This window comes from Marinobacter sp. (genome assembly GCF_014859525.1).
Taxonomy (GTDB): Bacteria; Pseudomonadota; Gammaproteobacteria; order Pseudomonadales; family Oleiphilaceae; genus Marinobacter.
On sequence record NZ_JACUUB010000001.1, the window covers coordinates 115,343 to 160,360 of the forward strand.

The 45,018-nt window shown below is 56.1% G+C and carries 41 protein-coding genes and 2 tRNA genes (1 of these 43 running past the window's edge); 15 read left to right on the top strand and 28 right to left on the bottom strand.

The genetic code is table 11. The annotated features are described in order from the left end of the window. A protein-coding gene (locus tag IBX51_RS00570) for a glutamine--tRNA ligase/YqeY domain fusion protein (RefSeq protein WP_291827474.1) crosses the window boundary here: on the bottom strand, positions 1–1,427 show its 5' portion. It extends 253 nt beyond the left edge of the window; 1,427 of the gene's 1,680 nt are visible here — the first part of the coding sequence; its start codon is at positions 1,425–1,427; the stop codon falls past the left edge of the window. 160 nt (positions 1,428–1,587) lie between these two features. Between IBX51_RS00570 and IBX51_RS00575 the strand changes: the two genes are divergently transcribed. Together IBX51_RS00575 and lpxH are read left to right on the top strand one after the other, a co-directional pair. Next, positions 1,588–2,088, top strand: coding sequence for a peptidylprolyl isomerase (locus tag IBX51_RS00575; protein WP_291827476.1), 501 nt, complete (start codon positions 1,588–1,590; stop codon positions 2,086–2,088). Then, positions 2,085–2,816, top strand: coding sequence for a UDP-2,3-diacylglucosamine diphosphatase (gene lpxH, locus IBX51_RS00580; RefSeq protein WP_291827479.1), 732 nt, complete (start codon positions 2,085–2,087; stop codon positions 2,814–2,816). The genes IBX51_RS00575 and lpxH overlap by 4 nt, the downstream gene beginning before the upstream one ends. A gap of 16 nt (positions 2,817–2,832) precedes the next feature. On the opposite strand, the gene IBX51_RS00585 is transcribed toward lpxH, so the two are convergent. Next, positions 2,833–5,169, bottom strand: a complete 2,337-nt coding sequence (locus IBX51_RS00585) for a PQQ-dependent sugar dehydrogenase (protein ID WP_291827480.1) — start codon at positions 5,167–5,169, stop codon at positions 2,833–2,835. Between the two features lie 178 nt (positions 5,170–5,347). Beyond that, positions 5,348–6,118: a ferredoxin--NADP reductase gene (locus tag IBX51_RS00590; RefSeq protein ID WP_291827481.1), complete on the bottom strand. Its 771-nt coding sequence runs from the start codon at positions 6,116–6,118 to the stop codon at positions 5,348–5,350. A 224-nt stretch (positions 6,119–6,342) separates the two neighbouring features. Between IBX51_RS00590 and IBX51_RS00595 the strand changes: the two genes are divergently transcribed. Together IBX51_RS00595 and IBX51_RS00600 are read left to right on the top strand one after the other, a co-directional pair. Continuing rightward, the gene (locus tag IBX51_RS00595) at positions 6,343–7,131 is read left to right on the top strand and encodes a universal stress protein (protein WP_291827483.1); all 789 of its coding nucleotides are present in this window, start codon (positions 6,343–6,345) and stop codon (positions 7,129–7,131) included. A 90-nt stretch (positions 7,132–7,221) separates the two neighbouring features. After that, a complete protein-coding gene (locus IBX51_RS00600; protein WP_291827485.1) occupies positions 7,222–8,103 on the top strand; it encodes a LysR family transcriptional regulator in 882 nt (293 codons plus the stop codon). Positions 8,104–8,107: 4 nt separating this feature from the next. On the opposite strand, the gene IBX51_RS00605 is transcribed toward IBX51_RS00600, so the two are convergent. Further along, positions 8,108–8,716, bottom strand: a complete 609-nt coding sequence (locus IBX51_RS00605) for a tRNA isopentenyl-2-thiomethyl-A-37 hydroxylase MiaE (RefSeq protein WP_291827487.1) — start codon at positions 8,714–8,716, stop codon at positions 8,108–8,110. A 259-nt stretch (positions 8,717–8,975) separates the two neighbouring features. Here IBX51_RS00605 and IBX51_RS00610 point away from each other — a divergent pair, with 259 nt between their 5' ends. Continuing rightward, on the top strand, positions 8,976–11,570 hold the full coding sequence (locus tag IBX51_RS00610; RefSeq protein ID WP_291827604.1) for a bifunctional aconitate hydratase 2/2-methylisocitrate dehydratase: 2,595 nt from the start codon (positions 8,976–8,978) through the stop codon (positions 11,568–11,570). Positions 11,571–11,755: 185 nt separating this feature from the next. Here IBX51_RS00610 and putP read toward each other — a convergent pair whose 3' ends face one another. The 12 genes from putP to IBX51_RS00670 form a co-directional block, all read right to left on the bottom strand. Then, a complete protein-coding gene (gene putP / locus IBX51_RS00615) occupies positions 11,756–13,246 on the bottom strand; it encodes a sodium/proline symporter PutP (protein ID WP_291827489.1) in 1,491 nt (496 codons plus the stop codon). A 300-nt stretch (positions 13,247–13,546) separates the two neighbouring features. After that, a complete protein-coding gene (locus IBX51_RS00620; RefSeq protein ID WP_291827491.1) occupies positions 13,547–14,326 on the bottom strand; it encodes an AraC family transcriptional regulator in 780 nt (259 codons plus the stop codon). 87 nt (positions 14,327–14,413) lie between these two features. Further along, positions 14,414–15,055, bottom strand: coding sequence for a dTMP kinase (gene tmk, locus IBX51_RS00625; RefSeq protein ID WP_291827494.1), 642 nt, complete (start codon positions 15,053–15,055; stop codon positions 14,414–14,416). Then, entirely contained in the window at positions 15,055–16,119 is a 1,065-nt protein-coding gene (mltG, locus tag IBX51_RS00630) for an endolytic transglycosylase MltG (protein WP_291827497.1), read from the bottom strand. Before mltG ends, tmk begins: the two co-directional genes overlap by 1 nt. A 5-nt stretch (positions 16,120–16,124) precedes the next feature. Then, complete coding sequence (pabC, locus tag IBX51_RS00635) at positions 16,125–16,943, bottom strand: aminodeoxychorismate lyase (RefSeq protein ID WP_291827501.1); 819 nt, start codon at positions 16,941–16,943, stop codon at positions 16,125–16,127. A 7-nt stretch (positions 16,944–16,950) separates the two neighbouring features. Continuing rightward, positions 16,951–18,198 (bottom strand): beta-ketoacyl-ACP synthase II, encoded by a 1,248-nt coding sequence (gene fabF / locus IBX51_RS00640; protein ID WP_291827504.1) that lies wholly within the window; start codon positions 18,196–18,198, stop codon positions 16,951–16,953. Positions 18,199–18,324: 126 nt separating this feature from the next. Then, entirely contained in the window at positions 18,325–18,558 is a 234-nt protein-coding gene (acpP, locus tag IBX51_RS00645) for an acyl carrier protein (RefSeq protein ID WP_008938713.1), read from the bottom strand. A 132-nt stretch (positions 18,559–18,690) separates the two neighbouring features. Beyond that, positions 18,691–19,434 carry a 3-oxoacyl-ACP reductase FabG gene (gene fabG / locus IBX51_RS00650; RefSeq protein ID WP_291827532.1) on the bottom strand — a complete coding sequence of 248 codons (744 nt, stop codon included), beginning with the start codon at positions 19,432–19,434 and terminating at the stop codon, positions 18,691–18,693. Positions 19,435–19,449: 15 nt separating this feature from the next. After that, on the bottom strand, positions 19,450–20,388 hold the full coding sequence (gene fabD / locus IBX51_RS00655; RefSeq protein WP_291827534.1) for an ACP S-malonyltransferase: 939 nt from the start codon (positions 20,386–20,388) through the stop codon (positions 19,450–19,452). Between the two features lie 127 nt (positions 20,389–20,515). Next, positions 20,516–21,520 carry a phosphate acyltransferase PlsX gene (gene plsX / locus IBX51_RS00660; protein WP_291827536.1) on the bottom strand — a complete coding sequence of 335 codons (1,005 nt, stop codon included), beginning with the start codon at positions 21,518–21,520 and terminating at the stop codon, positions 20,516–20,518. Between the two features lie 43 nt (positions 21,521–21,563). After that, complete coding sequence (gene rpmF, locus IBX51_RS00665; RefSeq protein ID WP_291827539.1) at positions 21,564–21,743, bottom strand: 50S ribosomal protein L32; 180 nt, start codon at positions 21,741–21,743, stop codon at positions 21,564–21,566. Positions 21,744–21,774: 31 nt separating this feature from the next. After that, complete coding sequence (locus IBX51_RS00670) at positions 21,775–22,332, bottom strand: YceD family protein (protein WP_291827542.1); 558 nt, start codon at positions 22,330–22,332, stop codon at positions 21,775–21,777. Between the two features lie 135 nt (positions 22,333–22,467). Between IBX51_RS00670 and IBX51_RS00675 the strand changes: the two genes are divergently transcribed. Then, positions 22,468–23,064, top strand: coding sequence for a Maf family nucleotide pyrophosphatase (locus IBX51_RS00675; RefSeq protein WP_291827544.1), 597 nt, complete (start codon positions 22,468–22,470; stop codon positions 23,062–23,064). 29 nt (positions 23,065–23,093) lie between these two features. On the opposite strand, the gene IBX51_RS00680 is transcribed toward IBX51_RS00675, so the two are convergent. Genes IBX51_RS00680 through rluC form a run of 3 tightly spaced genes read right to left on the bottom strand, consistent with a single transcriptional unit; the run spans position 23,094 to position 25,761 of the window. Beyond that, positions 23,094–24,149, bottom strand: a complete 1,056-nt coding sequence (locus IBX51_RS00680) for a S49 family peptidase (RefSeq protein WP_291827547.1) — start codon at positions 24,147–24,149, stop codon at positions 23,094–23,096. Between the two features lie 29 nt (positions 24,150–24,178). Continuing rightward, a complete protein-coding gene (locus IBX51_RS00685) occupies positions 24,179–24,826 on the bottom strand; it encodes an HAD-IA family hydrolase (protein ID WP_291827549.1) in 648 nt (215 codons plus the stop codon). After that, a complete protein-coding gene (rluC, locus tag IBX51_RS00690; protein ID WP_291827551.1) occupies positions 24,826–25,761 on the bottom strand; it encodes a 23S rRNA pseudouridine(955/2504/2580) synthase RluC in 936 nt (311 codons plus the stop codon). Before rluC ends, IBX51_RS00685 begins: the two co-directional genes overlap by 1 nt. 729 nt (positions 25,762–26,490) lie before the next feature. On the opposite strand from rluC, the gene rne reads away from it, so the two are divergent. Together rne and IBX51_RS00700 are read left to right on the top strand one after the other, a co-directional pair. Then, a complete protein-coding gene (gene rne, locus IBX51_RS00695; protein WP_291827554.1) occupies positions 26,491–29,523 on the top strand; it encodes a ribonuclease E in 3,033 nt (1,010 codons plus the stop codon). Between the two features lie 2 nt (positions 29,524–29,525). Further along, entirely contained in the window at positions 29,526–30,068 is a 543-nt protein-coding gene (locus IBX51_RS00700) for a YecA family protein (RefSeq protein WP_291827557.1), read from the top strand. On the opposite strand, the gene IBX51_RS00705 is transcribed toward IBX51_RS00700, so the two are convergent. Then, positions 30,041–30,940, bottom strand: a complete 900-nt coding sequence (locus IBX51_RS00705; protein ID WP_291827559.1) for a PHP domain-containing protein — start codon at positions 30,938–30,940, stop codon at positions 30,041–30,043. The two genes, IBX51_RS00700 and IBX51_RS00705, sit on opposite strands and share 28 nt — an antisense overlap. 87 nt (positions 30,941–31,027) lie before the next feature. On the opposite strand from IBX51_RS00705, the gene IBX51_RS00710 reads away from it, so the two are divergent. The 3 genes from IBX51_RS00710 to IBX51_RS00720 all read left to right on the top strand — a co-directional run bounded on the left by IBX51_RS00710 (position 31,028) and on the right by IBX51_RS00720 (position 32,430). Further along, positions 31,028–31,327, top strand: a complete 300-nt coding sequence (locus IBX51_RS00710) for a YciI family protein (protein ID WP_291827561.1) — start codon at positions 31,028–31,030, stop codon at positions 31,325–31,327. Positions 31,328–31,465: 138 nt separating this feature from the next. Continuing rightward, positions 31,466–32,134, top strand: a complete 669-nt coding sequence (locus IBX51_RS00715) for a TIGR04211 family SH3 domain-containing protein (protein WP_291827563.1) — start codon at positions 31,466–31,468, stop codon at positions 32,132–32,134. Positions 32,135–32,139: 5 nt separating this feature from the next. Further along, positions 32,140–32,430: a PilZ domain-containing protein gene (locus IBX51_RS00720; protein WP_291827565.1), complete on the top strand. Its 291-nt coding sequence runs from the start codon at positions 32,140–32,142 to the stop codon at positions 32,428–32,430. Positions 32,431–32,480: 50 nt separating this feature from the next. On the opposite strand, the gene rraA is transcribed toward IBX51_RS00720, so the two are convergent. Both rraA and ppsA read right to left on the bottom strand, forming a co-directional pair. Further along, positions 32,481–32,960, bottom strand: a complete 480-nt coding sequence (gene rraA, locus IBX51_RS00725) for a ribonuclease E activity regulator RraA (RefSeq protein WP_291827567.1) — start codon at positions 32,958–32,960, stop codon at positions 32,481–32,483. Between the two features lie 33 nt (positions 32,961–32,993). After that, complete coding sequence (gene ppsA / locus IBX51_RS00730) at positions 32,994–35,366, bottom strand: phosphoenolpyruvate synthase (protein WP_291827569.1); 2,373 nt, start codon at positions 35,364–35,366, stop codon at positions 32,994–32,996. 111 nt (positions 35,367–35,477) lie between these two features. Between ppsA and IBX51_RS00735 the strand changes: the two genes are divergently transcribed. Then, positions 35,478–36,293 carry a pyruvate, water dikinase regulatory protein gene (locus IBX51_RS00735; RefSeq protein ID WP_291827571.1) on the top strand — a complete coding sequence of 272 codons (816 nt, stop codon included), beginning with the start codon at positions 35,478–35,480 and terminating at the stop codon, positions 36,291–36,293. A gap of 46 nt (positions 36,294–36,339) precedes the next feature. Here IBX51_RS00735 and IBX51_RS00740 read toward each other — a convergent pair whose 3' ends face one another. Beyond that, positions 36,340–39,264 (bottom strand): insulinase family protein, encoded by a 2,925-nt coding sequence (locus IBX51_RS00740; RefSeq protein WP_291827573.1) that lies wholly within the window; start codon positions 39,262–39,264, stop codon positions 36,340–36,342. Positions 39,265–39,364: 100 nt separating this feature from the next. Here IBX51_RS00740 and IBX51_RS00745 point away from each other — a divergent pair, with 100 nt between their 5' ends. After that, positions 39,365–39,820, top strand: a complete 456-nt coding sequence (locus IBX51_RS00745; protein ID WP_291827575.1) for a hypothetical protein — start codon at positions 39,365–39,367, stop codon at positions 39,818–39,820. A 46-nt stretch (positions 39,821–39,866) separates the two neighbouring features. On the opposite strand, the gene IBX51_RS00750 is transcribed toward IBX51_RS00745, so the two are convergent. Further along, positions 39,867–40,511, bottom strand: a complete 645-nt coding sequence (locus IBX51_RS00750; protein ID WP_367166327.1) for an NTP transferase domain-containing protein — start codon at positions 40,509–40,511, stop codon at positions 39,867–39,869. Positions 40,512–40,579: 68 nt separating this feature from the next. Between IBX51_RS00750 and IBX51_RS00755 the strand changes: the two genes are divergently transcribed. Further along, positions 40,580–41,434: a 6-carboxytetrahydropterin synthase gene (locus IBX51_RS00755; protein WP_291827576.1), complete on the top strand. Its 855-nt coding sequence runs from the start codon at positions 40,580–40,582 to the stop codon at positions 41,432–41,434. A gap of 90 nt (positions 41,435–41,524) precedes the next feature. Here IBX51_RS00755 and IBX51_RS00760 read toward each other — a convergent pair. From IBX51_RS00760 to gltX, 3 genes are all read right to left on the bottom strand, one after another. After that, positions 41,525–41,600: transfer RNA gene (locus IBX51_RS00760), tRNA-Glu, on the bottom strand. Between the two features lie 7 nt (positions 41,601–41,607). After that, positions 41,608–41,683 (bottom strand) — tRNA-Ala (locus IBX51_RS00765). Positions 41,684–41,798: 115 nt separating this feature from the next. Next, complete coding sequence (gene gltX / locus IBX51_RS00770; protein WP_291827579.1) at positions 41,799–43,280, bottom strand: glutamate--tRNA ligase; 1,482 nt, start codon at positions 43,278–43,280, stop codon at positions 41,799–41,801. Between the two features lie 145 nt (positions 43,281–43,425). Between gltX and IBX51_RS00775 the strand changes: the two genes are divergently transcribed. After that, positions 43,426–44,346, top strand: a complete 921-nt coding sequence (locus IBX51_RS00775) for a zinc ABC transporter substrate-binding protein (protein WP_291827582.1) — start codon at positions 43,426–43,428, stop codon at positions 44,344–44,346. Here IBX51_RS00775 and IBX51_RS00780 read toward each other — a convergent pair. Further along, a complete protein-coding gene (locus tag IBX51_RS00780) occupies positions 44,289–44,948 on the bottom strand; it encodes an AraC family transcriptional regulator (RefSeq protein ID WP_291827584.1) in 660 nt (219 codons plus the stop codon). The two genes, IBX51_RS00775 and IBX51_RS00780, sit on opposite strands and share 58 nt — an antisense overlap. Positions 44,949–45,018 lie beyond the last annotated feature (70 nt).

Below are 45,018 nucleotides of genomic sequence, written 5' to 3' on the forward strand. Positions count from 1 at the left end.
CGATCGTACAGATTGATATCGGTTTCAACACTGTCAGCGGCGGATACCCAGTGAATAACACCGTTGGGCTTGTAACCCTCCGGATTAACGCCAAGAGTAGCGGGATCGTATTCGCATTTAAGCTCAACAATTTCGCCGCTGTCGTCGCGAATCACGTCGCGGCAGGTCATTACGTAACCACCGCGCAGGCGCACCGCCTGATCCGGCGCCAGTCGCTTCCACTTGCGCGGCGGCTCCACTTCGAAATCTTCGCGATCGATGTACAGGGTCTGACTCCAGGTCACCGCCCGCTCACCCATATCCGGGTTTTGCGGATGCACCGGCAGGGTCAGGGTTTCGGTCTGCCCGGCCGGGTAATTGGTCAGGGTGACCTTGAGCGGGCGCATCACACACATGGCTCTGGGGGCACGGGCGTTGAGGTCTTCCCGAATCGCATACTCAAGCATGCCGACATCGACGGTACCGCCCGCCTTGTTAACCCCGATCATGTCGCAGAAGCTGCGGATGGATTCCGGAGTGTAACCACGGCGGCGCATGCCAGAGATGGTCGGCATGCGCGGATCATTCCAGCTTTCAACCACAGCTTCGTCCACCAGACGCTTAAGCTTGCGCTTACTGGTGATGGTGTAGTTCAGATTCAGCCGGGCAAACTCGATCTGGCGCGGATGGCACGGAATAGTGATGTTATCCAGCACCCAATCGTACAGCGGGCGATGATCTTCAAATTCCAGTGTGCACAAAGAATGAGTGACGCCTTCCAGCGCATCCGAAATCGGATGGGTGAAATCGTACATCGGGTATATGCACCATTTATTGCCGGTTTGATGGTGATCGGCATAGCGAATCCGGTAGAGGATCGGGTCGCGCAGATTGATGTTCGGCGAGGCCATATCGATCTTCGCCCGCAGCACCAGTTCACCATTCTGGTACTTACCCGCGCGCATATCCCGGAACAGTTGCAGGCTTTCGTCCACCGGGCGGTCACGATACGGGCTGTTTTTGCCCGGTGCTTTCAGCGAGCCACGGTACTCTGCCATCTGCTCGGCGTTCAGGGCGCACACATAGGCCTTGCCCTTCTCGATCAACTCCTCGGCAAAGGCATAAAGCTGATCAAAGTAATCAGAGGCGTAAAGCACCTCATCGGCCCACTTGTAGCCCAGCCACTCGACATCCTGCTTGATAGCATCGATGTATTCCTGGCTTTCTTTCTCCGGGTTAGTGTCATCAAAGCGAAGATTGCACTCACCACCAAAGGTCTCGGCGATGCCAAAGTTCAGGCAGATAGACTTGGCATGCCCGACGTGGAGGTAGCCGTTCGGCTCTGGCGGAAAACGGGTAACGACCTTGCCAGAATGCTCACCCTTGGTGATGGCGTCTTCGATCAGGCTCTGAATAAAATTATGGGCTTTCTTCGACTCGGCGCTCATACAATCTCTGTCAACAGGGAATGGGACCTGGAAGCACAGCTGCGCTCCCTTAAACCGCCTATTATACTCACAAATCCTTGCCGGACTCATGCACACGACGAAACTCTTGCGTACAATACGATCTTTAAAGTTACCCAAACCTTAATTACAGGAAGCCCTGATGATTCTGCTGCAAACCAACCACGGCGATATCAAACTGGAACTGGACTACGAAAAAGCGCCAGAAACCGCAAAGAACTTCGAACAGTACGTTCGCGATGGTTTCTACGACGGTCTGATTTTTCACCGTGTGATCAGCAACTTCATGGTTCAGGGCGGCGGTTTTGAGCCGGGCATGACCCCGCGCAAAACCCGCGATCCCATTCAGAACGAGGCCGATAACGGCCTGAGCAATATGATCGGCACCGTCGCCATGGCCCGCACCATGGACCCCCATTCCGCGACTGCACAGTTCTTCATCAACGTTGAAAACAACGGTTTTCTGGATCACACCGCAAAAAACGCCGAAGGCTGGGGTTACTGCGTGTTCGGTAAGATTGCAGAAGGCATGGACACGGTGAACAAAATCCGGGGCGTGCGCACTACTATGCGGGCCGGTCATCAGGACGTTCCTTCGGAGGACGTTATTATTGAGAAAGCCGAGGTTCTGGAGGACGCGTGACCACGCTGTTTATCTCTGACCTTCATCTTGAGGAATCGCGCCCGGACATCACGGGCGCGTTTATGTCGTTCCTGAACGAAAAAGCACCCGGAGCAGAACGCCTGTTCATCCTCGGGGATTTTTTTGAAGCCTGGATTGGCGACGACGAGCGCACCCCGCTTCAGGAGCAGGTGGCCAGCGCCCTGAAAGCGCTCAGCGACACCGGGACCGACATTTTTCTGATGCACGGCAATCGGGATTTCCTGATCGGTGACGACTTCTGCCAACGTGCCGGCACTACCCTGCTCGACGACCCGACGGTGATCGACCTGTACGGCATACCAACCCTGTTACTTCATGGCGACAGCCTGTGCACGGCCGATGTCGAATACCAGAAATTCCGTAACGCCATGCGCAATCCGCAAATGCAGCAGATGATGCTGGCTCGCCCCCTGAAAGACCGCCAGCAAATGGCTCGCCAGTTACGGGAAGTCTCGATGGCGAAAAACCAGAGCAAGGCCGAGGCGATCATGGATGTTACTCCGGAGGAAGTGATCAAGGAGCTGGAACGCCATAACGTGCAGCTGATGATTCACGGCCACACTCATCGGCCCGCCGTTCATGAGCTTGAGGCCAACGGCAAGCCGGCGCGCCGGATCGTTCTTGGTGACTGGCACAGCCATGTTTGGTGGCTGGCGGCACAACCCGGCAAAGAGATGGCCTTAAAACAGCAGCCCCTGGAGCCTTAGCGCTCCAGCGGCGCTTTCATCTTCCGCTTTTTAACGCTGGCTCCCGATAGCTTTCAAGGCGCCTCAGCCAACCGGGCAACCAGCGTTCGCGTTCGATCGGATTTTCAGCCAACTGGGCGCGACGGGAAAGCACCGTGCCCGCCGATTCACGAAACCGAACCAATGCCGTTTTGCCGCCACCTTCGTCCATTGCCCCGAGCACCTGAGCCAACCCCCAGCCTTCGCCCTCATAACGCTCGGTTTCCGCCAGCCCTTCCCCTTTAAAATTCACATAATCCATCAAGGCATAGACGCCGCCCGGCGTTTGTCCCAACTGCCATAGCCGCTCTCGGATAATCGCCTGTCTGGCTTTTGGCACTGCCGCCACCACTGTCTCCAGGGACTGGTCCGCGCGCTCCCGAATAAAGCGCACCTGCAGCCCGCGAGTGTCATACAGGAACTCGCGCAACGCTTCTACCTGCGCAGATGCGGAGGCCTGCTGCAGAAACGTAGCCCGGTCCGGCCAGGGCGCTCCCTGAACACGGGCAGCGTCTAACCAGATCGGCAACTCAACGCCCTGATCAACCATGAACGCCAGCAGAGCGGGGAAACTCTCGGTAAATGGCCCGGTTTGGCCCTCGGGATACCAGATAAAATGACCAATGCCCAAAGAGGGAAAGGCTTCACCCTCGTTCCAATGCACCAGGCATTGATGCCTGGCGGCACATTCATTACGGAAGATTTGCTCACCCACCCAAGCCAACGCTTGCGAATCCAGTGTCATTATCTGTGCCTGCGGAGGCTCACGGGGCACCACCCGTAGCAAGCGGCCCTGCGGTGAATCCGTCAAGAGGTAAAGCGCGCCGTCCGGCCCACCCCGCACATCCCGAATTCGCTCGCCCAACTCGTCAAAAAGCCGTTCGGTGGCAACCACCTCTCCATCCACCAAAATCATTCGGTGTACGCTCTTATTCGCGAGCGCGCCAACAAACAGGTTGCCACGCCACTGCGGAAACTGGTGGCCGTGGTACAAAGCCATCCCCGAGGGCGCAATAGACGGCGTCCAGGACCACAACGGCTCAATTGTGCCTTCATAGCGACGGAACGGCGTGATCATGGCACCGGTGTAATCAACGCCATCGGTAGCCAATGGCCAACCATAATTGCCGCCCCGACGGATCAGGTTGATCTCGTCACCCCCGCGCGGGCCATGCTCATGCGCAATAATGCGGTCGTTATCCGCATCATAGACAACGCCCTGCACGTTACGATGGCCCAGACTGTAGATCTCCGGTAGCGCTCCGTCCTGGTCTATGAAGGGGTTATCCGGAGGCACCGAACCGTCCGGGTTCAACCGTACAATTGTGCCAATATGACTGGACAGCCGCTGCGCCTCTTCCCTGAAATCAAAGCCATCGCCCAAGGTCACCAGCAGGCTGCCGTCCCCCAGCCAGGCCATTCGACCGCCGTAATGGGCATTGCCGTATTTCGCAGGCGCGGCCCGAAAAATCTCACGCACACCGGTCAGGTTGTTACCGCTGAGATGGCCGCTGGCCACGCACAGATGGTTGGCCCTGGCATTTCCGCAGGCATAAGCCAGAAAGATTCGACCGTCGCCATCCATTCCAGGCTCAATAAGCACATCGAACAAGCCCGCCTGGCCAGAAGCGTAAACCTCGGGAACTCCGCTGATCACTGTTTGCTCGCCATCGGGCGATAACCTTTTCAGCACACCGCCACGCTCGGTCACCAAGGCAGAGCCCTCAGGCAAAAAAGCAACGGACCATGGGTAATCCAACCCCTGCGCAACCTCTTCAATGTGATAGTCCAAGGCCCCCGACGGATCGGAGGAAGCCATTGCAGGCTCAGAACTACTCCACATACCGGCCAGCATCAACATGGCCAGTGGCACCCGGCCAGTCGCGGATCTGGATGGCGGAGCCGTCAGCTGAGCAAACACCCACCCAGCCACCGCCGCTGTCGCCAGCATAGCCATTAAGCCTGGGACGGACCGCGTTGCCGCAATCAATGTTGGCATAGGCGCCAAACGATCCACCAGGGCCAGGGTTGCCCACAACGCCATGGCTGCACCAAAAGCGAACCAGAAATCGCGATAAGGCAACCCCAACAACCTGAGTAGCCCTGCCGTCACCAGAAAACCTGGAATCAACGCGGCGACCAGTAAGCCGGCATAAAGCGGAGCAAACTGGAGCAGATCCGTTGCCAGGACCGTCAAGCGTTCAGCCAACGTGAAGGAAGCCCCCAGCCCCGACAGCGCCGCCAGGTTAAACTGGGTCTGGACCATGCTACCTAAAAAGGCACCACACAAAACCGCTACCACTCCGGCGATTACAATCCGGACAGGTTTGTTCATCGATCGAGCGGGTCCCATTCCTATTCCTTTACATGAACTCTATGGACACACAGGCATTTTTGAAAGCTTGCCAATAATCTAGCCGGATACCCCCCAGGATGCCAACCGTTGAAGCCAGTCCAGCCTGACCCAAGCTCTATGGCGCTTTCCAGCGCTGACAAGCCCCTGTGGATCAGGTTTATTGCTCGACAAACGCACGCTCAATGACGTAATGCCCCATATCCCCACCACGAGCTTCTTGGAAGCCCATGGTGTTCAAAATAGAACAGGTATCTTTAAGCATGCTTGGGCTGCCGCAGATCATAAAGCGATCCTGTTCAACATCAAAGTCAGGCAAGCCAAGATCCCGGGTAATCTTGCCGGTTTCCATCGCATCGGTCAGGCGCCCCTGGTTACGGAACGGCTCGCGAGTCACGGTCGGATAATACATCAGCTTACCTTCCACCATTTCGCCGAAAAACTCGTTGGCGGGCAAAGCCTCAATATCTTGCTGATAGGCCAGCTCAGACACATAGCGAACACCGTGAGTCAGGATGACATTATCAAACGCATCATACACTTCAGGGTCTTTGATAATGCTCATAAACGGTGCCAGACCGGTACCAGTACTGATCAACCAAAGGTTTCGTCCGGGCAACAGGTTATCCAGCACCAGGGTGCCCGTCGGCTTGCGGCTGACGAGGATCTCATCGCCAACACTGATCTTCTGCAAGCGCGATGTCAGCGGGCCATCGGGCACCTTAATTGAGAAGAACTCCAGCTCTTCTTCATAGTTGGCACTGGCAATACTGTACGCCCTCATCAACGGCTTGCCGTCGGTTTCCAGACCAATCATCACGAAATGCCCGTTCTTGAAACGAAAGCCGGGGTCCCGACTCGTCTTGAAACTGAACAGGGTGTCGTTCCAGTGATGAACACTGGTGACTTTTTCTTTCATCAGATTACTCATGGGAGCCCTCGCTGCTAAAACATCACAGACAGTTATAGGAAAATTCGATGGGCACAGTTTACCCCAGCGCACTAAATCGACAAAACAGGCAATACCCATAACCATGTTCGATAAAATAGATTAAAGGCCCGGTAAATATGACCCTGATCATGGCCGGATCACAAGATCTGAACTAATCTGAATGTAGATTTTGCTCACAAGCGCTTCATTTACAAGGAGACTGCATGCTCAAGCACCTGATTCTTACCGTTGATTACACTACGGCCTGGGAACAAGCCATGGAGCAGCTGCCCGGTTTGCTCCAGCTTCTCGAAACAGAAAAGATCACGCTTACCTACGTACTGCAAACCCACAAACGACTGCACCCAGACGATACCGAAGGCGCAGCCACTGAGCGGCTGCGGCGCATCGGCGAGCAACTTTCACAATCTCTGGGCATCCAGGCCGAGACCCAAGTACTCAAAGGCTTCGTCGCACAAGAAGTGCAGGCTCTGGCGAAAAAACTCGATGCCGACGGCGTGGTCGCCTGCAATCGCAGCCACCACGCGGCCAAAGAATTGTTCTTTGGCAATACAGCCTTGAACCTGGCCAGAACGACCAAAGTGCCGCTACTGATCATTCCAGTTCAAGACCAACCTGCCTCCGCTGAGGGAGAACTTCTCTTCGCAACGGATGGTTCCAAGGCTTCGTTCAACGCCCAGGCCCTATTCGAACAACTGATGTCTGGCAAGCACACCGGGCGCGTGGTGTGGGTACATTCCGCAGAGCCAGAGGCGGCAGATGAGGCAACGGAGCAGCGAATCAATGACCTGGCTGAGCGTCACCCTGGCGTGCACCGAAACGTGTTAATCGGTCGCCCCGTTGACCAGATATTGCAAACCATCACAGACACCCGCCCCGCACTGACCATTATGGGCAAGCGAGGCTCAACCCCGATTCAGGAAATCATGATCGGCAGCACAACAGAACATATTGCTGCCGCCAGCCCCTACCCGGTGCTGATGATCCCCTGAACCGGCGCGCTGTGTTGTTTTCCGGCATTTGAACCGCTAACGTATCGATCAGACAGGACATACCTCCCCCCTTATCCGGCCTGATCGATTATGAAGTATAGCTTTCGACAACTTGAGGTCTTCCTCGCCGCCGCCCACTACCAGAACATCACCCGGGCGGCGGAATCCCTTGCCATGTCGCAATCTGCCGCCAGCAGCGCACTTAAAGAGCTGGAGAGCCAGTTTGATATCCAGTTATTTGACCGTGTCGGCAAGCGCCTGCAACTGAACGAACTGGGCAGACTCTATCGGCCCAAGGCAGAGGCTCTGGTCGCCCAGGCCACCGAGCTGGAACAAGCTTTCAGCAAACATTCCGAAGTGGGTGCACTTAAGGTTGGAGCCACGCTGACCATCGGGAACTATCTTGCCGTGGGGGTTATGGCCGAGTACATGAGCTCGCCCAACCATCCCAGAGTCTCACTGGAAGTGGCCAATACCAGAGCCATTGCCCGTCGCGTCAAAGATTTCGAGCTGGACATCGGATTGATTGAGGGTGAGCTGCAAAGCACGGAGCTAGAGGTGATTCCCTGGCGGGGAGATCAGTTGGTGGCCTTCTGCTCCCCCGACCATCCTTTGGCCCGGAAAGCCGTGCTGACAGACGAGGATCTTCGGCAAGCCGTCTGGATCATGCGGGAACAAGGTTCTGGCACTCGACAGAGTTTTGAGCGAGGCATGCAAGGCCTGCTACCAGACCTGACAATTCTGTTGGAGCTGGAACATACCGAGGCGATCAAACGTGCAGTGGAGGCCAACCTTGGCATTGGTTGCCTGTCTCAGCTCGTGCTAACAGACGCCTTCAAACGCGGCAGCCTGGTACCCCTGACGGTTCCGGAACACCGAAAATTTGATCGCCAGTTCTATTTTATCCTGCACAAGCAGAAGTACCGCAGCGCCGGCATTGACCGGTGGATGACATTATGCAGAGAGCTTTAACACATCAATCAATAACCGGCCCGCTGTGGAACCGGAACTCAGAGTCCGGCGTTTCAATCAGCGGCTGTTCAATAGCCATAAATTCCGCCACCCGTTCATCCACCGGCCCACCGTTGGCCTGCTCGGCGAGTTTCAGGTAATCCTGATAATGCCGGGCCTCGGATTTCAGCAAACTGTTGTAGAAATCCGCCAGCTTTTCATCCAGAAACGGCGCCAGCGCCGCAAACCGCTCGCAGGAGCGAGCCTCAATGATAGCACCCACAATCAGCACATCCACCAGACGGCCTGGATCATCCTTTCGCACCGGCGCCCGCAGGCCGGCCGCATAGCGCGAAGGGGTCAAATGCGTATATGCCACGCCCCGTTTGACCATGATCGCCAACACCTGCTCAAAATGCCGCAACTCCTCACGTGCCAGTCGCGACATCTTGTTGAGCAGATTGGTATTGTCCACGTACCGGTACATCAGGCTGAGCGCGGTTGAGGCGGCCTTTTTTTCACAATGGGCATGGTCAATCAGCAGCAAATCCTGATTGGCCAATGCATTCTCAATCCATGCTGCCGGCGTTCGGCAAGGCAGAAAGTCATGTATCTCTTGCAGGGCGTCGCTCATATCATCCGATCGGGTCAGGTTCAGGAAAACGCGCAGTATAGCGCAGCCAACAGATCTCTCCGACCTCTGTCCAACTTAACTTTGTAAGTGCTTTCCTATAGAATGCAGCGCCAGATCAAGGAGTCTCTGAATAAATCCTGAAGCCCTAGTCGGTGATTTTAGGTGTTATTCAGAGGCTCCTGCGGCCTTTTCGCCAAAAAACTCCCGCCAGGCACCGTGCCACCGGCGAGGGACATTCCAACTGATGAGGGTCCATATCGTGTTAGAAGCCTACCGTGAACACGTTGCTGAACGTGAAGCCCTGGGTATTCCACCCAAGCCCCTGAACCCCGAGCAGACTGCCGGTCTGATCGAACTGCTGAAGAACCCGCCTGCCGGTGAAGAAGCAACCCTGGTTGACCTTCTTGAAAACCGCGTTCCGCCAGGCGTAGACGAAGCCGCTTATGTAAAAGCCGCTTTCCTGACCGCCATTGTTAAAGGCGAAGCCACTTCTCCGCTGATCGACAGCAAAAAAGCGGTGCAACTGCTGGGCATGATGCAGGGCGGCTATAACATCGCCACTCTGGTTGACCTGCTGGATAACGCCGAACTGGCTGAGCTGGCCGGTGAAGAACTCAAGCACACCCTGCTGATGTTCGATGCATTCAACGACGTCAAAGAAAAAATGGACGCCGGCAACGCCGTCGCCAAGTCTGTGATTGAGTCCTGGGCTAACGCCGAGTGGTTCACCAACAAGAACAAGGTTCCTGAAAGCACCAAGATGGTCGTTTTCAAGGTCACCGGCGAAACCAACACCGATGACCTGTCACCGGCTCCGGATGCCTGGTCCCGCCCGGACATCCCGCTGCACGCCCGCGCTGCCTATAAAATGGAGCGTGATGGCCTGAAGCCGGAAGAGCCTGGCGTAACGGGCCCCATGAGCCAGATCGAAGAAATCAAATCCAAGGGCCTGCCCGTTGCCTTCGTAGGTGACGTTGTAGGTACCGGTTCTTCCCGTAAGTCTGCCACTAACTCGGTGCTGTGGTTCTTCGGTGACGACATCCCGGGCGTGCCGAACAAGCGTGGCGGCGGTGTCTGTATCGGTAACAAGGTTGCTCCGATCTTCTTCAACACCATGGAAGATGCCGGCGCACTGGTTTTCGAAGCACCGGTAGACAACATGAACATGGGCGACGTCATCGACATCCGCCCATACGAAGGCAAGATCCTGAACGAAGCCGGTGAGACGATCTCCGAATTCAAATTCAAATCTGACGTGATCCTGGACGAAGTTCAGGCTGGCGGCCGTATCCCGCTGATCATCGGCCGTGGCCTCACCGCCAAGGCTCGCACCGCACTGGGCATGGGCGCTACCGACCTGTTCCGCCTGCCGAAAGATCCTGAAGCCGGCACCAAAGGCTTCACCCTGGGCCAGAAGATGGTCGGTAAGGCCTGCGGTCTGGATGAAGGCCAGGGCGTGCGCCCGGGCACCTACTGCGAACCGCACATGACTACCGTGGGTTCACAGGACACCACCGGTCCGATGACCCGTGACGAGCTGAAGGATCTGGCGTGCCTGGGCTTCCAGGCAGATCTGGTTATGCAGTCCTTCTGTCACACCGCCGCTTACCCCAAGCCGGTTGACGTTGAAATGCAGCACACCATGCCAGACTTCATCCGCACCCGTGGCGGTGTTTCTCTGCGTCCGGGCGACGGTATCATCCACTCCTGGCTGAACCGCATGCTGCTGCCAGACACCGTGGGTACCGGTGGTGACTCCCACACCCGTTTCCCGATGGGCATCTCGTTCCCGGCCGGTTCTGGCCTGGTGGCGTTTGCCGCGGCAACCGGTGTTATGCCGCTGGATATGCCGGAATCCGTTCTGGTTCGCTTCAAAGGCGAAATGCAGCCCGGCATCACCCTGCGCGATCTGGTACACGCGATCCCGCTGTACGGCATCAAACAAGGCATACTGACCGTTGAGAAGAAAGGCAAGATCAACGAATTCTCTGGTCGTATCCTGGAAATCGAAGGCCTTGAAAGCCTGACCGTCGAGCAAGCGTTTGAGCTGTCTGACGCCTCCGCCGAGCGCTCCGCAGCTGGTTGCACCATCAACCTGTCTGAAGAGTCTGTGGCCGAGTACCTGCGCTCCAACATCACCATGCTGCGCTGGATGATTGCCGAAGGTTACGGCGATCCGCGTACCCTGGAGCGTCGCGCCAAGCAAATGGAAGAGTGGATTGCCAATCCGAAGCTGATGCGTGCCGACAAAGACGCCGAATACGCTCACGTGGTGGAAATCGATCTGGCCGACATCAAAGAGCCAATCGTATGCTGCCCGAACGATCCGGACGATGCCCGCACTCTGTCTGAAGTGGCTGGCGACAAAGTTGACGAAGTCTTCATCGGCTCCTGCATGACCAACATTGGTCACTTCCGTGCCGCAGGTAAATTGCTTGCGCAGAATAAGGAACCTCTGAAAACCCGTCTGTGGATGTCTCCTCCCACCAAGATGGACCAGGCTCAGCTGATGGAAGAGGGTTACTTCAACATCTACGGCACTGCCGGTGTTCGCACCGAGATGCCGGGCTGCTCCCTGTGCATGGGTAACCAGGCGCGTGTGGCTGCCAAGTCTACCGTTCTGTCTACCTCTACCCGTAACTTCCCGAACCGCCTCGGCGACGGTGCTAATGTGTACCTGACCTCTGCGGAACTGGCAGCTGTGGGCGCGGTACTGGGCAAACTGCCCTCCGCTGCGGAGTACATGGAGTACGCCAAAGACCTGAACAGCATGTCGAAAGAGATCTACAAGTATCTCAACTTCGACCAGATGGAGAACTACACCAAGAAGGCCGCTGAAGCGAACGTTGCCTAAGCACTAACCTTCAAGGTTTAGCTCCATGAAAACGCCAGCCCTCGGGCTGGCGTTTTTTTGTGCCTGAACAACAACCACTGAGGATGAGCCAGGGGGGGTACCCCGCCTGCGGACCAGACTCTCATACGAAAAAGGGGCCCCCGAAGGAGCCCCTGATTTTGTCAGAGCATTATAACCGCTCTCGATTACCGAGTGATGTGCTGGTACTCACCGGAATCCTTGGTCGCCAGGCTGACCACAACAATCGCGATCATGGCGATAATGAAGCCCGGAATGATCTCATAGACGCCAGGGCCGCCCATGAAGCTGCCGTTCCAGCCCAGAGAGATCCAGACAATAACGGTACCGGCACCGGCGACCATACCTGCGATCGCGCCCGCACCATTGGTGCGTGACCACATCAGCGACAGGATAATCAGAGGACCAAAGGCAGCGCCAAAGCCTGCCCAGGCGTTACTGACCAGAGCCAGAACCTGAGAGTTTTCATCGGACGCAATGACAGCGGCAACAAGACCGACCAGGACAACACAAACCCGGCCCACGTTAACGCATTCTTTATCAGTAGCCTCTTTACGCAGGAACAGGCGGTAGAAGTCCTCGGTCAGTGAAGACGAAGACACCAGCAGCTGACTGGAGATGGTGCTCATGACCGCAGCCAGCAACGCCGCATACAGGAAGCCAGTGATCAGCGGGTGGAACAGCAGGTCGGCCAGGATGATAAAGATGGTTTCAGGATCTGCCACATCCATACCGTTGCGGATCGCATAAGCGCGCCCGAATACACCCAGAGAAATGGCACCGATCAGGGAAACTGCCATCCAGCCCATGCCGATGTTACGGGCGATGGGTACATCTTTCAGCGTACGAATCGCCATGAAGCGCACGATGATGTGAGGCTGACCGAAATAGCCAAGACCCCAGGTAACCGCCGACAGCCAGCCGATAAATGTCAGCCCCTGCGTCCAGGAAAGCAGCGTGGGATCGACAGAATTGAGAGTTTCAGAGGCCTGCGAGAAACCGCCGCCACCTTCGCCGAAGAGCACTACCGCTGGCATAATGATCAGCGCGAACATCATGATGCAGCCCTGAACAAAGTCCGTCATGCTCACCGCGAGGAAGCCGCCAACCACGGTGTAAGCCAAAACCACACCCAGGGTGATAACAATACCCACGCCGTAGTCGCTCAGGCCGCCAAAGTTGAAGATGCCGGAAAACGCACTTTCAAACAGCTTGCCGCCCGCAACCAGGCCGGACGCTGTGTAAACGGCGAAGAAGATAACAATAACGATGGCCGAGACCGTGCGCAGGGAAAGCGCCTGAGTCGGGAACCGGTTCGCAAGGAACGACGGAATGGTAATAGCGTTCCCGTAATGGACAGTCTGCTCACGAAGACGTGGCGCAACCAGGGTCCAGTTAATGAAAGCACCTACGAACAAGCCGATACCAATCCAGGCAGAAGCCAGGCCAGTGACGAACAGCGCCCCGGGCAAGCCCAGAAGCAACCAGCCACTCATATCCGAGGCACCCGCCGACAGCGCCGCCACTTTTGGACTGAGGGCTCGCCCGCCCAGCATGTAATCTTCCGATGACGATGTGGATCTGCGCATGGCGTATATGCCAATGCCGATCATGATCGCAAAGTAAGCAAATAGACTGATCCAAACACCAATAGCCATAAGGCTCCTCCGGTTTAATGAGTCGGATAACATCCGCTCTTAAGGCACAGACTTGGCATGCCGGCCTGCGCACTGTGCCGTTTTTCTTGTTTACCCAATATCCATCCGAATTGGAGGAGGCAGAACCCCCGCACAGCTCCTGACAAACCTGATTATTGTTCACTCCATCACGACAAAAGTTGCCGGCCAAAAGTGCAATCCTACAGAAACATTAAGTTAGTATTACTACCGACCTACGGCTTACAAAATCCTACGATTCTTTTACAGAATTCTACGGGACTCCCAAAATTAGAGCCTGTTTCACGCAACGCTTCTATTAACCTGCAACTTTGACGGGGTTGTACCCTTATATTTACGCAATGCATTGGTCAGGGCACTTTGTGACGAAAAACCGGTTCGGTAACTGATTTCGGACACGGAAAGAGACGACGAGGCCAAAAGGTGAACGGCTTGCTCCAGGCGTGTCTGCAACAGGAATTGATGAGGAGTGGTACCCGCCACGTCCCGAAACACTTCATAAAACCGGCTAACACTCAGGCACACTTCTCCGGCCATGTCCTCAACGGTAATCTTCCGGTGCAGATTGCTCAGGATGTAGCGACGAATGGCCTCGGGACTGATGACACTTCGATGGGTGATCTGGGCGGGGTGTTCAATGATTCGGTCTGCCATACAGTACAAAACACTGGACCCCAGATGTTGCTTAAGTGTGCTGTTCTCCGGCGCACGATCAAACTCATTAGCAACAAATTGGACGAAGGATTGAAGCCGGCCGTCCATTTGTACCGTTCTAGGCTTCTCAAAGACCCGCATCATCCGTTCGTAATCAGCGTGGGCGGGCGTGTTGATGGCGGGAGTAAGGGGGTCCAGATTGATGACCAGAACGTGATTCTCGTCGTCGCCACAATAGTCGTGACTGGCATCAGTCGGCACTACACAAGCGCGCCAGGTATCCAGGTGAGCCCCGGTTCCGTCAACACTGAGATCGGCTTCCCCCCTCACCCCAATAACAATCTGGTGGTGTTCGTGCCGGTGCTGGTGAGCGGCGATAGGAAGCTTCAGGAGTTTCGCGTTGAGCATTAATGCTGCCGGCCGTTAATTGAGAATGTACATCAATTAAAGCAGATCATTACAAAAAGTGCACGAAAGCGAAAAAAAACGATATCGTCAGGCTGGCGCTGGCATCTTCACCAAAGCAGCCAGTAGTGCTGAAACACTGGCAGAGACTTGCTCCAGCGGCAGAGCTGCGTTGACAACGTGATACTTAGACGGCAGTGCGGTTGCCCGTTCCAGGTAGGTGTCACGAATACGCTGGAAAAAATCCTGGGCTTCCTGCTCAAAGCGGTCGAGCTCACCTCGCTGGCGAGCCCGGGCCATGCCCGTTTCTACCGGAGCGTCTAACAAAATGACGTGATCAGGCTTGACGTCTCCCTGAACAAGGGCTTCCAACAGCGCTATTCGCTCTTTAGGGACCCCTCGGCCACCACCCTGATACGCGAAGGTGGCATCGGTAAAGCGGTCACACAAAACCCACTTGCCGCGGTCAAGCGCCGGAAGAATGCAGTTATACAGATGCTGAGCCCTGGCGGCGAACATCAGTAGCAGTTCGGTGGTCTCATGAACCGGCTCTTCGCGGGGCGCCAGCAACAGTTCGCGGATTTTTTCGGCCATGGGCGTGCCGCCTGGCTCCCGGGTGACAATAAACTCCACACCCAGTTGGTCGAGTGTATTGGCGGCATTCTCCAGCTGCGTGGACTTACCAACACCCTCAGTGCCCTCAAACGTGATGAATCGACCTTTGGTTTGCATCATTGTTCCCGACTGTTTTCGTTCAGGGTGCTCGGCGCGGGAGAAGATCGATAATCCTGTCGGCGATTCAGCTGATATTCCCTGACGGCCTGCTGGTGCTCGGCCAGCGTTCTGGAAAATTTATGACTGCCATCCCCTCTGGCAACAAAATACAGTGTGTCACCGTCGTCCGGATGCAGCGCGGCATGGATCGAGTCACGGCCCGACAAGGCGATAGGTGTTGGCGGCAAGCCATTGATACGGTATGTATTGTAAGGCGTATAGGTTCTCAGATCGCTGCGCCGGATACGCCCTTCATACTGATCGCCCATGCCATAGATGACGGTCGGATCAGTCTGTAAACGCATCCCTTTGTGCAGGCGCCGAACAAACACCCCGGCTACTTCCTGACGCTCCCAGGGCACGCCGGTTTCACGCTCCACAATAGAGGCCATAATCAGAGCCTCGTAGGGCGAATCGTAAGGCAGCCCTTCGGCGCGATTCTGCCACTCCTCGTCAAGCACCGTCACCATGCGGTTATAGGCGCGCTTGAGTATATCCAAGTCAGATTCGCTGCCGCTGAACATGTAAGTATCCGGAAAAAACCACCCTTCGGGATGCTGGTCTTCAGCACCGACCGCCGCCATTATCTGTTCATCGGACCAGTCCGTTGTCAGTCTGGTCAGACGTTCGGAACGTGCCAAGGCCGCTCGTAAATCCCGGAACGTCCAGCCCTCGATAAACTGAACGGACCACAACTTTACTTTGCCCTCCACCATGGTCTGAACCATGGTAAGTGGGGTCATCCCCGACTGAAACTCGTAATCACCGGCCCTGATTCTGGTCTGATCCGGGTTCAACCGGCCATACAGGCGAAGCCACAGTGCGTCCGACACAAAGCCTTCGCTCTCAAGACGCCGAGCCACCTGGCTGTACCCTGCCCCGGGCGCTACATTGAAAAGCACAGGCTCCTCCAAAGAAACCGGTTGCTGCAGCGTCTGTAAACCCTGCCAGAGCCAAAGTCCGCTGCCAGCCGACACCAGAACCACTGCCGTCACCAACACAATCAATAGCTTTTTTAACACACCAATCAACCCAGTATTGCCGGTAAGCCGACGATTGTCGCAAGTCGCTGGTCGACAGGCAAATCATGTCCCGCCAGGTTGCGAACCGGCACCACACCCAGAACGCTGTTGGTAAGCCAAACACCATGACAGTTGTCGCCCACCAGATCCTCCAGCTGTAACGGAGCTTCTCTGACCTCCTGGCCAGCACTGTGCAGGCGAGCCAACACATGACGGCGCATGACACCGGCAACTGCAAGCGTTGACGCCGGCGGTGTTACCCATGTCTGGCCCGAGCAAACAAACAGATTGGTTCGCGTCCCTTCCACCACATGGCCTTCACGATTGCTCATCAATAACTCATAGATATCGCCACGAAGCTCCCTGGCCGCCATCACCTGCTCCAGGCGGTTGAGCGATTTAATGCCGGCAAAAAGAGGGTTAACGGTTAAAGGAATTCGTGAGAAATCGACCACAACACCGCCGGGATCAACCGGAGCCGGGGCAGCGGAATGGGAAACCATCAGATTCGGCTGAATACCAGGGTCCGGCCGATAGCCACGACCACCCGAGCCTCGCGTAAGCGTCAATTTGAGAATCCACTGACCGGTGCCGTACAGGTCAGAATACCGCAGTAAAGCCTGGTTAAAGACTTTCTCAAGTTCCGATCGAGCAACAGGAATGGCCAAGCGCCCGGCGTCCCGACTGAGCCTGTCAAGGTGGTAACCAAGCAGTGGCGAACGATCACCCGTGACAGACACGGTCTCAAAAAGTCCGTCCCCATAGGCAAGCCCCCGGTCGCCCGGGGGCGCGCTGCTTTCATCAGCCCAGTATAGGTGCAACACAGCGATATCAGCCTTCGTAACGCGCCACAATCAGAGTGCCGTTGGTACCCCCAAAACCAAACGAATTGGACAGCGCAATACCCACATCCGCCTTCCGGTTCTTATGAGGCACGAAATCGAGGTCGCAACCTTGGTCCGGATTATCCAGATTGATCGTGGGAGGCATTACGCCGTCACGCGTGGCCAGCACCGAGAATATGGCCTCAACGGCACCCGCCGCGCCCAGCAAATGACCAGTCATCGACTTGGTGCTGCTCATCGCGAGTTTGTCGGCATGGGCACCAAACACCGACTTAACGGCGGCCACTTCAGCCACATCACCCACCTGTGTAGAGGTGCCATGGGCGTTAATGTAATCGATCTGTTCCGGCTTCAGGCCAGCATCACGGATGGCATTGCGCATCGAGCGAGCAGCACCGTCACCGTCTGCCGGGGGCGACGTAATGTGGTGGGCATCATCGCTCATACCGAAGCCAACAATTTCTCCGTGTATGGTGGCGCCGCGAGCTTTGGCATGCTCCAGTTCCTCGAGAACCAGCACGCCGGCACCGTCACTAAGCACAAAGCCATCACGATTCTTGTCCCAGGGCCGGCTGGCTTTCTCTGGCTCGTCATTACGGGTCGATAACGCCCGCGCCGATGAAAACGCCGCTACAGAAGACCGCGTGGTCGCCATCTCAGAGCCACCAGCCAGCATGACATCGGCATCGCCATAGGCGATCGTTCTGGCAGCATAACCAATGTTATGGGTGCCAGTAGTACAAGCAGTCACGATGGCTATGTTGGGGCCTTTGTAGCCAAACCGGATAGCGGCATTCCCCGAAATCATATTGATCACAGACGCTGGCACGAAGAACGGAGACACTTTACGAGGGCCGGATTTCTCCATCAGAATCACGTTCTTTTCGATGTACTCCAGACCACCAATGCCGGAACCGATGGCAATACCCACCCGTTCCTTGTCGAGCCTGTCGAAGTGCTCCAGTCCGCTGTCATCAACCGCCTGCTGCGCTGCAATCAACCCGTAATGAATAAACGCATCCAGCTTGCGCGCCTCTTTGGTGGACAGGTAGGGCTCGATGTCAAGGCCTTTGACCGCGCCGCCAATGCGAGTGTTGTAGTCGGTTGCGTCGAATCGGTCGATGGGGCCAATTCCACTACGCCCGGCAAGAATGGCCTGCCATGAGGACTCAACATCATTCCCCACCGGTGAAAGCATTCCCATACCCGTGATAACAACCCGCCGCTTGCTCATAACTGTGCTCACCTGATTATTCTGTCTGACTTCTGACTTGCATAACGCCCATACAGGTAATAAAAAAGCCGCCCTTTTTGAAGTTCAAAGGACGGCTTTTTGCCTGGCTATCTGGCTAGCAGAAGATCAGGTATGTGCGACGATGTAGTCAATCGCGTCCTGAACTGTGCCCAGCTTTTCGGCTTCTTCATCAGGAATTTCAGTTTCAAATTCCTCTTCCAGGGCCATAACCAGCTCAACCGTGTCCAGTGAGTCAGCGCCAAGATCCTCTACAAAAGAAGATGTGTTCTGAACTTCGGACTCTTTAACGCCCAACTGTTCACAAACTATCTTCTTAACGCGCTCTTCAACTGTACTCATAATGTCCTCACTTTATGTGTCAACCAAGCAATTCGATAATTGCCAGTTTAGTTTAAACCCTACCTGCAAACAAGCAGGGATTCTGTAAACATGTTGTGCGACAAGGGGTTGCACATCAGCCCGAAAACGAGCTTAACCCATGTACATGCCGCCATTCACATGAATGGTTTCTCCGCTCACGTAAGCCGCGCCGTCGGATGTCAGGAAACTCACAACCGAGGCAACCTCACCAGGCTCACCTAACCGGCCTGCCGGTATGATTTCCAGCATAGCCTCGCGTTGCTTATCGTCCAGTTTTTTTGTCATATCTGTATCAATAAATCCGGGCGCCACACAATTGGCGGTGATGCCACGGTTCGACATTTCTTTCGCGAGGCTCCGGGTAAAACCCTCAACACCGGCCTTGGCAGCGCAGTAGTTGCCCTGACCAGCGTTACCCATGCCTGCCACAACCGAACTGACGTTAATAATCCGGCCCCAGCGTGCCTTGGCCATACCGCGAAGCACCGCCTTGCTGGTGCGATACACACTGGAAAGGTTCGTTTCCAACACCGCTGACCAATCATCTTCTTTGAGGCGCATGAGCAGGTTATCACGAGTAATACCCGCGTTATTGACCAGGATCAGGGGCGCTCCGGACTGCTCTGCAATCTGCTTAAGCCCGGCCTCAATGCTGTCTGGCTCCGCCACGTTCATAACGATGCCGTAACCTTTGTAGCCGGCAGCCTGCAAACCGCGGGTAATAGACTCGGCACCTTCAGCACTGGTCGCCGTGCCCACAACTTCTGCACCCTGCTTTGCCAGCTCATGAGCAATAGCCTGGCCAATACCCCGAGTTGCGCCGGTAACCAGCGCTATTTTGCCATCCAAAGACATACACCACTCCGTTTGTTAAGACTGCCCGAATGCCGCTATTGCATTGGCAAGAGAATCAGGATCCTCAACACCATGCACAGGCAGGTTACGATCGATCCGCTTGATCAACCCAGCCAGTACTTTGCCAGATCCGCACTCAACGGCAACACTGACCCCCTCACCCGTCAACGCCCGAATCGAATCAGTCCAAAGCACGGGAGAGTATAGTTGCTTGAGGAGATTGGCTTTAAGCGTATCTGCATCCTTGGTGACCGAGGCATTAACATTCTGCACCAGGGGAATGACAGCATCATTAAAGCGGACATCTTCCAGAGCCTCTGCAAGCTGCTCGGCAGCGCCCTTCATCAGGGCGCAATGGGACGGAACGCTGACAGGCAATGGCATCGCCTTACGGGCGCCCCTGGCCTTGCAAGCCTCAATCGCGCGCTCCACAGCCGCAGCCGATCCGGCAATAACCACTTGGCCCGGGGCATTAAAATTAACCGCGGCGACCACGTCGCCGTTGGCTGCGTCTGCACAGGCGGCTACCACGTCTGCGTCCTCAAGGCCCAGGATGGCCGCCATACGACCCTCGCCAGCGGGCACTGCATCCTGCATCAACTCACCACGAAGCTGCACCAGTTTAACGGCCTCAATAAAGTCCAGACTTTCCGCAGCAACCAATGCACTGTATTCGCCAAGGCTGTGACCAGCCAGATAGTCCGGCATGGGGCCGCCGCTCACGCACCATTGCCGCCAAAGTGCAATGCTGGCCGTCAACAGCACCGGCTGGGTAACCATGGTCTGATTCAGTTCTTCTGCAGGGCCATGCTGGCACAAGTGCCAGACATCAAAACCGAGAACATTAGACGCCTCATCGAAGGTTTCGCTGATCATCGGCCACGCTTCCGCAGCGGCTTGAAGCATGCCAACCGATTGAGAGCCTTGTCCGGGAAAAACAAACGCTGATTTCATAGGCGGAATCTTATCGTCATTGGAGGGTTTCTGGAGATTAGCCAATAGTACAATTCGGGCCAATTATCCGCGAATAAAGTTGCAAATGCGGGCCTACTTTAGTCTCAGCAGCCAGTCGTGCGGGGAGTCACAACATCAAATCGTCGAGGCGCTCATTGATACGACTCGGCACTTCCAGCTCAACTTCGCGAACCGCCTGACGGAGTGCTGCCAGCATGGCTCGTTCATTGGCGTTGCCGTGACTTTTGATAACCACACCCTGCAGCCCCAGAAGACTGGCGCCATTATGGCGGGATGGATCCATCAATTGCAGTAGCCGCCCAATGATCGGGCGCGCCAGCAAGCCTACAAAACGGCCGTACCAGGAACGCGTAAAAGCCTGCTCGAGCAACTCGATCAATAAACCAGCCACACCCTCGCCGGTTTTCAAGGCGATATTACCCACAAAGCCATCACACACTACAACATCGGCCACGTCGCGGAACAGATCGCTGCCCTCTACATACCCTATGTAGTTGATCGTGTCGCACTGAGCAAGCATATGTGAAGCAAGGCGCACCTGCTCATTGCCTTTAATTTCTTCTTCACCCACGTTGAGCAAAGCAACCCTTGGCTCCGACTGCCGACAAATAGCCGACGCCATTAACGAGCCCATCAAGGCATACTGATAGAGATTTTCGGCGGTCGAATCGACGTTGGCACCAAGGTCAAGGACATGACAGCGGCCACGGAGTGAAGGAATAAGCTTTGCAATCGCGGGGCGCTCAATACCCGGATACATTCGGATAATGGACCGGCCAAATGCCATCAGAGCACCGGTATTACCGGCACTGACACAGCCTTGCGCCTCACCGTCACGAACCAGTGCAAGGGCGATGGCCATCGAGGAATTGCGTTTGTGCCGGAGCGCATGAGAGGGGCGCTCGTTCATGCGCACCACATCGGCAGCCTCTACAATGCGGATTCTGGGGTGGCCACCATGCAACAAGGCCTCGAGCTCGCTCCGGATTCCCACCAGAACAAGACTCAAGGCCTCATTTTCACGCACTGCCTCCAGCGAAGCATGGACAACCACTTCAGCGCCACGATCGCCACTCATGGCATCGATGGCGATGGTGACCGGTTTATTCACCGCTCGTCCATGCGTCACAGGTTAAAAAGGGTTCCCGACGATTTTACTCGTCGCGAGCCTCAATAACCTGCTTACCACGATAGAAGCCATCCGGAGACACGTGGTGGCGACGATGTACTTCGCCCGTTGTTGTGTCTGTAGACAGAGCGGAAGTAGGCAGCGCGTCGTGTGAACGGCGCATGCCACGCTTGGAACGGGTTTTACGGCTCTTCTGTACAGCCATGGTATAAGCTCCTGACTAATTTGCGAAAACGTTAGTGCTTGGTCGTTTTGAAACCCGCCAGCACGCTGAACGGATTATCTTCTCTTTTCTTTACCTCGGGTTCGCTGGGCACTTTTGATGGCTCCAACGCCTCCAGATCTTCTTTTGCCGGGCACTCATCTCTTTCATGAAGAGGGAACGGCGGCAACACCAGTAACAGTTCATCTTCAACCATTGACCACAAGTCCGCCGTAAAATCCTCAAAAAGGAACGGCTCCAGCGTCTTGGGCAACCGTTGCGCCTGCTCATCGTTCATGACCAGGCCCAGATCAAAACTGGACGTTAGCGTAACCTGCATATCATTCATGCAACGCTGACATTCCAGAATCACCGGTGCAGACAACTCTCCCGACACTACTCTTCGGCGTTCGCTGTCCTGGTAAAAGGAGAGCTTTACGCGGCATTCGCTGCCATCCTGCAAACCCGGTACCGCTTCTCCAAAACGAACAAGACCCTCAAGTGGAATTACCCCCTCGAGTGTCGTGTTTTGCTCTGCCAACCGGGTTGGGTCAACAGATTTTGGCAGTTCGGCATTCGGTGCTTTGGACATAGGCGCGCAATTTTAGGGACGCGGCCCGCTGCTGTCAAAGACTTAATCGACTTTCTGGCAGGGCTTTCGCTCCGGGTAGCGGTATTTTACGATACAAGCTCCTTAAACACGCGCTAATCGTTATCAAAGGTAGCCATGTCAGAACCTCGCCTATTGCTGGCCTCTTCCTCACCGTACCGCAAAAACATGCTGAAACGACTCGGGCTGCCATTTGACTGCGCCAGTCCAGATGTCGACGAAACCCCGAATCCCGGCGAAAGTGCCAGCACCCTGGCCCTGCGGCTCGCTATTGCAAAAGCAAGAGCATTGGCGCATCAGCACCCGGACACCATCATCATCGGCTCCGATCAGGTCGCCACCTTGGCGGACGGCACCCTGTTGAACAAACCCGGCAATCATGAACGGGCCATGCAACAGCTTGATTGCAGCAACGGCAAGAGTGTCCGATTTATGACTGGCCTGGCCGTACTCGACACTCGCACCAACACACTGCAAAGCTGCTGCGAGCCATTTACGGTCCACTTCCGCAATCTAAGCCGCGAAGAAATCCATCATTACCTGCTCAAAGAGCAACCTTATGACTGCGCAGGCAGCTTCAAGATGGAAGGCCTTGGCATCGCCCTGTTCAGCCGTCTCGAGGGCCGAGACCCCAACAGCCTCATAGGACTGCCACTGATCGCCCTCATAGACATGCTGATCAGGCTCGGTATCAACCCCCTACTACACCGCTGAACACTGGCTCAGCCCTCTCATTTCATTTCTCAACGCAGCTCAAGCCGCGACTCAAGCAGGCGAGTGGCCACACCCTCACCCACTGAAACGCCTAGCTGATCCACCAGCTTCGCAAACGGTGAGCGACGGCGACTGTAATCCACCAATTTCTCCTCACCTACCAACTGACGAGCCACCCAGGACGTGCTCCCAAGCCCGTCCACCAAGCCTAATTCAACCGCCTGTTCACCGCTCCAAACCAGACCACTGAACAGTCGCTCATCATCAACAAGCCTGTCACCGCGCCCCTCTTTCACCGCATCTATAAACTGACGGTGAGTATTTTCCAGTACGCTTTGCCAGAAATCCACATCCTCTGCACGCTCTGGTGAGAACGGATCCAGGAAGGCTTTATTTTCACCCGCGGTATACAGACGGCGATCCACCCCTATCTTGTCAAGCATCTCGCTAAACCCAAAGCCGCCAGCAACCACACCAATCGACCCGACCAGACTCGAACGGTTTGCGTAAATTTCATCCGCAGCGGCAGCAATATAGTAGGCACCAGACGCCCCGATATCCGAGATGACGGCGTACAGCTTTTTATCCGGATATTCCTGGCGCAGGCGTTTGATTTCATCATACACATAGCCAGACTGCACTGGACTGCCCCCAGGGCTGTTAATCCTGAGCACCACAGCCTTGGCACGCTCCGCCTCAAAGGCCGACCTAAGCGCCCCCACCAGATTGTCAGCACTGGCCAACTCATCAGCGGCGATGGTACCCCTCACCTCTACCAACGCAGTGTGGTCGCCCGTTGCCGACTCAACGCTGCCGCCGAGGGGCGACCGGATAAAAATCAGCAATGCAAATAAATAACCGAAGGTCAAGAACTTGAAGAAGATACCCCAACGCCGACTGCGCCGCTGCTCATGCTGCAGCGACATCACAAGCTTTTCGATCAGGCGCCAGTCGCGACCCGACTCTGGCGGCATGGCCGGCTGCTTGCTACCGAACAACCCCCGCTTGCGCGGTGACGCGTCCTGCCCCCGCTCTGCTGGCTTATCCCCCCAACCAGACTCTTTATCCGAACCCCAGTCACTCATTCAATATTCCTTTAAAGCCACACCAGTAATTAAAGCCCCAGCACACGCCTGAGCTCATCAACAGAACTCACCACCGCGTGCGGGTCGTATTGTTCCAGCACATCACGCTTGTGAACTCCCCACTCAACGCCAATCGCAGGCATACCGATACGCCGGGCCATATCAAGGTCGTAACGGGTATCACCGATCATGACCGCCTGCTCCGGCGTGTAGCCGTAGAACGACAGAATCTCTTCGAGCATCAGCGGGTCCGGCTTGGAACGGGTCTCATCGGCGCAGCGCGTAATATCAAAATGTGTTCCCAGACCGCTTGAGGTCAATGCACCCTCGAGGCCACGGCGACTCTTGCCTGTGGCGACCGAGCACCCACGCCCGGCCCCTCTGAGGTCCGCAAGCATTTCAGCCACCCCCTCAAACACGTTCTGTGGCGTGGTCACCTTCTTGAAAAAGTATCCCGCATAGCCTTCGCGGATTCTGGTCATTTCCTCACGGCTCAGCCCCGGATACAGCCGCTCAAGCGCCTCGATCATACCCAGCCCGATGATATCCCTATACGCTTCACGCTCCAGTTCCGGATAGCCCAGATCGGTTGCCGCCTGATGCAGGCTGTCTGCAATATGGTCCACCGAATCGATCAGCGTTCCGTCCCAGTCAAAAATCACTACCTTTACATCCATCAACAGGCTCCCTTACTGCGCTGCTCAAGCTCTTCGAGCACCTTGGCGAAGGCCTCATCATACGGCGCTTCCAGTTTCATTGCCTCACCCGATCCGGGCAATGTGAATTCCAGAGCCCGGGCATGAAGCATCAAGCGCTGACCACCAACAGCGCGAAACGCTTTAAGGCTGGCGTCGTCCATATACTTGTCGTCGCCGGCAATCGGATGCCCGGCCCAGGCGCTGTGTACCCTTATCTGGTGGGTTCGCCCGGTAACCGGAGACGCCTCAACCAGACTATACCCTTGAAACTGCCGCAAGCAGCGAAACAGCGTCAAAGACTCCTTACCCTCAGCGCTCACCTTTACCCGACGCTCACCATTGGGCATCTCATAACGCAACAACGGCTCATTCACCCGCCCCACAGAGCGCAACCACGAACCCGCCACCAAGGCGTGATAATGTTTACGTATACGCTTCTGTCGCAGTTCATCCTGCAAAACACGCAACGCCGAACGCTTCTTCGCCACCATCACCAGACCCGAAGTATCGCGATCTAGCCGGTGCACAAGCTCAAGAAATTTTGACTGCGGGCGGGACGAGCGCAGCACTTCGATGAGCCCGAAACTCAACCCGCTACCGCCATGAACAGCAATCCCCGATGGCTTGTTCACAACCAGCATCTCATCGTTTTCAAACACCACCGCCGCCTCTACTACAGACTGAACCCGGCCTCCCGGGGCCACCTGCTCTGGCTTGCTCTGCTGCACCACGGGCGGAATACGCACCACGTCACCCGCTTTCAGCCGGGTATCGGGCTTAACCCTCCCTTTGTTTACCCGGACCTCTCCTTTGCGGACAATCCGGTATACAACACTCTTGGGCACACCCCGCAATCGCGCCAGAATAAAATTATCCACCCGCTGGCCAGCCATGTCTTCGTCCACGGACACCATCTGCACCCCCTTTTGAACCTGACCTGCAGGTGGCTCAACACCCCCGTGAGATGAGCTCGCACTACGACTGGCCCGACCTCCCTCAGAATGGCGCGACTGGCCGCGTGGTAGCGGTTTTTTACGGGCGACTGGCTTGCGCGACATGAAGCACCTTTTAAGGGATAAATGCAGGATTGAACGACCACAGCTTTACTGGTATATTCCGACGTGCTCTGCCGTTTGTCTACGGCCTGACGAACTCTGGTCAGAAGCCGGAGCGGCAGCAGTATACCGACACTGATTAAGAGATTGAACGCCGCAAGCCCAATCATTAGAGGGTACGGCGCGAGACAAGCTCCCGGACCAACAGAGCAGACCCAGAGAGGCTGCAATCTGCCCGGGAGAGGAAAACCGACCGGAAAACCGTCGGGCGACATCGCGAGAATCACTACCACGCGAACCCGGGCCGTCAGCTAACTAATACGACGTGAGACCCAAGGGTTTGTGTGAACCTGAAAACGGATACTATGCGCCAACAGACACCTACCCTATGCAACTCGCCCCTGCCCTCAGGCAGGCGCAACGTAGGCGGTGGTCTCAGACATACAGGATCACACCCATAAAGGTCTGATCCGTCTGGCCGCCGGCCCGCCCTGCTGTATCAGGGCCCGCGGCACGCAGATCCTGCTTCGCTGATGTAGTTCCCCCCGGTTTTCTGTCACTAACAAACGACAGGAACCCTTTCTTTCCATGAAAAGAATGCTGATTAATGCAACTCACCCTGAAGAGTTGCGCGTAGCTCTCGTAGATGGCCAACGACTGTTTGATCTGGACATCGAGTCCAGCACTCGCGAACAGAAAAAATCCAACATCTACAAAGGCCGGATCACCCGTGTTGAGCCCAGCCTTGAAGCTGCCTTCGTCGATTTCGGTGCAGACCGCCACGGCTTCCTCCCTCTGAAGGAAATCTCCAAAGAATACTTTAAGAAGTCTCCTGGCCAGATCGAAGGCAAAGTAAACATCAAAGATGTGCTTTCCGAAGGCCAGGAAGTGATCATCCAGGTTGACAAAGAGGAGCGAGGCAATAAAGGCGCTGCGCTGACAACTTTTATCTCCCTGGCCGGACGCTATCTGGTACTGATGCCTAACAACCCGCGCGCGGGCGGCATCTCCCGCCGCATCGAAGGTGAAGACCGGGCCCAACTGAAAGACGCCATGAACGGCGTCCAGGTGCCCAAATCTATGGGCATCATTGTGCGCACCGCCGGTATCGGTCGCACAGCAGAAGAACTCCAGTGGGATCTGGACTACCTGGTACAGTTCTGGGAAGCCATTACTCAGGCCGCAGGTGAACGCAAAGCACCATTCCTGATCCACCAGGAAAGCAACGTCATCATCCGTGCCGTACGCGACTACCTTCGCCAAGACATCGGCGAAGTATTGATCGATGCCGACAGCGTTTACGAAGACGTGCTCAGCTTTGTGCGTGCGGTCATGCCAACGTTCGAAAACAAGATCAAGCTGTACAAGGATGAGATCCCTCTGTTCAGCCGTTATCAGATTGAAGGCCAGATCGAAACCGCGTTCCAGCGCGAAGTAAAGTTACCTTCTGGCGGCTCGATTGTTATCGACCCGACTGAAGCGCTGGTTTCTATCGACATCAACTCCTCTCGCGCAACCAAAGGCCACGACATCGAGGAAACTGCCCTGCAGACCAACCTCGAGGCGGCAGAAGAGATTGCTCGCCAGTTGCGCCTGCGCGACATGGGCGGCCTGATCGTGATCGACTTTATCGACATGACACCGGCCAAGCATCAGCGTGAAGTCGAGCAGAAAATGCGCGAAGCGCTGGAAATTGACCGCGCCCGCGTTCAGGTTGGCAAGATCTCCCGATTTGGTTTGCTGGAAATGTCTCGCCAGCGCCTGCGACCTTCACTCGGTGAAACCCGCAGTGAAGTGTGCCCGCGCTGTGAAGGCCAGGGCACTATTCGGGGCATCGAATCCCTGGCGCTGAGCATCATGCGTCTTATTTACGAAGAGTCTTCCAAGGAAAAAACCGCAGAAGTCAGGGCCATTGTGCCAGTGTCTGTGGCCACGTTCCTGTTGAATGAAAAGCGCAAACAGCTGGCCGACATTGAGGCAAGCCAAGGCGTCGCTGTGGTGGTTGTACCGGTGCCCAATATGGAAACGCCGCACTTTGAGATTGTGCGGATGCGCCTGGACGAAACCACTCCGGAGCATGTCGCCAGCCACCAGGTGGCTCACGAGTACAATGAGCGGGAAGAAGAGCCCGCTGAAATACCGAACACCGAAAAGCCTGTGCGTGAACAGGCTGCCGTCAAAGCTATTCGCCCGTCTGCTGCACCGACGGCAACCCCAAGTGCAGCGCCAGCGGCCAGCACAGAGCCTGAAGAAGGCCTGTTCCGGAAGCTCGGCAAAAAGATCGCTTGCTTCTTCCGCGGTGAAGACCAGCAAAACGGACAAGCCAGTACCCCCACAAACCGCGATCGCGATGAGGAGCGTCGCAATCAGGTAAGACAGGATCGCCGTAAATCTCGTGTAGCAAGAGATGACCAGCGCCCGGGTGCTAACCGTAACGGCAATGAACGTCGCCAGGGCGGACAGCCAAATCGTGCCGAGGATAACCGCAATCGTAATCGCGGTGGTCGCAACGACGACCAGGCCCGAGGCAACCAGAATCGCCAGAGCCCACAGGACAAGCCCGCCGCTGACAACAAGCCCGGCGACAAAGCCAGCGAGGGCCGCAGGGACAATCGTAAAGACGCACAAGGACGCAACCAGAACCGCAACCGTCCCCAGCGCGACCCCAAAGAGCAGAAAGATCCGAAAGAAGCCCGCGATCAGCAGGATACTCCTAAGGCTGCAGCCAGCGACAAACCAGGCAACGATGAAAAGCGTCGCAAACCTCGTCGCCAGCGCAACCGTGATGGATCTCCTGCAGAAGCGCCGGTCAGCGCGCCCGCAGAGCGCAAAGCCGAGCGCAGCGAGAAGCACCAGAAAGATACTCAACCCGAGAAGGGCGTGGAGAAAGCCACAGATAACAACCCTGTGGCCGCCAAAGAAAAGGCACCTCAGCAACAGCCGATAGACCAACCGACGACTGCTGAAGCACCGAAGGCACCCAAGGAACAGCCAGCACCAGACGCAAAAGCCGACAGCACGCAGGCAGACAATACGGCTGCGCCGGAGAAGGCGGAGCCCGTCAAAGACGCCTCTGAGCCGCGTAAGACACGGCCTGCAAACCGCCAGCGCAAGCCCAAGCCTGACGAAAACTCAGGCGCACCTGCCAGCGACACGAAAGGCGAGGCCCCTGTGGCTCAGACCCTCAAGGCCGAGCAGGCACCGGAGCAGACAGCCAAGCCGGAAGCTCCCGCAGCTGAAGCCAGTCAAGCCGCGACTGCTGAACCGGAGAAAACTGAAAAGCCAGCAACCGCTGACAAAGCAGAACCGACGGCAAAAACGGAGCAGCCCGAGACCGAGGCTGCCGCAGACAAGACTGAACCAAAGCCAGCCCAAGCCGACGCAGCCAAAGCAGACAGCAAGCAGGACGCGCCGGTGGCATCGGAGCCGAAATCCGAGCCCAGGCCCGAACCCAAAGCCGCTGAGCCCGCAAAAGTCGAGAAAACCGAAGCACCGGCCCAGGAACCCTATGTTGCGCCGACAGACATTCCTGTCACCCCGGGTCGGGCATACAACGACCCACGAGAGGTGCGCAAGCGCCAGCGGGCGGCCGAAGCCGCCAAAAAAGCCGGGAGCAATTGAGTATGCTGACAAATTCGGACGTTGAAGCACTGGAAGACATCCTCTTTGCTGACCCCTGGGGCGACGATGCTCTGGACTTCTTCGGGCTTCATGGAGTGGTATGTGCCAGCGTTATCGGTCCGGTCAGTCTGGCGGCGGAAGACATCTTCCGCCTTGCCACTGGCGTAGACGCCTTGCCCAACGGCGAGGTGCCTGAAACCTTCACCCGTTGCGTTAATCAGCTGACGAGGGATATGGTTCAGGCGCTGGACATGGGGCAGCCTCTGGAACTTCCTGAGCCGGAAGACGGAGACCCGATGAACGCACTTGAGAATTGGTGCGCCGGGTTTGTTGACACGTTCCTCGAGCACGAGGAATCCTGGCTGAAAGTGGCAGATGAAGAAGAAGTCGCTGACCTGATGGTCCCGATGCTCACACTCTCTGGGCTGTTCGAAGATGAAGATTTTGAGAATGTGCGGAATGATTCGGCGCTGTCAGACCGAATGGCAGAAGCCATTCCAGACTCATTGACTGATCTTTACCTGCTGTTCCACGCGCCGGACTGAGCGCTCGAGGCACTCACCGGTTGCCTGAAATGATGCCAGACGGGGTCTAACCCCTCTGGCATTTTTTGTATCCTGCCAAGCTCGCACCAGGGCGCACCGGGAAAATGAAAATCACTACCCTGCGACGCCAGCAGCTGCTCTCGCCTTGTGAGCTCCGCCACAAAACCCAGGTCTCCGCTCGACTGCCCTGAAACCGACACCTCGATCGCTCGCCCCCCGGCCCGGCGAAAGTCTGCCGTTAGCTCCCGCAATCGGGTTGCCGTCAGCCGATACTTCCGTGGATGAGCCAAGACAGCGATACCTCCTGCGGCATTGACCCAACCCACTACCTCTTCCAGTTCTGGCCAGCAGGCTTTCACATCCCCCGGTTTACCGGCGCCGAGATAGCGCTTGAAGGCATGAGCCACTTTCGGCACCACCTCTGCTTCAACCAGTACCTGAGCAAAGTGCGGGCGCCCCGGCACGTCGCCACCGGCCGCCGCAGTGGCTTTGTCGAGCAAGTCATCGACCTTCAGGCGATGAAGCTTGTCTGCAATCAATCTGGCTCGCTGCCACCGATTGTCATTCTGCCTGGCCAAGGCCGCGTTAAACGCATCACTGGTGTGATCAAAATCCAGACCGACAATATGAATGGTATGGCTACGCCAAACGCACGACAATTCAATACCATTAATCAACGCAAGGCCCAGTGGCAATGCAGCTGCCCTCGCACTCGCGAGGCCAGCGATGGTGTCATGATCTGTAATCGCCAGGTGCGTTACACCCTGCTCTGCCGCTCGCGCAACCAGTTGCTCCGGGTCAAGGGCGCCGTCAGAGGCGGTGGTATGGCAATGCAGATCAATGCACGGCTTCTGGTCTTGAGGTATAGTCACGAACATTCCTGATTAAAACGATGGCCTTCAGTGTAACAGTGTTGGCTATCGAGCCCTACCCAAAGCCTGATTTGTACCGGAGTACTCATGTATTACGCCATCATCAGCGAAGATGTCCCCAACAGCCTGGCCATGCGGCTCGAGGCGCGCCCGGCTCATATCGCCAGACTGGAAGCACTTAAAGCGGACGGGCGCCTGTTTGTTGCAGGCCCGCATCCAGCGATTGACTCGCCCGATCCGGGCGAAGCTGGCTTTAGCGGCAGCCTGGTAATTGCGGAATTCGAGTCTCTGGAACAAGCCAGAGCGTGGGCAGACGCCGACCCATATATAGCCGCCGGCGTGTATCAATCCGTCACGGTAAAACCATACAAAATTGTCTTGCCGTGAGTTACCTCAGAGAAGGCGCACCCAACCGTGGGCCAGCATGAGCGGATTGTAACCCGCTGCGGCTTGAATACCCGTCACTCTATGACAGAATTGCTCTTTTGAACCAACGATAATAGACACTATCAGGGAACGCACTCCGTGACACCGCTCCGTCTTTTTTTCAGTCTTCTGCTTATTATCAGTTCGATTTCTGTGGCTCAAGCCCGCACAGTGTGGGTAGACGACCAGCTCTACCTGCCAGTGCGGTCCGGGGCTGGCACTCAGTTCCGGATTATCGAGAATGCCGTTCCAAGCGGAACGCCTCTGCAAGTGATCGAAGTTGGAGAAAGCTACACCAAAGTGCGCACCCCCAGGGGCAATGAAGGCTGGGTTTCCAGCCAGTACCTCAGCAACCAACCCATTGCCGCAGACCGCCTGAAAACCGCTACCCAACAACTGGAAACAGCTCGCACTCAACTGAGCCAGGCCCGCGAGCAGCTGGCATTGGTTACTGAAGAACGCGATAACCTGCAGAATTCAGAAAGCACCCTGTCGAACCGTTCCGATGAGCTTCAGACAGAACTGCAACGTATCAAGGACATCGCGGCTGATTCAATCAACCTGGAGCGCCGTAACCGGGAGCTCCGTGAAGAAAACCAGAGGCTGCGCAACGATCTCGAAGTTCTGACGGCAGAAAACGAACGGCTTGAAGCCAGCAAAGATTCTGATTTCATGCTGCTTGGCGCTGGCCTGGTGCTGGGCGGCGTGCTGCTTGCGCTGCTCATTCCCATGCTCAAACCAACAAGAAAAACCGACAACTGGGCCTAAAAACCATGAAGGACTACTCAGAAAAGCGTGACTTCCACAGGATGCAGGTGAACAGCCGTATCGAAATTACCGACGCTAATGGTAAAACCTTGATTGGTGTATGTCGGGATTTGAGCGCCGCCGGAATGCAGCTGTTCGTCGACACCCCGTTCACGGTTGGCGACGAACTGAAAACTCGCCTGGAAGCCGCTGACGAGCAGTTCCCGCCGCTAGAAACGGTGTGCGAAGTAGTCCGTTGTCAGCCTGAGGGTGACGGCTACCTGCTCGGCATCAACATCACAGAAGTAACCCAATAAAAACGGCGGCCTGATGGCCGCCGTTTTTATGTATATCTTCCGGCCTGAAGTCAGACCAGAGGCGTCTCGGATACGATGATGCCGTTGTTATCAGCGTAAACATACTGGCCCGGGCGAAACGTTACGCCGTGGAACGTCACCGGAATGTTCAAATCACCGATACCCCGCTTATCGGTTTTCCGAGGCACGGTGCCCAACGCCTGAACACCCAGACGGGTCTGACCGATTTCATCCACATCGCGAATACAACCGTAGATGATCAGCCCCGCCCAGCCGTTTTCCGCCGCTTTCTCTGCCAGCATATCACCGAGCAATGCATTGCGCTTTGACGCTCCACCATCAACAACCATAACCCGGCCATTGCCCGGCAGGCCAACCTGCTCTTTGACCACAGAGTTATCTTCAAAGCATTTAACGGTAACGATTTCGCCACCGAACTGGCGCACGCCTCCGTAGTTGTTGAAGCCAGGCTCAACCACCTGGACTTCCGGAAACTCGTCGCACAGATCCGGAGTAATGATATTGCTCACGTGGTTATTCTCCTTTTCCCTGAATGGTCGCGCTTAATCAATCTTCTCATCGGCCAGGAAGAACCAGGTATCCAGCACGGAATCCGGATTCAGTGACACCGTGTCGATACCTTCATTCATCAGCCACTTGGCCAGGTCTGGATGGTCTGACGGGCCCTGACCGCAGATGCCAATATACTTGCCGGCTTTTTTGCAAGCCTGGATCGCATTGGACAGCAGCGCCTTGACTGCATCGTCGCGCTCATCAAACAGGTGGGCAATGATGCCGGAATCCCGGTCCAGGCCCAGCGTCAGCTGGGTCAGATCGTTGGAGCCAATGGAGAAACCGTCAAAGTGCTCCAGGAACTGATCCGCCAATATGGCGTTGGCCGGCAGCTCGCACATCATGATCACCCGCAAACCGTTCTCGCCCCGCTTGAGGCCATTCTCGGCCAGCAGTCTTACCACCTGCTCTGCCTCACCCACGGTACGCACGAATGGCACCATGACTTCAACGTTGGTTAGCCCCATGTCATTGCGCACTTTTTTCAGTGCGCGGCATTCCAGCTCAAAACAGTCGCGGAAGGTCTCCGAGATATAGCGAGAAGCGCCTCGGAAGCCCAGCATCGGGTTTTCTTCGTCTGGCTCGTACAGGGTGCCGCCGATCAGGTTGGCGTATTCGTTGGACTTGAAGTCGGACAAGCGCACGATCACCTTCTTGGGGGTAAACGCCGCCGCCAGGGTCGAAATGCCCTCAACCAGCTTGTCGATATAGAAATCCACCGGTGACGCGTAGCCGGCAATGCGCTTGTCGACAGTCTGCTTGATATCTCGTGGCAGGCCGTCGTAGTTCAGCAGGGCTTTCGGGTGCACCCCGATCATCCGGTTAATGATGAATTCAAGACGGGCCAGGCCTACGCCCTCGTTCGGCAGCGCCTGAAAGTCAAAGGCGCGGTCCGGGTTACCCACGTTCATCATGATCTTGAACGGAATGTTGGGCATGGAGTCGACGGTGTTTTCGCGCAGCTCAAAGTCCAGGGCACCTTCATAGATCATGCCGGTGTCGCCTTCGGCGCAGGATACGGTCACGGCCTGACCGTCCTTGAGCACTTCGGTCCCGTCACCACAACCGACCACTGCAGGAATACCCAGTTCACGGGCGATGATGGCGGCATGACAGGTGCGACCGCCGCGGTCAGTGACGATGGCGGAGGCCCGCTTCATCACCGGTTCCCAGTCCGGATCGGTCATGTCGGTGACCAGCACGTCGCCAGGCTGCACCCGGTCCATTTCATTGATGCTGGTAATGATCTTGACCGGGCCACTGCCGATCTTGTGGCCGATACTGCGACCTTCCACCAGCACCTTGCCAGTTTCTTTCAGCAGGTAGCGTTCCATAACGTTGGCCGACGAGCGGCTCTTGACCGTTTCCGGCCGGGCCTGAACGATGTAGATCTTGCCATCATCCCCGTCTTTCGCCCACTCGATGTCCATCGGACGCCCATAGTGCTTCTCGATGATCATCGCCTGCCTGGCCAGCTCTTCCACCTCGGCATCGGTGATGGAGAAGCGGCTGCGGTCTTCCTGCTCGACCTTGACCGTTTCCACCAACTGGCCTTCACCGGGCTCAGTGTGGTAAATCATTTTGATGGCTTTGCTGCCCAGATTGCGGCGCAGCACCGCCGGCCGACCGGCGGCCAGCGTGGGCTTGTGCACGTAGAATTCATCAGGATTGACCGCGCCCTGCACAATCGTCTCACCCAGCCCGTAAGACGAGGTGATGAACACCACATCACGGAAACCGGATTCTGTGTCGAGCGTAAACATCACACCGCTGGCGGCGGTTTCACTGCGCACCATTTTCTGGATGCCGGCCGACAACGCCACCAGCTTGTGATCGAAGCCGTGATGCACCCGATAGGAAATGGCGCGATCGTTAAACAAAGAGGCAAATACTTCTTTAACCGACGTACGAATCTGCTGAAAACCCACCACGTTCAGAAAGGTTTCCTGCTGGCCGGCGAACGATGCGTCGGGCAAATCTTCGGCGGTAGCAGAGGAGCGCACGGCAACCGCCATGTCTTCATTACCACCCTGGATTTTGACAAACGCTTCTTTCAGCGCATTATCCAGAACGTCAGGAAACGGAGTATCGATCACCCACTGACGGATTTGGGCCCCAACACGGGCCAGCTCATTGACGTCACTCACATCCAGAGCATCGAGTGCTTCGTCGATCCGCTCTTTCAGCCCGTCAGTAGCCAGAAATTCACGATAGGCGTGGGCGGTGGTCGCAAAGCCACCCGGAACCGTCACGCCCGCATTGGCCAGATTACTGATCATTTCACCGAGGGAAGCGTTCTTGCCCCCGACCCGGTCAACGTCGGACATTCCCAGGTGGTCAAACCAGATAATGTAATCTTCCAAAGTCTGTCTCCCTTGATTCTGAATGACGCGGGGTCTCGAATATGGCGTGTATGATACTGTAAGCTGCGGGAATTACCTAGGGACTCGCCAAAAACCGAACCGGATCAAATCATGAAAAGAACTGCGTTTTTTATCTCTGACGGCACCGGCCTGACCGCCGAGGCACTCGGCCATGCGCTGCTCGCCCAGTTTGAAAAAATTGAATTCGAGCGGATCACTGTGCCCTACATTGACGACGAAGAAAAAGCCCACACCCTCGTCAAACGCATTAACAAATCGGCTGAGGTCGACGGCAACCATCCGCTGGTTTTCGATACCATCGTCAACAGCAGTGTCCGGGACATCATCAGCACCGCCAACGGCTTTATGATCGATATCTTTGGCACTTTCCTGAGCCCGCTCGAACAAGAGCTCAACTCATCGTCTTCCTACACTGTAGGCAAGTCTCACGCGATCAACAACGAGGGCAGTTACGAACGCCGGATTCACGCGGTTAACTTTGCTCTGGACAACGATGACGGTGCAAGAACCCGACACTACAGCGAGGCGGATCTGATTCTGGTGGGGGCATCTCGCAGCGGCAAGACACCAACCTGCCTCTACCTCGCCCTGCAATACGGCATCAAGGCAGCCAACTATCCGATCACCGAAGAGGATCTGGACGACCAGAAGCTGCCGGCGGCATTGCGCCCGCATAAAGAGAAGATTTTCGGCCTGACCATCGAGCCGGAGCGCCTGGCTACCATTCGAAACGAGCGCAGACCCAATTCCCGGTACTCTTCAATTCAGCAGTGCATGCACGAAGTGGAAGAAATCGAGTTAATGTACAGGCGGGAGCGTATCCCATACCTGAACACTACAGCCTACTCTGTAGAAGAAATTTCCACGCGGATTATTGTGAGTACCGGCCTTAAGCGCTACCGGTGACCGCCCGCAGCTTAACCGCCGCAGGCGCTCGGTGGGCATTCCGGCATCAGAGCTCCTGGATACCCAGGCCCAGACTTTCCACAATGGCCCGATTGTCCTGGCTGGTGACCACGGCCACGCTGGCCTTCTCGGGCAACAGCCAGGTGTCGGCCACGCGCTTCATCTCGTCCATGGTGACCGCCAATACCCGCTCACGGAAACGGGCCCGCTGATCTGCTGAACGGCCAAACAGCTGGTTATGGAATGCGTGTCTGGCGGCGCCGGCCGGCGAACGGGGCCGGTCCAGCTGACCAATCACGCCGAGGATGGCTTCTTCAAGAGCCTGGGCTTCGTGGTTCTCGGTCCGCAGCCAGTCCAAAGCCGCATCAAAATCATCCAGTGTTTCCGCCAGACGCGGATCACGGTAGGAAAAGAACCGGAACACGCCGTTAACACTATCCTGCCCGGCGCCACCTCCGTAAGCGCCACCCTTTTCACGGATTGCACGGTGCAGATACCCATTCCGCAGGAAGCCACCCAGAACGGTCAGTGCTGCGGCGTCCGGATGATCTACTGCGACCGTGCTGTAGGCCTTGGCGCAGAAATTTACCTGTGTAGAGGTCAACCAGGCCTCCTGAGTGTTGTAGCTGACCGGATCTACCGACCAAACCTTACCGGCCTGGCCAAGGTCACCTTGCCAGCAGGATTTTAGATCGTCGAGCATTGGGGCCAACTGGCCATCTTCGCCGATCAACAGGAACTGGCGGCTCTGGTTACGGATTTTGTTGTGCAGCGCACCAAGACTGGCACAGAATGCCTCAAGCGTTTTGTCATCTTTCAGCGACTTATCCAGCTCTTTGGTGCCGCGAATGCTGGCCAATCCGCCAAGGCGGAACGACAACCAGGACCCAGCGCTCAATCCCTGGGCTGCCGCACTCATGGCCAGTGCGTGGCCACTGCCGGTTACGGCCTGCTCGCGACGGGCACGAACCTGGGCAATAATTTCACGAACCCGCTCTTTTTCGTCAAAACGGACACCGGTATACACGTCTTTCAGCAACCGGGTCAGCTCTTTGCTGTTACGAGACAGCGCCTTACCGCTGAAAATCAGGTAACCCGACAGATTTTGCACATCATCGATACGGCCCTTGGCCGTAAACGAGGCACCAATACCACCGGATTCTGCGGAAATACGATCCTGCATCTGCAGATAATCCAGCTCACCACAACCCACCTCAGAAATCAGCGTGGTGTAATAAGGCAACAGCAATAATTCGTCTTTGGTTAATGCCGGCACCGGCAACACCACCTGCTGATACACCAGGCCATTGGTGCCGCGGGCATACACCGTTGCGCCAGTCTCGGCATCGTAGCTACCCTCCGGCTCTGGCATCTGCAGGGGGACATCGTCCAGGCCTACTTTCGGCAGAATGGTATCGTCGTCCTTACGCAACTGGCGCTCTTCCAACGCCTTGGCCCGCTCTACAATGGCGGCCACTTCCGCTTCCGTCAGGCTTGCCTTGCGACGCGCCAATGCTTCACGGACAGCCTTCTGGTGGAGGCCTTCCAGCTTGTCATCAGGACGCAGCGTCAACGTCACCCGATGCGGGTTATCCAGCAACTTGCGGCGGATCAGCCCGGGCACATAGTCCGGATCTTTGATTTTTTCCCGAAGTGTCGCCAGCACTGGCTCCAGGTCTAACAACTCTACCGGATCGCCACCGTGCACCATCGGGGCAATCGCACTCATGATCAGCTGCAGACCATAGGGAAAGCTGTCACCTGCAATCTCACGCTGATGCAGTTCCAGCTGGTGCACAATCGCTTCCAGCCGGTCCTGGCTAACGCCCTCCGCCACCACTTTTTCAAGGGTGGTTTCGATCAGGGCTTCCAGATCCGCCCGGCGCTCCGGCTCACTGCCTTCGATACCGCAAACAAAGGTCATTTCCCGGTTGGAATCTTCCAGCCCGCACATGGGTGATGGAGCGTGACCAATGTCTGTCGTTTCCAGGGCCCGCATCAATGGTGAAGCGCTGTTTTCAAGCAACACGGCCGACAGCAACTGACCCTCAAGGTTTTCCTGCAGATCAAAGCTTTGGCCCAGTAACCAACCGGTCACAATGTGAGTTTTGTTTTCCGTGTCTTCACCCTCACTTACGGCGTAGCCCTGCTCCACTCTGAGCGGGGCGAACATTCGTTTTTCGTCGCGTACCGGGAGCTCAATGTCCAGGCGATCAAAACGCTTGAGAGCCAGCTCTTCGAACTTTTCATGGTGTTCGTGGGCCGGGATGTTGCCGTAAGTAGCAAAAATCGCATTGCTCGGATGGTAATGATGACGGTAAAACTTCACCAGATCGTCGTAGCTCAGATCAACAATATGATCTGGCTCGCCACCACTGTTGTAATGGTAAGTTGTGGTCGGGAACAGATGACTGGTCAAACTCTGCCACAACTGAGACGTAGGCGCGCTCATGGCCCCTTTCATCTCGTTGTAGACCACGCCTTTGTATACAAGGTCACTGGAAGGGTCATCCGGCTTCTCAAACTCCAGGCGGTGGCCTTCTTGCGCAAAATCGAGCGGATCCAGAGCCGAGAAAAACACCGAGTCCAGGTATACCGACAACAAATTGTCGAAATCCTTGCGGTTCATGCTGGCAAACGGGTAAGCGGTCCAGTCACTGCTGGTAAAGGCATTCATAAAGGTGTTCAGGGAACGACGGATCATCATGAAAAACGGATCGCGGACCGGGAACCGTTCACTGCCGCAAAGCGCGGTGTGTTCCAGAATATGGGCTACGCCGGTGGAGTCCATCGGAAACGTGCGCAGCGCCACAAAAAACACGTTTTCGTCGTTATCCGCAGACAAATGAAGGTGGCGGGCACCGGTCTTTTTATGGCGGTACTCCTCAACGTCCACGTTAAGGGTGCTGATCCGGTGACTGCGAAGTTTCTCGAAAGCTGGATGAATTGCGTTGTCGGTAACTGCAGTCATTAATGCGTTCCTTTGTATTGAACAATTGGAGAATTACAGAGTAACACGTAGTATCGGCTATGATGCACCGAACGGACTCAACAAGGTAGCCTGCCGAATTATGACAGACCGAACCCCAAATCACATCGACGCCCCGGAAGTCGCCGCCTGGTGGGCGGAGCGTCGCCAATATCTGGAGCGCGTCCGCAAGGTTCCGGAAATAAGACAGCGCTACTGGCGAGAAGTTGCCATTTACCTCGCGCGCAGGCTGCTCTGGTCTTACGGTTTTTTTCCTGTTTTTATCGCCTTCTGGCTACCGTTTGTGCTGTCCAGCTTCAACCCCGTTGTCATGGCGTCAGATCTCATCCCCGTGCTACAGAGCTTTGTAAACTCGAATCCGGAGCAGCAAGCCACCACCATCAGCACTCTGGCCATCGCCTGGCTATCTGTTGGCTCTTTTTTTCTGGTGTTTGATTTTGTGCTGACGCCGTTCCGGTCGCCCTATCAATACGAGGCCGATGTCTACATGAAGTCCTGGGAGCAGCTTAACCATGATCAGCTTCCGGACAAAGTGTGATTTAGCCAGCAGCCTGAGCATTTTCAGCGTGGGCATCGCCTGGTTATCAGGATTGTTCGGCTAACCGTTGCTTCACAGACAACCAGTCTTGCGGGGTGTCAACGTCCTGTTGCACTCCCTGCAGGTCAATCGGACGGGCGCCAGCCCTATTCAAGACAACACCCGCACCGGCATCTCCCGTTAGCGCAGCAACCTCTCCCCAGAGCGCCCGGGGTACCCAGGCAGGCACCCCTACCCGCGCCCCATAATTCGCGGCCCACGCCACCCCGGGCTGAGCGCGGGCACAGCGAGCCAGTTCAGCCAACCCGCGCGGGTCTAGCAGCGGCTGATCTCCCAGCAACACAAACACACCCAACGCCCTCGGCCCCAGCGCTCGAATGCCAGCGATCAGAGATTGCGACAACCCCTGCGACCAGCCCGGATGATAAATCCAGCCCGCCGGCTGCCGGCGGCAACGATAGCGAACCAATGGATAGCCGCTGCCAACCACCACACGAACCTGACCAGACAACAGCCCCGCCTGAGCAATGGCGTTATCCAGAAGCGTTCCTCGCCCTGGCATGACCAACAATTGTTTGGCCCGGCCCATTCTGGATGCACGCCCAGCCGCCAGCACCAATGCTGGAAACTGCTGATCGAGGGAGACTCTGTCACTGGTTAAAATATGGACCCCTGAGGCGGATAACCGCAGTAAACTGCTGAATCACGCGATTTTTGCTAGAATTGCGCCATCATGCAACCAAATCAGCCGGACCATTCATGAACCACCTCTTTGTCGACAATCTCACTGTCATTGACTTCGCCTACCTGGACCCTGCCCGGGGCCTTGTGGGCGAGAGCTGGATTACCGATGTCGTTCTGGGTGGCGAGCTGGATGACCAGGGCATGGTGTTCGATTTCAGCCTGGTGAAGCGCACGATCAAACGCGTGATCGATGAACGCGTGGACCACCGCCTGATTATCCCGCGCGGCTATCAGGGCTTACACTGGAATGAAGAAACGCCAGACACTTTCGTTTGGGACCTCACCGGCGGCGGCCAGATCGAGCATCGCTCGCCGGATGAGGCGGTGGTCTGGTTGTCATCAGACCGGGTAGTGCCCTCGGCCGTGGCGACCCTTTTGGAGAAAGAACTGAAAGCGGTTTTGCCCGGCAACGTCACCTCCGTAGAGATCAATCTGCGCGAAGACGTTATTGAAGGCCCTTACTACCACTATGTACATGGCCTGAAAAAACACCTGGGCAACTGCCAGCGCATTGCCCACGGCCACCGCTCCCCCATCCGCATCGACCGCAACGGCCACCGGGACTACGACCTGGAACAACGCTGGGCCAAGCTGTGGCAGGATATTTACGTGGGCACCGAGGAAGACGTAGTCCGTCGCTACGTAGGTGAGGATGGCATTGCCTATATCACCTTTGAATACGAAGCCAATCAAGGAGAGTTTGGCCTGACCCTGCCAGAAAGCCGCGTGTATATGCTGGACACCGACACCACCGTAGAGCTTATTGCCGCGCACATTGCTGACGAGCTCAAAGCAGAGTTTCCGGAGGACGAGGTTCGGGTGAAGGCTTACGAGGGGGTCGGTAAGGGAGCGATTGCTGCAAGGGTCTGACCCCGAACGGGGACAGACCCTGACACAAAAAAACCGCCCGAAGGCGGTTTTTTTGATGGCTGTCCGGTGGACTAAACCGTCGAGCCGTATTGGCGTCCCCTAGGGGGTTCGAACCCCTGTTGCCGCCGTGAAAGGGCGGAGTCCTAGGCCACTAGACGAAGGGGACTAGAAATTGGTGGAGCCAAGCGGGATCGAACCGCTGACCTCAACACTGCCAGTGTTGCGCTCTCCCAGCTGAGCTATGGCCCCCAACGGATGCGTATATTAAGGATCCGCCTTAGGGGCGTCAACACCTGCATCCGCTTTTTTTAAAGTTTTTCAAACATCCCTGTTCGCAACGCTCAATTAACCAACAAACCGCTTACTAAATATCCAGAGCAGCGTATTCCTTCTCCACTTTCTTGGTTTCTTTCTTGGAGAAGCCACCCATCACATCGAGCGCACTGCGCAAACGAGCGCGCGTCATGTCTGGCCCAAGCAGTGCCATGGAGTCCATCACTGACCAGGAATTCGGTGTACCGGCGATCGCTACAAAGATCGAGAACATGAAATCACCCATCTTCAGATCCATCGCCTTGGCCAGGGATTTAATGTCGGTGAAGATGGTGTCCTTGCTCCAGTGGCGCTGGGCCTCCAGCTTCCACAAGGTAAACTGGAGTACCCGCCGAATCTGGCCCTCATCCAGTTTATTGTGAGCAAAATGCTCAGGTGTCAGGCCCAGCATGCCGGAGAACATGAACTGCGCCATTGGTGCCACATCCGAGAACACCTCTGCCCGGCCCTTGATATGCGGAACCAACGCTTTCAAGGCATCTTCATTGAACCACCACTGGTGCATCCGCGCCATAAACTGCTCATCGCTCAGTTCATCACGAATCCACTGACCGTTCAGCCAACGCAGTTTCTCCACATCAAATACCGGCCCTCCCAGTGACACACGCTGGATGTCAAAGTTCTCGATCATTTCATCCAGGGTAAACTTCTCGCGCTCATCGGGCATGGACCAACCCATACGGCCCAGATAGTTGGTAACCGCCTCTGGCAAGAAGCCCATGCGCTCGTAAAAATTGATGCTGGTCGGGTTTTTGCGCTTGGACAATTTACTCTTGTCTGGATTACGCAGCAGCGGCAGATGGCACAGCTCCGGCATTTCCCAGCCAAAATACTGATACAGCAGCTTGTGTTTGGGTGCAGAGTTGATCCACTCCTCACCCCGCAACACATGGGTGATCTCCATCAGGTGATCATCCACCACGTTGGCAAGGTGATAGGTTGGCATGCCGTCGGATTTCAGCAAAATCTGGCAATCCACCTGAGCCCAATCGATTTCGATCGTGCCACGCAGCATGTCCTGTATCTCGCAAACGCCGTCATCCGGCACCTTCATACGGATCACATAGGGATCGCCCGCATCAAGGCGGCGCTTTACTTCTTCCTGGGGCAGCTCCAGATCACCCTTAATGCCCGGGTTCAGGCCCTGGGCCTTACGCTCTTCACGAATGGCGTCCAGCTCTTCCGGGGTGCGAAAGCAATAAAAAGCGTGGCCAGCAGTGACCAAATCTTCGGCGTACTGAGCGTACATGTGCTTACGCTCAGACTGGCGATACGGGCCGTGGGGACCGCCAACGTCTGGACCTTCGTCCCAGTTCAGGCCCAGCCAGCGCAGGGCCTTGAGAATGTCTTGCTCGGATTCTGCGGTGCTGCGGGCCTGATCGGTGTCTTCGATGCGCAGAATAAACTGGCCACCGTGTTGGCGCGCAAAACACAGATTGAACAGGGCCACGTAAGCGGTACCAACGTGTGGATCGCCAGTAGGCGACGGGGCAATTCGGGTACGTACAGTCATGAAAACATCCTGAAAATAAGTGGCCAATTCATCAAGGGCGCATTATACCGGCCATCACTTGATTTCGCATGGCCCGGTTTTGCAATCACCATCAACTATGTAATATTATAACGTTTCATCAAGCCATCCAGGATTCATTGCCATCATGCAATTCAAAACCGTCGCCCTGGCCCTGGGGTTCAGTGCCTTTATTGCAACCGCACCGGCTTTTGCAGCCAATGTTGTGGCCTCCATCAAGCCAGTAGAGCTTTTGGTCAAAGCCGTGGCTGGCGATAGCGTTAACGTATCAACACTGGTACCGCCCGGCTCAAGCCCCCACAGTTACAACATGAGGCCGTCCCAACGCCGGGCACTGGAGCAGGCAGATCTGATTTTTTGGATCGGACCAGAAATGGAAACGTTCTTGCACCGTCTGCTCACGGGCAGCGAGTTCGTAGATCGCACAGTCGCCTTTACCGACGTGTCCGAGACGTTGAATAAAGGTGATCATGACAACAAACAAGATCAGAGCCATGGCCATCACCACGGTCATCATCACGATCACGGTGACGGCGACGACCCCCACATCTGGGTAGATCCGGAACTGGCGCGACAAATGGCGCGAAACATTCACGCCCGGTTACTCACCCTGAATGATCTCGACAAAGCCGAACTAGACGCAAACCTGGCGCGCTTTGAAGCCAAACTGACCGAGGCCGAGAGCAACATCCGAAGCCGGCTTGCTCAGGCCAGCGACATCGGCCTGTTTGCCTATCACAGCGCGTTCGAACCATTTGCCGAACACTACGGCCTGACACTCGAGGGCGTACTGACCCTCAATCCCGAACTGTCACCCGGGGCGCGCCACATCGCTGAAGTGCAGCAAAAACTGCAACAGGCCAACCAGCCATGCCTGCTTACAGAGCCGCAGTTTAACCGGCAGTGGTGGCGCTCAATCACAGAGGGGCTCGATGTGACCTTCAGCTCCTGGGATCCTCTGGCCACCAACATTGAGAGCAATGCCGACGGCTACATCAGCTTCCAGAACAGCATCGCCGACGCGGTCATCAACTGCCTGCCCCAGTAATCGCTCCTGCCTCCAGGCCCTGAAATAAACTTTGGGGTCAGACCCAAGAACATTTGATGAGGTGAAATGTCTTTGGGTCTGACCCCAAAAATTGGTTCGATCGCCTGCACATCAAAGCCTGACAGACTCAGTTCCTTGAACAGGTTAAGGCCCGTGGCCAGATCCCGCTCCAGCAGAAACTGGCGCAAATGGCGGGGAATGTCATCAGGATCAAACTCAATGCCAAAGTCGTCACCCTCCACAAAGGTCTGCATCTGGCAGTAGGCCGTGCTGAGCGGCAGATATCGGAGGGCTAATTTGGTGGCATCGCGCAGAGTCCGACTGGTGCGCAGCGCAAAGCCCCAGATTCCAAAGGTCGACACGCTGTATTGCAGACCCAGACGGAACCCCAAAGCCGGTATGTCTGGCAGTGCCAGGATCAGGTTCTCAATCAGCCGCATTTCCTGGGCGCGGGTGACCAGGCCATCTGCAGCCTGCAAGTCCTCTTCCGCAATACCCGTACCCAGCAAACAGGTTTGACGATCTCCACCTTGCCTGGCAGTAAAGTTGATCATGACCTGGCTGATAGTGACGGGGTGCAAAAGGGTATCGAAGTTTGACATAGCTCAGGATTATGCCCCACAGCACCCCCATCATCGGGATCTTCAACCGCCGCCCGCAGTAATAATTTTC

What these genes read in the sequence shown, in the direction of transcription:
- IBX51_RS00780 (WP_291827584.1), bottom strand. Translation starts at nt 44,948, where the DNA reads ATGTCAAACTTCGATACCCTTTTGCACCCCGTCACTATCAGCCAGGTC.
- IBX51_RS00700 (WP_291827557.1), top strand. Translation starts at nt 29,526, where the DNA reads ATGCTGACAAATTCGGACGTTGAAGCACTGGAAGACATCCTCTTTGCT.
- fabG (WP_291827532.1), bottom strand. Translation starts at nt 19,434, where the DNA reads ATGTCTTTGGATGGCAAAATAGCGCTGGTTACCGGCGCAACTCGGGGT.
- IBX51_RS00755 (WP_291827576.1), top strand. Translation starts at nt 40,580, where the DNA reads ATGAACCACCTCTTTGTCGACAATCTCACTGTCATTGACTTCGCCTAC.
- fabF (WP_291827504.1), bottom strand. Translation starts at nt 18,198, where the DNA reads ATGAGCAAGCGGCGGGTTGTTATCACGGGTATGGGAATGCTTTCACCG.
- IBX51_RS00605 (WP_291827487.1), bottom strand. Translation starts at nt 8,716, where the DNA reads ATGAGCGACGCCCTGCAAGAGATACATGACTTTCTGCCTTGCCGAACG.
- IBX51_RS00680 (WP_291827547.1), bottom strand. Translation starts at nt 24,149, where the DNA reads ATGAGTGACTGGGGTTCGGATAAAGAGTCTGGTTGGGGGGATAAGCCA.
- IBX51_RS00595 (WP_291827483.1), top strand. Translation starts at nt 6,343, where the DNA reads ATGCTCAAGCACCTGATTCTTACCGTTGATTACACTACGGCCTGGGAA.
- acpP (WP_008938713.1), bottom strand. Translation starts at nt 18,558, where the DNA reads ATGAGTACAGTTGAAGAGCGCGTTAAGAAGATAGTTTGTGAACAGTTG.
- IBX51_RS00585 (WP_291827480.1), bottom strand. Translation starts at nt 5,169, where the DNA reads ATGAACAAACCTGTCCGGATTGTAATCGCCGGAGTGGTAGCGGTTTTG.
- IBX51_RS00740 (WP_291827573.1), bottom strand. Translation starts at nt 39,264, where the DNA reads ATGACTGCAGTTACCGACAACGCAATTCATCCAGCTTTCGAGAAACTT.
- rpmF (WP_291827539.1), bottom strand. Translation starts at nt 21,743, where the DNA reads ATGGCTGTACAGAAGAGCCGTAAAACCCGTTCCAAGCGTGGCATGCGC.
- IBX51_RS00720 (WP_291827565.1), top strand. Translation starts at nt 32,140, where the DNA reads ATGAAGGACTACTCAGAAAAGCGTGACTTCCACAGGATGCAGGTGAAC.
- IBX51_RS00675 (WP_291827544.1), top strand. Translation starts at nt 22,468, where the DNA reads ATGTCAGAACCTCGCCTATTGCTGGCCTCTTCCTCACCGTACCGCAAA.
- IBX51_RS00590 (WP_291827481.1), bottom strand. Translation starts at nt 6,118, where the DNA reads ATGAGTAATCTGATGAAAGAAAAAGTCACCAGTGTTCATCACTGGAAC.
- IBX51_RS00745 (WP_291827575.1), top strand. Translation starts at nt 39,365, where the DNA reads ATGACAGACCGAACCCCAAATCACATCGACGCCCCGGAAGTCGCCGCC.
- IBX51_RS00620 (WP_291827491.1), bottom strand. Translation starts at nt 14,326, where the DNA reads ATGCTCAACGCGAAACTCCTGAAGCTTCCTATCGCCGCTCACCAGCAC.
- rluC (WP_291827551.1), bottom strand. Translation starts at nt 25,761, where the DNA reads ATGGTGTCCGTGGACGAAGACATGGCTGGCCAGCGGGTGGATAATTTT.
- IBX51_RS00710 (WP_291827561.1), top strand. Translation starts at nt 31,028, where the DNA reads ATGTATTACGCCATCATCAGCGAAGATGTCCCCAACAGCCTGGCCATG.
- putP (WP_291827489.1), bottom strand. Translation starts at nt 13,246, where the DNA reads ATGGCTATTGGTGTTTGGATCAGTCTATTTGCTTACTTTGCGATCATG.
- fabD (WP_291827534.1), bottom strand. Translation starts at nt 20,388, where the DNA reads ATGAAATCAGCGTTTGTTTTTCCCGGACAAGGCTCTCAATCGGTTGGC.
- rne (WP_291827554.1), top strand. Translation starts at nt 26,491, where the DNA reads ATGAAAAGAATGCTGATTAATGCAACTCACCCTGAAGAGTTGCGCGTA.
- IBX51_RS00670 (WP_291827542.1), bottom strand. Translation starts at nt 22,332, where the DNA reads ATGTCCAAAGCACCGAATGCCGAACTGCCAAAATCTGTTGACCCAACC.
- gltX (WP_291827579.1), bottom strand. Translation starts at nt 43,280, where the DNA reads ATGACTGTACGTACCCGAATTGCCCCGTCGCCTACTGGCGATCCACAC.
- tmk (WP_291827494.1), bottom strand. Translation starts at nt 15,055, where the DNA reads ATGCAAACCAAAGGTCGATTCATCACGTTTGAGGGCACTGAGGGTGTT.
- IBX51_RS00685 (WP_291827549.1), bottom strand. Translation starts at nt 24,826, where the DNA reads ATGGATGTAAAGGTAGTGATTTTTGACTGGGACGGAACGCTGATCGAT.
- IBX51_RS00775 (WP_291827582.1), top strand. Translation starts at nt 43,426, where the DNA reads ATGCAATTCAAAACCGTCGCCCTGGCCCTGGGGTTCAGTGCCTTTATT.
- IBX51_RS00575 (WP_291827476.1), top strand. Translation starts at nt 1,588, where the DNA reads ATGATTCTGCTGCAAACCAACCACGGCGATATCAAACTGGAACTGGAC.
- IBX51_RS00600 (WP_291827485.1), top strand. Translation starts at nt 7,222, where the DNA reads ATGAAGTATAGCTTTCGACAACTTGAGGTCTTCCTCGCCGCCGCCCAC.
- IBX51_RS00735 (WP_291827571.1), top strand. Translation starts at nt 35,478, where the DNA reads ATGAAAAGAACTGCGTTTTTTATCTCTGACGGCACCGGCCTGACCGCC.